At 44.0% G+C, this 57,671-nt stretch carries 46 protein-coding genes and 1 riboswitch; of the genes, 15 read left to right on the top strand and 31 right to left on the bottom strand.

All coding sequences use genetic code 11. The features are described from left to right. Positions 1–434: 434 nt before the first annotated feature. Together AC58U0_RS32755 and AC58U0_RS32750 are read right to left on the bottom strand one after the other, a co-directional pair. Entirely contained in the window at positions 435–956 is a 522-nt protein-coding gene (locus AC58U0_RS32755; protein WP_312883405.1) for an RNA polymerase sigma factor, read from the bottom strand. A gap of 150 nt (positions 957–1,106) precedes the next feature. Then, a complete protein-coding gene (locus AC58U0_RS32750) occupies positions 1,107–1,940 on the bottom strand; it encodes an alpha/beta hydrolase family protein (protein ID WP_497382958.1) in 834 nt (277 codons plus the stop codon). An 83-nt stretch (positions 1,941–2,023) separates the two neighbouring features. Here AC58U0_RS32750 and AC58U0_RS32745 point away from each other — a divergent pair, with 83 nt between their 5' ends. Continuing rightward, entirely contained in the window at positions 2,024–2,281 is a 258-nt protein-coding gene (locus AC58U0_RS32745) for a DUF2573 family protein (protein ID WP_057307489.1), read from the top strand. A gap of 55 nt (positions 2,282–2,336) precedes the next feature. Here the strand turns inward: AC58U0_RS32745 and AC58U0_RS32740 are convergent, their stop codons facing one another. Then, positions 2,337–3,113, bottom strand: coding sequence for an SDR family NAD(P)-dependent oxidoreductase (locus AC58U0_RS32740; RefSeq protein WP_497382957.1), 777 nt, complete (start codon positions 3,111–3,113; stop codon positions 2,337–2,339). 93 nt (positions 3,114–3,206) lie between these two features. Beyond that, complete coding sequence (locus AC58U0_RS32735) at positions 3,207–3,665, bottom strand: chemotaxis protein CheX (RefSeq protein ID WP_057307491.1); 459 nt, start codon at positions 3,663–3,665, stop codon at positions 3,207–3,209. Positions 3,666–3,950: 285 nt separating this feature from the next. Here AC58U0_RS32735 and AC58U0_RS32730 point away from each other — a divergent pair, with 285 nt between their 5' ends. Both AC58U0_RS32730 and AC58U0_RS32725 read left to right on the top strand, forming a co-directional pair. Then, complete coding sequence (locus tag AC58U0_RS32730) at positions 3,951–5,615, top strand: PAS domain-containing sensor histidine kinase (RefSeq protein ID WP_497382956.1); 1,665 nt, start codon at positions 3,951–3,953, stop codon at positions 5,613–5,615. A gap of 25 nt (positions 5,616–5,640) precedes the next feature. Beyond that, complete coding sequence (locus AC58U0_RS32725) at positions 5,641–6,426, top strand: TIGR01457 family HAD-type hydrolase (RefSeq protein WP_497382955.1); 786 nt, start codon at positions 5,641–5,643, stop codon at positions 6,424–6,426. A gap of 423 nt (positions 6,427–6,849) precedes the next feature. On the opposite strand, the gene AC58U0_RS32720 is transcribed toward AC58U0_RS32725, so the two are convergent. Both AC58U0_RS32720 and AC58U0_RS32715 read right to left on the bottom strand, forming a co-directional pair. Continuing rightward, positions 6,850–7,428 carry a PadR family transcriptional regulator gene (locus AC58U0_RS32720; RefSeq protein ID WP_497382954.1) on the bottom strand — a complete coding sequence of 193 codons (579 nt, stop codon included), beginning with the start codon at positions 7,426–7,428 and terminating at the stop codon, positions 6,850–6,852. A 13-nt stretch (positions 7,429–7,441) separates the two neighbouring features. Further along, positions 7,442–8,968 carry an MDR family MFS transporter gene (locus AC58U0_RS32715; RefSeq protein WP_497382953.1) on the bottom strand — a complete coding sequence of 509 codons (1,527 nt, stop codon included), beginning with the start codon at positions 8,966–8,968 and terminating at the stop codon, positions 7,442–7,444. Positions 8,969–9,221: 253 nt separating this feature from the next. Here AC58U0_RS32715 and AC58U0_RS32710 point away from each other — a divergent pair, with 253 nt between their 5' ends. Both AC58U0_RS32710 and AC58U0_RS32705 read left to right on the top strand, forming a co-directional pair. Next, positions 9,222–10,124: a LysR family transcriptional regulator gene (locus tag AC58U0_RS32710; RefSeq protein ID WP_497382952.1), complete on the top strand. Its 903-nt coding sequence runs from the start codon at positions 9,222–9,224 to the stop codon at positions 10,122–10,124. A 58-nt stretch (positions 10,125–10,182) separates the two neighbouring features. Further along, complete coding sequence (locus AC58U0_RS32705) at positions 10,183–10,989, top strand: histidinol-phosphatase (protein WP_497382951.1); 807 nt, start codon at positions 10,183–10,185, stop codon at positions 10,987–10,989. 54 nt (positions 10,990–11,043) lie between these two features. Here the strand turns inward: AC58U0_RS32705 and AC58U0_RS32700 are convergent, their stop codons facing one another. Both AC58U0_RS32700 and AC58U0_RS32695 read right to left on the bottom strand, forming a co-directional pair. Beyond that, positions 11,044–13,359 (bottom strand): bifunctional diguanylate cyclase/phosphodiesterase, encoded by a 2,316-nt coding sequence (locus AC58U0_RS32700; protein WP_497382950.1) that lies wholly within the window; start codon positions 13,357–13,359, stop codon positions 11,044–11,046. 245 nt (positions 13,360–13,604) lie between these two features. Next, on the bottom strand, positions 13,605–13,790 hold the full coding sequence (locus tag AC58U0_RS32695) for a hypothetical protein (RefSeq protein ID WP_497382949.1): 186 nt from the start codon (positions 13,788–13,790) through the stop codon (positions 13,605–13,607). A gap of 246 nt (positions 13,791–14,036) precedes the next feature. Here AC58U0_RS32695 and AC58U0_RS32690 point away from each other — a divergent pair, with 246 nt between their 5' ends. Next, positions 14,037–15,077, top strand: a complete 1,041-nt coding sequence (locus tag AC58U0_RS32690) for a ParB/RepB/Spo0J family partition protein (RefSeq protein ID WP_497382948.1) — start codon at positions 14,037–14,039, stop codon at positions 15,075–15,077. A 4-nt stretch (positions 15,078–15,081) separates the two neighbouring features. Here the strand turns inward: AC58U0_RS32690 and AC58U0_RS32685 are convergent, their stop codons facing one another. The 10 genes from AC58U0_RS32685 to AC58U0_RS32640 all read right to left on the bottom strand — a co-directional run bounded on the left by AC58U0_RS32685 (position 15,082) and on the right by AC58U0_RS32640 (position 28,040). After that, on the bottom strand, positions 15,082–15,603 hold the full coding sequence (locus AC58U0_RS32685; protein ID WP_497382947.1) for a GNAT family N-acetyltransferase: 522 nt from the start codon (positions 15,601–15,603) through the stop codon (positions 15,082–15,084). Positions 15,604–15,638: 35 nt separating this feature from the next. Beyond that, complete coding sequence (locus tag AC58U0_RS32680) at positions 15,639–16,625, bottom strand: phosphotransferase enzyme family protein (RefSeq protein ID WP_497382946.1); 987 nt, start codon at positions 16,623–16,625, stop codon at positions 15,639–15,641. Between the two features lies 1 nt (position 16,626). Next, on the bottom strand, positions 16,627–18,132 hold the full coding sequence (locus AC58U0_RS32675; RefSeq protein ID WP_497382945.1) for an amidase family protein: 1,506 nt from the start codon (positions 18,130–18,132) through the stop codon (positions 16,627–16,629). Between the two features lie 481 nt (positions 18,133–18,613). Then, positions 18,614–19,357 (bottom strand): phytanoyl-CoA dioxygenase family protein, encoded by a 744-nt coding sequence (locus AC58U0_RS32670; protein WP_497382944.1) that lies wholly within the window; start codon positions 19,355–19,357, stop codon positions 18,614–18,616. A 128-nt stretch (positions 19,358–19,485) separates the two neighbouring features. Continuing rightward, entirely contained in the window at positions 19,486–22,734 is a 3,249-nt protein-coding gene (locus AC58U0_RS32665) for a response regulator (protein WP_497382943.1), read from the bottom strand. 31 nt (positions 22,735–22,765) lie between these two features. Further along, a complete protein-coding gene (locus AC58U0_RS32660; RefSeq protein ID WP_497382942.1) occupies positions 22,766–23,476 on the bottom strand; it encodes a response regulator transcription factor in 711 nt (236 codons plus the stop codon). 147 nt (positions 23,477–23,623) lie between these two features. Then, positions 23,624–25,792 carry an EAL domain-containing protein gene (locus AC58U0_RS32655; RefSeq protein WP_497382941.1) on the bottom strand — a complete coding sequence of 723 codons (2,169 nt, stop codon included), beginning with the start codon at positions 25,790–25,792 and terminating at the stop codon, positions 23,624–23,626. Positions 25,793–25,821: 29 nt separating this feature from the next. Then, a complete protein-coding gene (locus AC58U0_RS32650; protein WP_497382940.1) occupies positions 25,822–26,223 on the bottom strand; it encodes a hypothetical protein in 402 nt (133 codons plus the stop codon). A 398-nt stretch (positions 26,224–26,621) separates the two neighbouring features. Further along, complete coding sequence (locus AC58U0_RS32645; RefSeq protein WP_497382939.1) at positions 26,622–27,116, bottom strand: CYTH domain-containing protein; 495 nt, start codon at positions 27,114–27,116, stop codon at positions 26,622–26,624. A 96-nt stretch (positions 27,117–27,212) separates the two neighbouring features. Continuing rightward, positions 27,213–28,040: an AraC family transcriptional regulator gene (locus AC58U0_RS32640; RefSeq protein WP_497382937.1), complete on the bottom strand. Its 828-nt coding sequence runs from the start codon at positions 28,038–28,040 to the stop codon at positions 27,213–27,215. Positions 28,041–28,153: 113 nt separating this feature from the next. Between AC58U0_RS32640 and AC58U0_RS32635 the strand changes: the two genes are divergently transcribed. Then, entirely contained in the window at positions 28,154–29,860 is a 1,707-nt protein-coding gene (locus tag AC58U0_RS32635) for a glycoside hydrolase family 2 protein (protein ID WP_497382936.1), read from the top strand. A 40-nt stretch (positions 29,861–29,900) separates the two neighbouring features. On the opposite strand, the gene AC58U0_RS32630 is transcribed toward AC58U0_RS32635, so the two are convergent. Continuing rightward, the gene (locus AC58U0_RS32630) at positions 29,901–30,446 is read right to left on the bottom strand and encodes a GNAT family N-acetyltransferase (protein WP_497382935.1); all 546 of its coding nucleotides are present in this window, start codon (positions 30,444–30,446) and stop codon (positions 29,901–29,903) included. Positions 30,447–30,683: 237 nt separating this feature from the next. On the opposite strand from AC58U0_RS32630, the gene AC58U0_RS32625 reads away from it, so the two are divergent. Together AC58U0_RS32625 and corA are read left to right on the top strand one after the other, a co-directional pair. Continuing rightward, entirely contained in the window at positions 30,684–31,955 is a 1,272-nt protein-coding gene (locus AC58U0_RS32625) for an erythromycin esterase family protein (RefSeq protein WP_497382934.1), read from the top strand. Between the two features lie 175 nt (positions 31,956–32,130). After that, a complete protein-coding gene (gene corA / locus AC58U0_RS32620; RefSeq protein ID WP_497382933.1) occupies positions 32,131–33,081 on the top strand; it encodes a magnesium/cobalt transporter CorA in 951 nt (316 codons plus the stop codon). Here corA and AC58U0_RS32615 read toward each other — a convergent pair. Then, a complete protein-coding gene (locus AC58U0_RS32615) occupies positions 33,074–33,985 on the bottom strand; it encodes a cupin domain-containing protein (protein WP_497382932.1) in 912 nt (303 codons plus the stop codon). The two genes, corA and AC58U0_RS32615, sit on opposite strands and share 8 nt — an antisense overlap. 130 nt (positions 33,986–34,115) lie before the next feature. Here AC58U0_RS32615 and AC58U0_RS32610 point away from each other — a divergent pair, with 130 nt between their 5' ends. Next, positions 34,116–35,222 carry a glycoside hydrolase family 172 protein gene (locus tag AC58U0_RS32610; RefSeq protein WP_497382931.1) on the top strand — a complete coding sequence of 369 codons (1,107 nt, stop codon included), beginning with the start codon at positions 34,116–34,118 and terminating at the stop codon, positions 35,220–35,222. Positions 35,223–35,248: 26 nt separating this feature from the next. On the opposite strand, the gene AC58U0_RS32605 is transcribed toward AC58U0_RS32610, so the two are convergent. From AC58U0_RS32605 to AC58U0_RS32575, 7 genes are all read right to left on the bottom strand, one after another. Further along, positions 35,249–36,127, bottom strand: a complete 879-nt coding sequence (locus AC58U0_RS32605; RefSeq protein WP_497382930.1) for an AraC family transcriptional regulator — start codon at positions 36,125–36,127, stop codon at positions 35,249–35,251. A 116-nt stretch (positions 36,128–36,243) separates the two neighbouring features. After that, positions 36,244–37,254 (bottom strand): zinc-dependent alcohol dehydrogenase, encoded by a 1,011-nt coding sequence (locus AC58U0_RS32600; protein WP_497382929.1) that lies wholly within the window; start codon positions 37,252–37,254, stop codon positions 36,244–36,246. Positions 37,255–37,704: 450 nt separating this feature from the next. After that, positions 37,705–39,357, bottom strand: a complete 1,653-nt coding sequence (locus AC58U0_RS32595) for an ABC transporter substrate-binding protein (RefSeq protein WP_497382928.1) — start codon at positions 39,355–39,357, stop codon at positions 37,705–37,707. Between the two features lie 50 nt (positions 39,358–39,407). Continuing rightward, positions 39,408–40,304 carry a carbohydrate ABC transporter permease gene (locus AC58U0_RS32590; RefSeq protein WP_497382927.1) on the bottom strand — a complete coding sequence of 299 codons (897 nt, stop codon included), beginning with the start codon at positions 40,302–40,304 and terminating at the stop codon, positions 39,408–39,410. A 24-nt stretch (positions 40,305–40,328) separates the two neighbouring features. Continuing rightward, complete coding sequence (locus AC58U0_RS32585) at positions 40,329–41,288, bottom strand: ABC transporter permease (RefSeq protein ID WP_497382926.1); 960 nt, start codon at positions 41,286–41,288, stop codon at positions 40,329–40,331. A 160-nt stretch (positions 41,289–41,448) separates the two neighbouring features. Continuing rightward, on the bottom strand, positions 41,449–43,776 hold the full coding sequence (locus tag AC58U0_RS32580) for a helix-turn-helix domain-containing protein (RefSeq protein ID WP_497382925.1): 2,328 nt from the start codon (positions 43,774–43,776) through the stop codon (positions 41,449–41,451). A 358-nt stretch (positions 43,777–44,134) separates the two neighbouring features. Next, positions 44,135–47,299, bottom strand: a complete 3,165-nt coding sequence (locus AC58U0_RS32575; protein ID WP_497382924.1) for an ATP-binding cassette domain-containing protein — start codon at positions 47,297–47,299, stop codon at positions 44,135–44,137. Between the two features lie 461 nt (positions 47,300–47,760). Here AC58U0_RS32575 and AC58U0_RS32570 point away from each other — a divergent pair, with 461 nt between their 5' ends. From AC58U0_RS32570 to AC58U0_RS32560, 3 genes are all read left to right on the top strand, one after another. Beyond that, positions 47,761–48,576, top strand: a complete 816-nt coding sequence (locus AC58U0_RS32570; RefSeq protein WP_497382923.1) for an SDR family oxidoreductase — start codon at positions 47,761–47,763, stop codon at positions 48,574–48,576. 15 nt (positions 48,577–48,591) lie between these two features. After that, entirely contained in the window at positions 48,592–50,352 is a 1,761-nt protein-coding gene (locus AC58U0_RS32565) for an alpha-glycosidase (RefSeq protein ID WP_497382922.1), read from the top strand. A 150-nt stretch (positions 50,353–50,502) separates the two neighbouring features. Then, the gene (locus AC58U0_RS32560; RefSeq protein WP_497382921.1) at positions 50,503–51,468 is read left to right on the top strand and encodes a cation diffusion facilitator family transporter; all 966 of its coding nucleotides are present in this window, start codon (positions 50,503–50,505) and stop codon (positions 51,466–51,468) included. A 60-nt stretch (positions 51,469–51,528) separates the two neighbouring features. On the opposite strand, the gene AC58U0_RS32555 is transcribed toward AC58U0_RS32560, so the two are convergent. After that, positions 51,529–52,587, bottom strand: coding sequence for a LacI family DNA-binding transcriptional regulator (locus AC58U0_RS32555; protein ID WP_497382920.1), 1,059 nt, complete (start codon positions 52,585–52,587; stop codon positions 51,529–51,531). Positions 52,588–52,774: 187 nt separating this feature from the next. On the opposite strand from AC58U0_RS32555, the gene AC58U0_RS32550 reads away from it, so the two are divergent. Beyond that, positions 52,775–53,662 (top strand): EamA family transporter, encoded by an 888-nt coding sequence (locus AC58U0_RS32550; RefSeq protein ID WP_497382919.1) that lies wholly within the window; start codon positions 52,775–52,777, stop codon positions 53,660–53,662. A gap of 389 nt (positions 53,663–54,051) precedes the next feature. Here the strand turns inward: AC58U0_RS32550 and AC58U0_RS32545 are convergent, their stop codons facing one another. The 3 genes from AC58U0_RS32545 to AC58U0_RS32535 are packed head-to-tail and all read right to left on the bottom strand — an operon-like array spanning position 54,052 to position 56,729. Then, positions 54,052–54,861, bottom strand: coding sequence for an ABC transporter ATP-binding protein (locus AC58U0_RS32545; RefSeq protein ID WP_497382918.1), 810 nt, complete (start codon positions 54,859–54,861; stop codon positions 54,052–54,054). Positions 54,862–54,864: 3 nt separating this feature from the next. Next, complete coding sequence (locus AC58U0_RS32540; RefSeq protein ID WP_497382917.1) at positions 54,865–55,683, bottom strand: ABC transporter permease; 819 nt, start codon at positions 55,681–55,683, stop codon at positions 54,865–54,867. A 23-nt stretch (positions 55,684–55,706) separates the two neighbouring features. Beyond that, positions 55,707–56,729: an ABC transporter substrate-binding protein gene (locus AC58U0_RS32535; RefSeq protein ID WP_497382916.1), complete on the bottom strand. Its 1,023-nt coding sequence runs from the start codon at positions 56,727–56,729 to the stop codon at positions 55,707–55,709. 64 nt (positions 56,730–56,793) lie between these two features. Next, a riboswitch (guanidine-I (ykkC/yxkD leader) is annotated at positions 56,794–56,902 on the bottom strand. Between the two features lie 158 nt (positions 56,903–57,060). Here AC58U0_RS32535 and AC58U0_RS32530 point away from each other — a divergent pair. Continuing rightward, a complete protein-coding gene (locus AC58U0_RS32530) occupies positions 57,061–57,246 on the top strand; it encodes a hypothetical protein (RefSeq protein WP_497382915.1) in 186 nt (61 codons plus the stop codon). Positions 57,247–57,671: the final 425 nt, after the last annotated feature.

Genomic DNA, 57,671 nt, shown 5'->3' with positions numbered 1-57,671 from the left:
TGAGCCCGAGAAGCCGGAAATCGACTTCTCAGCAGACTTTCCCGCGCGTCCATGGAGATTAAGCGCGTAAAATGTGCTTAATCTGGAGCGCCCGAACAATTAAGCGCGAAAACCGCGCTTACAGCAAGAGCTCCGCGAGCCGAAGCTCGCTCACAGAGTCCGAGAAGCCGGAAATCGACTTCTCAGCAGATTTTCCCGTGCGTCCATGCAGATTAAGCGCCAAAACCGTGCTTACAGCAAGAGCTCCGCGAGCCGAAGCTCGCCAACTGAATCCGAGAAGCCGAAAATCGACATTCTCAGCACAATGTCCCGCGTGCCCCTTCTGAATAATCTCGAAAACGAGCTTATTCAGGACGCCCTAATAAATAAGGGGTAGGCTTTGCTACCCCAAAACGTATAGATTGTGAAGCAGAAATAAGAGTCCTTAAGGACTCTTATCCGCCGGATCCCCACTCTTCCAACAGTCTCTGCTTAATCACATCGCGTGCCCGGAATAAGCGTTGTCGAACGACTCCCTCCGTTACACCAAGCTCATTAGCCATATCTTTATAAGATAAATTATGGATCCATTTCATCGCAATAATTTGTCTGTAGGAGGGGCTAAGCTGATTGATGTAGGTGATAATAGCCTCACGCATTAGCTTTAGCTCAACTTCTTGATCCAGTGGGACCAAATATTCAGATGTTGGTGCAGCTTCCTTGATACAGAGCTTGAGTTCAGCTTCCAGCTCATCCCGGTTGCGCTTGTGCTTACGAAGATGATTGAGTGTAACATTCCGAGTTAACTTCTTAACCCAGCTTTCATATTTATCAATTTCAGTCAATAAAGGCGCTTTACGAACAGCCCTTAGAAATGACTCTTGAATAATGTCTTCCACCGCCGCATGATCCCTCAATATGAAGTAAATCATGGGATATACGAGGAGATAGAACTCCTGATATATCTGCTCCTGCACGCTCTTATCTAATGTATAAAAATCACTGCTGAATATCAGTCTCAGAGACTTCGAATTAAACGCCCCCTAGCCTACCAGGTAGAACCTACTTGTTGTGTTCCTACCTTATTTTAGGTCATAAATGGGGAGTAAACAATAATAATAATTAATTTAAGTGGAAATGACTTCCTGCATACTTCGTTTAAGCTTCTCATCAAGCCATGCAAATACGTCATCCAGAGCCTTTTCGTCGTCTTTCCGAGGAAAACGGTGTTCAAGTCCTGTATATAGTGCCATCGTATAATCTTTGCCGGCTTGATCCAGAGCGTTCGCCAGTTTTCTTGCATGTCCAACGTCCACTTGTGAATCATTTGTTCCATGGATGATATAGATGGGCGAGTTAATTTCCTTTACCCAATATGCTGGGGACCGATCGAGATAAGCCTCGACTTGTTTCTTCGGATGTCCGACAACCCGTTTGAGCATCCGCCGCAAATCCACACGCTGCTCATAGGTATCCAACATGTCACTTACACCTCCCCAAACGACAACAGGACCAACCCCACTGCACTCTCGGGCTGCTCGCATGGCCATAACAGCACCTCTGGAAAATCCAATCAACGGTATGGGACCTGGCAATACTTCCTCTAATGATTGCACCATTGGAATGGCATGAAACAAATCAAACCTGTCCTCCCCGCCAAAGTCCTCACGTCCTTCACCGCCTTCATTCCCCCGATAATAGGGAGCAAAGACGACATAGCCGCGTTTAGCCATCGATATAATTCTTCGTTTACGAACCATCCCAACACGCTTAATGCCGCCGCGGCAATAAATGACAGCAGGTCTCGGAGTTGTTCCATCTGGAACGGCTAAAAGGCCTTTCACTTTTAGGCCTTGACTAACATAAGTAAGGATATAAAGTGATATATGCTTCACGAAACAGCGAATTTGCTCTTTTCCTAACAGTTGACCATCTTGGATTTCATCTAGTGCTATGGACATGGGTTCCCCCTATTTTGACAGCTGTCATATCATCATATAAACTAAATGTACTCCACCTATTTTCCATCCGAAGGGATGAAACTATGAATACAGATTTTGAGAACGAATTTAATTCCTTAGTGTTCAAAACAGCTGAACTCATCACGGGTGATACTTCACCTGAAATGCTTGAGAAAATTAAGATTTGGGCATTTTTTAATCATGTTCATAAGTCGCTGCCGGCCCTAACCTCCCACTGGAATCAAACGCATCCAGAAGGCAAAGCCGAAGTACGTCGCATTTTCGAAGAGATTCGAGATTTGAACCAGGCCTTACAAGCGAAAAAGCCAGAACAGACTTAGATCGACAATTGATAAAAGAAAAAAAGCGGAATCCCGATCAATAACTGGGAGCCGCTTATTTTTTATTTAAAAGGCCTGATGCCAAGCGATCGAACATTCGCGGGAATAGATGAAATAATTTGATTCCTAGTCCAGCCACAAAAGGAAGATCTTTCTCAGGAATATTTTTTTCTATCGCATGTATAAGTTCTTTAACGACTTTCTCTGGTTTAAGCATAAACCAAGCCACATTTTTGACATAGTTACCGCTCGGGTCTGCTTTATCAAAGAAAGGTGTTGAGATGGGTCCCGGATTAATCGCTGTTATAGAGATCCCAGATCTTATAAGCTCCTGGCGCAAACTGTTCGTGAAGCCTAGTACTGCGTGCTTAGTCGCGGAATAACCCGTGGATTTGGCCGATCCGATCTTACCCGCCATAGAAGCAACGTTCACGATATGACCGCTCCTGGCCTTCAACATATGAGGCAATACGGCTTGGGTACATCGGACTAATCCCATGTAATTTACATTCATCATTTCTTCAAAATGAGCAAGCGGCGCCTCCGCAAACGACTCAAATATCCCGTACCCCGCGTTATTAATCAAAATATCAATACGGCCAAATTTGGCTATAATCTGTCCCACAACATGATTAACCTGCTCCGTATTCGTTACATCCATCTCATAAACGGCATGCTGCCCTTGCAAGCCCAAAGCAATTTCTTTAAGTTTATTTGTACTGCGTGCAGTTAATATAGGAATGGCTCCTTTAGCTGCAAATTGCTGTGCCATAACGGCCCCAATGCCGCTCGAAGCCCCTGTAATCAATACAATTTTGTTCGAAATGTTCAAGCTTACCTTCTCCTTATTGCGTTATAAAAAAATGGAGATACCGCTTCAGCAGCACTCCAATTCATTTTAGCATATGTACCTATATGAGGTCTCTTATGTGATTAATACTTGAATGTCCAGCTCGCCAATGTTATCCATAATCAAAGGAATGGTCAATGCTCTCTTCGGCACAAATCCTGCAGCCGTCGCGGATTGAACAATTTTGGGCGGTGTAATATCCACCCTGACCCCTTGATTGAAGAGCATCGTGCTTGCATTCCCACTAATCATATTACCCAGCTCAGAGATGGCGCTCTTACCCATTTCATCCATTTCTGTAATAACAAATCCACCCATCATGGCAGAAACCATTTTCAAAGCAACATCCTCAGCTAAGCCGAAAACAATATCGCCTTCCATCTGCCCGGTCATCCCGATTTGGATCCAGATATACTTTTCCACAAATTTGACGTCTTTGACGCCGAGCTGCCCCGTTGTTGGGCGAATGTTAGCAACTTGCTCGATGACAATTCTAGCCGACTCCAAAAAGGGATTAATGTACTCAGCCTTCATAGCTCCGCTCCGATCTCATTTGTGAATAAGTTCCACAGAAAAACGACCTTTTTCAACATTATACCTAAAAAATTAGGACAAGTATACTGTCTTTTTCGATAAAATAGTTCCTACTACTCAGATACACAAACTCGTCCTGCCTTCATACTTAAATTGTCGAACAACGATGCAGTTGTTCATGAACAGAGGAAAATACAACATGAATATGGAAGAATATATATATTCGTGTCGAATCCTGATAAGTTTACAGGGGAAAATTCCTTAAAAGGGGCGCTGAAAGTCTTTATGTTTAAACAGCATATTTCTGCTCGAAATTGGAATTTATATCAACTTGCACTTTTTTATGCTATTATTTGCATATTTTTGATCGGGACAAATTTCTACTTTATACATCCTCTTGCTTTTGTGCAAGATAATCCATTGGTTGGCCTGCTTATCGATGTTATCCTATTTGGCTTGATTCTTGGATTAGCTTTATTTGGTATTAGTGTAGTTAAAAAAAGAGAATCTTCCATTAACGAAATCGCGAAGCGATATAAATCACTTTATGATAATCATCCTGATTCTATTATCTCGTTTAGCTTGGACGGCGAGGTATTGTCGGCTAATCATGGTTTGGAAAGTCTTCTTGGACTAGCTCGTGAGACCTCGATGTTAACTTCCTTCATTCCTATGATCAATCCGCCCGATCTGCTCAAAGCATTGCATCATTTTCAAGTGGCATCAGCCGGGATGCCGCAAAATTTCGAGGCCGCTTTTCTTCATCAGAAAGGATACCCTATCCAATCCAATGTAACGTTCGTCCCGACGATGGTAGACGGCAGTATTGTTGGGGTCTTCGCCATTCTTAAAGATTTGACTGAAGTCAAGGAACAGAAGAAGGTCATTGATAAGCTGTATAAGCAAAATCAACTCATCCTCAATTCCGTCTCCGAAGGTATTTACGGGATTGATATGAGCGGTCGCACAATTTTCTGGAATAAGGCCGCCGAAGCTATAACCGGATGGAAAGTAGATGAAATGCTGGGCCGACAAATTCATAATCTCATTCGACCTGTTAAGAGCGATGGTTCACTATACCCACCTGAGGAAAGTCCTATTTTAAACACGATTTTGAATCACGAAGTTTCTGATATGCAAGAGGATATGTTCTGGAAAAAAGACGAAACCACCTTCCCCGTTATGTACATGTCCAGTCCTATGCTGGAGGGAAAAGGTCAACTTCTAGGTACAGTTATTACTTTCAAGGATATTACCGAGTTGAAAAAGACGCAAGAGCTGCTAATCAAATCAGACAAGCTGTCTGCTGTCGGGCAATTAGCTGCTGGCGTTGCGCATGAAATCCGTAATCCGCTAACGGCTTTGAAGGGATTCTTGCAGCTGCTCAAGACGAATAATGCCAAAGAGAAATATTATATTGAAATCATGCAAAATGAATTAAAGCGTATAGAATTTATTGTGAATGAGTTCTTGTTTGTTTCCAAACCGCAGGCGACACATTTCGCAACTCAAACCTTGGATTCCATTGTCACAAGCACAATTGAACTCCTTCAACCTCAAGCACTGCTCGGAAATATCCAGATTGAAGCAGAACTTATACCAGATCTTCCACCTGTCTCCTGTGATGAGCATCAGCTTAAGCAGGTTTTCATCAATATTATGAAAAATGCGTTGGAAGCTATGCCGCAAGGTGGTACAATGCGTATTCAAGCTCTACAGGAAAAAAACTCAAACTACATAACTATACGTTTCATCGATGAAGGTTGCGGCATTGCACCAGAGCGGCTGCCCAAGCTTGGCGAACCGTTTTATAGTACGAAGGAAAAAGGAACAGGACTTGGTCTTATGGTCTGTTTCCGAATTATCGAAGCACATGGCGGCTTTATGGAAGTTCGCAGTAAATTAGAAGAAGGAACGACGGTTGAAATCACACTTCCTTCCACGCAATAAACAGATGAAAGGGAGCGTTAGCAAGATGAAAGGTTTTCTCATTGATTTAGACGGTACACTATACCGGGGGCATGAACCGATTCCCCATGCGGCTGCTTTCATTCATTGGCTGCAAGAGCAGCACCTGCCGTATTTGCTTGTGACGAATAACTCGTCACGAACGCCTGAGCAGGTTGCCGAGCATCTGCAAGTGCTCGGCATAGAGATTCCAGCGGCCGCCGTCTATACGTCATCGCAGGCGGCCGCTCAGTACTTGACCGAGCAGCGCGGAGGCAACCGCGTGCATATGGTCGGCGAAGCTGGACTACGGATCGCCTTGGAGGCGTCCGGCTTCGCCCTGGGTGCTGAGACGACGCCGGATTACGTCGTCCAAGGCATTGACCGCAGCTTCTCCTACGAGAAGCTGACCGAAGCGGTCCGCCATCTGAAGCATGGCGCGACCTATGTGTTAACCAACCCCGACCGCATGCTGCCGTCGGATGGTGGGCTGATGCCAGGAGCTGGCTCCCTGGCAGCTGCGATCACCGCCGCCTCGGGCGTGGAGCCCGTGGTGATCGGCAAGCCTTCGCCGATCATTATGGCTTACGCCATCGAGCGGCTCGGGATGCCTGCCGCCGATGTCTGGGTCATCGGCGATAACGTGCATACCGACATCCGCGGAGGCATGCTGGCGGGATGTAATACGGCGCTGGTGTTGACGGGCGTCGCCACGGCGGATAACGTGCAAGAGCAGCTGGCGTCGGCGGGCTTGACGCCGGACTTGATCTGCGATGACTTGCAGCATTTCATCGAGCAGTTCAACGGAAGATAAGATATCACTACACCGTTATTTCCTCCTGGGACTGTCATAAAACGGTTATTGCTAGCTAACTTATGCAAGGATCAGAGTGCCCTTTACGGTTGAAAGATGTTGCAGAAAGTGCAACTTTTGCTTCCTAAATTTCGTCTTTCTCCCTTCGTTGTTGCGTAATGTACAACAATTTGGTCCTAAACGGGCCATTTTGCAACAAATGGGCTCAAAATGTTGTACAAACTGCAACTTCAAGTTGCGAAATATCCTTTGTGCGTGCGAATTGTTGCACAAAATACAACTTGGAGATAATCGAGTTACAAGATCTCACCAACTCGCGTAACGCAACAGTTATTATTCCCCCTCCAGAGATGAAATGGAGGCCCGCCACGTTCAAATAAAAAGCCGCAACTGCGCTCAAACAAGAGCAGCTGCGGCTTTCTTCTATTCAATACGGTCCCAATCAACTTCCAGAGGGGAGTTCTTCTCTTGCAAGCGGCCCTCTCTTGCATCCTTCTGCAGCTGTTCCAGCCACTTCAGTTCAGTAAATGCACGCTTGTAGGTGCCCACCAACATCTGTAGGACAACTCTTGGAACAATGGAGATGTGTTCTTCGTACAAGTTTTTCATCTTGTTCATAACCATTTTTTGGGCCAAAATTTTATTCTCGAGAATGTCAGCAATCTTCGCCTGATCCCCATGCATGGAGAAAGGCAAGGCAACATAAAGCGGATGATAGTGCCTGATTTCTTCATGAAATTGTTCAACTAACAGTTCTTGAAATTTTAATTTCCCGGCAGCGGTTATTTGATAGATCGTCTTCTCCGGACGATTCGTATCCCGTACAACCTCATGTGCTTCTACGAGTCCATCCTTGTGAAGTTGGTCCATCGCATAATACAGAGAGCCGTCTTGCAGCTTCATGTAGTTGTTCATGCCTCTTTCTTTCATCGTCTGCCGAATTTCATAGGTATGCCGATTGGCTTCCATCAGTAGTCCGAGAATGACGAGCTTCATCGACATGGATGTTAACCTCCTAGTGTCCTACTGGTACGCTTTCTTTGACTGGAGCTCTTCCCACTTCAAGTTTAGCGTTACCCATGAAGAAAATGAACACAAGACCGATTACAGCAAGAACAATAGTCGTCTGGAAAACAACGGCAATCGAATCCGCCAATGCTGTTAGGAGCTTGTGAAGTACTTCAGCGGGAATGTTTGCACGAACTTGAGGTTGAAGCAGAATTCGAGCATCATGAAACTTTTCGGCCATCGCTGGATCTTGAAGGGAATTTGTGATGTTATCTCTTAGCGAGTTGACTTGAATGCTGCCAAACACAGCTACCCCGATTGCCGAACCTACGGAACGGAAGAAACCAACAAGTGAAGTCACTGTGCCTCTGCGGCGGAAGTCTATTTTATGCAGCGCAGACATCGATGTAATTGGGAAGCAAGCGCCGATACCAAGACCAAGGAGAATCATATAGGTTGTAATTAGCCAGCGCTTGGAATCGATGGAGAGTCCGCCTAAGAGCGAAGTTGCCAGCAGCAGCAAGGCTATGGAAACAAGCATGACATTGCGATAAGAGAATTTACCGATGAAGCGCCCGCCGAGTGCGCTGCTGACAACAACACCAAGCATCATTGGGGTTAAAGTAGAGCCTGCACTTGTAGCTGAGCCTTCAAATACCCCTTGAATGAATAAAGGAATGTATGTACCGGCTGAGATCAAAACCGCACCATAAGCGAAGCTGACACCCATGCTCGCGGTAAACAGGCGATTTTTGAACAAATCAAGCGGGATAATCGGTTCTGCTGCATATTTTTCAATCATAATAAATGTACCTAAGAGAACAGCAAAACCTACAAACAACCCGATAATTTGTAAGGAATCCCATGCATATTCTTTACCTCCAAGTTCCAATGCGAACATGAGAGAAATAATCGATGCTGTCAGGAAAATAGTACCGCCCCAATCAATTTTCGCCTTACTGTGTTCAACGGACTCGTGATAAGAAAAAATAATTAAGATTAAGGATACAATGCCAAGGGGGAGATTAATAAAGAAAATCCATTCCCAAGTCACATGATCAGTGAAGTACGCGCCAATGATCGGCCCCAGTACGCTGGATAGTCCGAATACAGCACCGAACAGCCCTTGCATTTTACCCCGTTTCTCTGGCGGGAAAATATCAAAAATGATCGCGAAAGTAATCGGCATAAGGGCACCGCCACCGATACCTTGAATGGCGCGGTAGATGATGAGCTCGGTCATCGATCCTGCCGTTCCACATAAAGCTGAGCCAATCATAAATACAATGATACCGATAATAAAAAATAGTTTTCGACCATACATATCGGATAGTTTACCGAAAATAGGCATGGCAGCCACATTCGCAATTAAATACGCAGAAAAAACCCAGACGAATTGGCTGAAACCGCCTAGTTTGGACACGATCGTTGGCATCGCTGTTGAAACAATGGTCTGATCCAGCGAAGCAAGTAAGAGTCCCAACATCAAGGCCACAACGGTCCACGTTGTATTTGACTTACGGGTTAACGTCATAAAGTGAATCTCCTTCATAGTTTATTTATTATATATAAAATATTATAATCAAATTTGAGTATTTTGCAACGAAAATCGGTTGTATTCGTCTGAACTTCGTTGCTAGAATGTGCTCAGTTGTCCAACTTTATCCTAAAATGTTGCCGATTCCGGTACTCCTATCATATAATAGGGTTACAAAAGGTTTTTATGCCCTTTACAATTCCGATAAATTTTATTTTTATCTTTACTATGAAAAGCAGGAGGTATGCTCATGAATATGAACCAGTTAGAAACATTGCTCACCATATCCAAAACAATGAGCTTTCGAAAAGCTGGCGAAATTCTTAACTTGACCCAACCTGCCGTTTCCGCACAAATAAAGAGCCTTGAAGACGAATTCGGCACAATTCTCATTGATCGCAACCAGCCTGTTACTTTAACCGATAGTGGTAAGCTGTTCTTGGAGCATGCAGAAAAAATGCTGCGGATCGCCAGTGATCTCAAGCAGCGATTGTCAGACTTACATCATACACCGCAAGGTCACATCCACATTGGCACGACAACGTCGATTGCCATGCAGATTTTGCCGAGGGTGCTGTCCTATTTCCAAGACCAATTCCCACTGATCAAGACGACCATTCACTCGATGACCTCTTCCCAAATCATGACTTCGGTGGAGAATAGTCAAATTGATATTGGAATTACCTATTTGTTCGAAAAAAATCAAGCCTTAGAAACTTCCGTGCTTTATTATGATACTTTCGAGCTGATTGTTTCCACGGCGCATCCACTTAGCCGTTTTGCCCATTTATCTATTGAGAAGCTGCGCAACATTCCCTTCATTATGCTTTCTCCGGAAACAGCCGGACGACGATTCGTCGATCAAATCTTCAAAGCCTATGAAGTGTCCCCACATATTGTGATGGAGCTATCCAGCAGCGAAGAAGTTAAGCGTATGGTGGAGTTAAATCTCGGGGTCGCTATCATCTCCAAGCTTTCTGTCGCTGATGAACTGCGGCATGGAACTTTGAAAATGGTCAAAGTGAACGAATTGGATATTACGCATCCTGTAGGTGTAGTATATAAATCAGGGCGCTACTTAAATTCTGCGATGCAGCAGTTCCTACGAGATCTAAAAGGAATGCCGGAAACCCAGTTTCTCGGCTCAGAATAAGATTTACAGCTTACGATGCCAGTTTTGCTAAAGCAAAACTCTAAGGAGGTTATTTTCGATGAAATTCGACCTACATACCCATCATGACCGATGTGGACACGCTAAGGATAAAATTCGCGATTATATTGAAGCCGCTATAGCCGGCGGATTGCAAGTCATCGGGATTTCTGACCACTCTCCTTATTTTGCGAGTCCAGAAGATCAGGCACAACCTTTAATCGCTATGGCTAAGAGTGAATTCCCTCGTTATATCGAGGAAGTTCTGCATCTAAAAAAAGAATATGAAGGAAAAATCGATGTTCTTTTAGGTGTTGAGTCCGATTATTTCCCTGAGCATGTCGAGGTTTACCGCCAAGAATACGCGAAATATCCATTCGATTACATTATTGGCTCTGTTCATCTATCAGGTGGTGTCAGTATCTTCAATCGCAACAGGTGGAAAAAACTAAATGAAGAGCAGAAGATCCAGCATAAAGAAGAGTACTATGACCTTATTAAGGAGTCCGCACGTTCCGGCATGTTCCATATTCTTGGGCATATCGATGCAATGAAAGGCTTCTATCCAGCCTTCTCAGATATCGCTACACCGAAGGTTAACGAAACGTTAAAGATCATCGGTGAAGCTGGTGTAGCGATTGAAATTAATACTTCAGGAAAGACCAAGGACGTAGGCGGCTGGTACCCTTCCAATGAAATATTAGAGCAAGCGCTGCATTATGGCGTTGAAGTGACATTCGGCTCTGATGCTCATCTGCCAAGCCGAGTTGCTGATGATTGGGAAGAAGTTAGCAAGACGTTAAAAGAGATCGGCTTCAAACATTGGGTCTATTTCAAAAATAAACAAAAACAAATCGTTCAACTCTAAAATAGAAAAAATCTCCTCCGCTGACTCCTATTTCAGCGGGGGAGATTTTTTTGTTCAATATTCAATATGGCGAGACGGGTTTGATTCAAGAAAGCCAAGCTTATGCTGTAGACATTCCTGTAAAACAGGCAGCGCATTCTCGGCAGACATAGGCCGGAAGAAGTAGTAGCCTTGAATTTGACTGCAGCCATTAGCGACTAAGAAGCCCGCCTGTTCTTCTGTTTCAACACCTTCCGCAATAATTTGCAGTTGAAACGAATTGGCTACAGAAATAATCGCTTTAATCATCGCTCGATCCTTATCATCCGTCTGAACGCCGCGGACAAACGATTGGTCCAATTTGATTTTGGTGACTGGGAATCTTTTCAAATAACTTAGAGAGGAGTAATGCGTACCGAAATCATCGACGGATATCGCAATGCCTAGCCCGCGAAGCTTACTAAGTGCGTCCAGCTGTTCATCCTGCATCGCGAAATTTTCGGTAATTTCCATTTCCAAATACTTCGCTTCCAGGCCTGTCTCCTCTAAAATTTGTATTACTTTATCAACAAAACGTTCATCATTCAGCTGTTTGACCGATAGATTGACGGAAATTGCTAAAGGTTCAATCATTATGCTGTGCCAAGCCTTCATCTGCTTGCAAGCACCTCTCAGCACCCATTCACCAATACTTGCAATCGTACCAATTTCTTCTGCTAACGGAATGAAGTCAGATGGAGAAATATAACCTTTGGTCGTATGATTCCAACGCAGGAGGGCTTCAACGCCAATAACTTTGCCCAATAAACAATCTACTTGCGGTTGATACACAATTTCGAGTTCATTCCGGTCAAGCGACTGACGCAGATGATTTCCCATCTCAAGCTTTGATAGGGAATTCATTGCCATCTGCTGATTAAAGAAGCTGTATGAGCTGCCGCTCTCTTTTTTGGCCATGTACATGGCAATATCCGCATTCTTGAGCAATGCTTCCCAAGTCACACCCCCATAAGGATACTGTACAATACCAATACTGGCACTAATGAAAAAAGAGCGATTCGATAACAAACATGGCGGCTTTAAGATATCTATTAATTGTTCACAGAAGAGCTGAATCTCCTTCTCACTTGGACAATCTTCTAGTAGGATGGCAAACTCGTCCCCACCAAATCTGGCAAACGTATGATAGGATAGATTAGATTGCCCGATACGATTAGCAACTTCCTGCAGCATAAGATCACCCATATGATGACCATGCGAATCATTAACCATCTTGAAGTTATCCAGATCAAAGAAAAGCAAAGCAAGGGATGTATGATTAATTTCGTTGTGTACAATTTGTTCTTTTAAGATCATTTGAAAATGGGCTCGGTTATGTATCCCTGTCAGAACGTCATGATAAGCCATGTACGATAGCATTTGTTCGGATTCCAGCAAGCGTTTGGTTGAATCGTGCAGTTCTTGTTGTCCTGCTAGAAGCTCTTCATTCGCAGCAGTCAAATCCTCATTTGCAAACTGTAACTCTTGTGTGCGCTCATTTACTGCTCGACTTAACTTATCCCGCTGTCTAAGGATATAAAGGATAAAAATAAGACCGATTAGCAGAACAAGCATAAAAGAGCTGCGTATTAATATGATTTGCTGCTTAATATTCTTAAAAGCACTTCCCTGCGGCAGCGCAGCGAGCTCCCATTTCGTATCCGTATGTTCAATGGTCGCTATCATCGGATTTTCTTGAAAAACAGAATCGTCGCCAAAGAACGCAGGCTCTCCAGGATTGCGGATAGAAATCTGTAAATCCCCTGTATCAACATTCTTAATCCCTGCTTCGACAAGCAGTTGATCCAGATTTACACCAACAGATACGAACCCCCAAAAAACACCTTCTTGATAAATTGGCTTTCGAGCGACTAATCCATTAATGCCTTGTAGTAATTTAAATGGGCCATTCATTGTCATTTTTTTAGTTTGCAACGCTCTTAAAATTTGCTGTTGAATATTTGCACGGGGGTCCTTCAGCAAATCCCAATTATATATACTTTCGTTGCCCTGAATCGGATAAACGAACTTCATAACGCCATTAGGCGCAATAATTAAATTATACGTAGATCCCTGAGCACCATGATAAAGAGATGCCATGTATTCCATGACTTCTTCATCGTCTTTGTTTTGCAAGTAATTCGCGTCCACATAGGCTTCCAAACTTACCATCATATTAAAATTACGGTCAATAACGGATTGTAAAGCCAAAGCTCTTGAGGATAGTTGGGACTGTTCCGTAATTTCAAGCTCATGGAGTAAGGAATCCTTATACTTAGTAAGAACAAACTCAGACGATGAAACTAATATGACGAAAATTAGAGCTATTATCGTGTTTTGAATCATTTTCATGCTACTCTACTCCTAAGTCATATGAAAGTTTTTATGTCACAATTCGACATCATCACCCTCTATTATTTCATCTCTAAACCTTCCGATCAATCTTTTTATTGAAGCTGGTATTACTTTGAAAAAATGGATGAGAACTAACAAGAAAGACCTAGCCTAGATTGGCTGGGTCCTTCTTGTTTTCCGATTTTACAACGCTCTGACAACCATGCCTGTACAGCGAATACGAACTGCCATGATGGCAGCAATCATACATACGAAGCCCGGACAACGGAGGATATATCCGCGCGGCCCCATCCGAACTCTTTTTCAAAGGGAAGCATGAAGATGCTAGGCACCGAGCGTATACCCGCCGATACAATCAAGGTAAAGAAGGTCACCAGGACAACAATCCAGCCGTAATGCAGTTTGGTGCGTTTTGCTAAAGTTCCCATTCTATCTACTCCGACTCCTCGGCCATAATCCCATAAACCTCATGATCTTGAAAGGTGTTAAACTGAACTCGGCCTGTCTAATTGTTCCTTCATGCCTGACTTCTAGTAGCTTTATTTCTAGTTCATCACTTATTTTACACGCAAACATGATTGACCTCCGATCTAACACTATGATTGGCATTTCCACGATTTGTTCCTTGTTATATAATAATCCAAGGACAACCTGAACGAATGGAGAAAATGAATATGAATATACATGAAATTCCCATGCATTTAATTGACGAGGATACGGATCAGCCCAGATATCAATTCGATGAAGAGGCGCTCCAAGAATTAATGAAAAGCATTGAGGAGATTGGCTTACTCTCTCCGATTAAAGTGAGAACAACGTCTGACAACCGGTACAAAATTATTTACGGGAACCGGAGATACAAAGCTAGCAAAATGCTGGGACGCCCCACCATGTCTTGCATCGTATCGACCGTAACGGATGAGTTGGAGATTTATTTAGAACAGATTGCGGAGAATCTGACAAGGGAAGGCTTCTCCCCCATTGAGGAAGCCGAGGCCTTCCACAAACTTATGAATGATTCCAAATTCAGTTCCTCTATTAAATACCTTTCTAGCAAACTTGGCAAGCCGGAAACTTACATCAAAAACAAATGTGATTTGTTAAAGTTTGGAAATTCAGTTAAGAAGCTGATCGTAAGCGGCACAGAAATTCGAAAAGACAAGTTGACCGAGGATCAGCTGCTGCCTATCAAAGATTTACCGATCGAGCACCGCGATCCGCTTGCTTTGATTATAGCCAGAGATGAAATGCCTGTTAGTGATGTCAAAAAGATTGCTCGCATGTTTAAAGATAAAGATATTTCAGAAAGCACCAAAGGGAAGCTTCTCTATAAAACAGGCCATGATCTGGTCGAAACTTGGTCCGTCTTTCAAAACAACCGAGCAGAACGAGCCAAGCCTGCAGCTGTAAAAGCTCCAACAAAAGTGGAGAAAGCGGAGAAATCCAAGGAAACAGTCTCGGAAAACAAAACAGAAATGCCGATACAAAGCAAGCTGCCTGCAGCTTCAACTAGCCCAATATCTAGCCCAATTCAAGCCAAACTTCTGCAAATGCTTAACGCATTTCCTGCAACTAGTGATTTTCAAGTTGAAGCCTTTGACGTCGATGCCCAAGATAAAGAACAATTTCTGAATGATCTCAATACTTTAGTCGGTAATTTGGAAAAGCATTTGGATGCGTGGAAAAAAGTTAGAGAACTTGCCGTTACTCACTAACATTCTAGTCCAGCAATTCAAGTACTTCAAGCTTCTTCGCATAGCAATGCCTTAGAAGACCGCCATACATCGGGCGAGTGAATTGAAGTGTGAAGCCTGCTGCTTCTAAGTTTTTCCGACTTATTCCATTGTCAGGATGCACGGTTGCGTAGAGGTATAACATACCTTGTTCCCGCGCTCGCTGTTCCCTCAAGGCATGAAAATGCCTCTGCAGCCCTTGTCCCCTGACTGATTCATGGACAATAGATCCTTCTAGAGAAGCAACTCTTGGCAGATCTGCTTCCGGCACACCAAACTCTCGTCCGAGATTATTGGCACTTAGACCGGGAAATGCAATAACCGTATAAGCAACAAGCTTTTCGCCTTGAAAAGTGCCATACATCTCTCCCTTATCTTGGACATATTCGTAAAGTGCTTCCAAGCGGTCCATTGAATAAAGCGCGTCAGAAGGAAGACGTGACACCACGTCCATCATTAATGCTTGTACTTGCGGTATATCTTGTTGCCATAAACGCCTTATTTCCAAGTTATAATCCTCCTTGTGTGCTGCTGATCAGTAGGTTACCATGGGTTGCTGAAACCAAGTCTCATTTCGTCCGTCATTTTCATGAGCTTTAATTTCAATCCTGCATACCATGGTGGCGTATTGGATAGATCACTATCCTCCAAAGCTGTTAAGATTCTTGAAAAGCTATAGAGCTTAGAGAACCTTAGGAACTTTGGAAAGTGTTCTATCATCTGTTTGTCTAATGGATATATCGCCGTATAGCCTCTCAGAAAGCATTCTACCTGACTGCTGGAATCCCTCTCTGTATGATCCAATACGTCAGCAAGAGCTGCAACAATATCCATCGCATACCAATGATACATCGCATCATCAAAATCAATAACATGAAATTGCGACTTACTTGCCTGCCAGAAAATGTTATCCTGTTGAAAATCATAATGAATGAGGCCATAATCATGCTTGGTTTGCTTTAAAGAATAAAGCCAAATCCTCAGCTTATCTAGCTCCATCAAGGCTTCTTTTTCATGTGAATGACGTTCTAATGCCGCTGCAATATGATCCAGTCCATCTCGCCAATCCTTACGCTTTAATTCTTTATCAGGTTCATATACCTGTGACCATGCATGCAAGCTGCCAAGTGATTTCCCCCACGCCTCCATCTGCGAATCGTTCATTTGATCACAATCTAAACTTTCCCCTTCCGCATCACTGAACACAACACCAATATATACCCCTTCACTTGTCGTTACTCTTTCAATTAGCTTACCCTCGCTAGAATGTATAGGCACAATGGTAGGATAATGAGATAAGGCTAAGTATTTTATGAAATCAAGCTCAGCTTCTACTTGCTCCAGGGACTGTGCTCCTTCAAAAGAGAACCTCAAAAAGAATTTCTTACCTTTATTTTCAAATCGATATACGAAGTTGGAACTTGCCCGCCAAACTTTTAATGTTCCTTCCTCATGCTCCCATAACCGTATGAACGCCTTTGCCACAAGATCATCGGTTAATCCAACGACCATCGTCCTTAGATTCATCATTTTATTCTACCTCTATTTTCGCAGCTGCTGCTAACTGGGGTTGTATGCGATGTTTCGTCGCCTGCTCAAAACCATAAGCAATTTTAATCAAGGTGGGTTCGCTAAATGCTGTTCCTACAAAAGTGATCCCTTGCGGTCCCTTCGTTGTGTACCCGCCTGGTGCAATAATCCCTGTTGCAGCGTACCCTCCAGGTACAGTAATCGATGGGTAACCGGCTCTTGCCACAAGATCTGCCCCACCCTCAGCCCCTAGAAATAAGAGTGCATCCAGGTGATGCTCTTCTAATGCATAATCAATCCCCTGCTCACGCGACATCTCTTTATCCCTCTTTTTGCTGTCTAAATAGGCTTGTTCCGTAAGCGTCCCGCTCGTTTCCTCAGACCAGATTAAGGTTCCTTGCCCATATTTCAATGCTTGATCTGTATGCGCTTCATTATAGGCGATGACATCTGCCAAAGAATAGACCGGTGTCTTGCCTGACAATTTGGATAAATAATCATTCAAGTCTTTCTTAAATTCATACCTCATGACATTGCCATCCCAGGGCGTTTGCTCACATGGAAGCACCACCGGATCAACGATTGTAGCACCCTTTTGTTTCAAAACGGCGATAGCCGCCTCTATAATATCTAACCGAGCATTGTCTAATTCTTGATAATAAAATCTCGGGATCCCAATTCTAGCTTGCTGCAAATAATTGGCGTCTAAGAATGGGGTGTAGTCTTGGAAAGAACGCCCTTTACTCGCTAACGTCTCAACATCACACTCATCTATGTTAGTCAAAGCGCCGAGCAAAATCGCTGCATCGCTGACCGTTCTTGCTATAGGCCCCGCTGTGTCCTGACTGTGAGCAATTGGGATAATGCCCGTTCGGCTAACTAGTCCAATCGTTGGCTTAATGCCAACTAAGCTATTCTGGCTGGAGGGGCTGATGATAGAGCCCGATGTTTCCGTTCCGATCGCCGCTGCTGCTAGATTCGCTGCTGTGGCCGCTGCTGAGCCTGAGCTTGAACCGCCTACGAATAATTCGCCAGGGCCGTAAGGATTTAAGGTGAGACCACCTCTTGAGCTATAGCCCGCCCAAATATCGCCTGACATGTAGCCTGCCCATTCGGTCATATTCGTTTTACCCAGCAGCACAGCTCCCGCCGCTCGAAGCTGTGCCGCCACGAAAGAATCGGCTGCCGCGAAGGATTCAGCTAATGCGATAGAACCGGCGCTTGTATGCATACGATCATATGTATCGATATTATCCTTCAGTAGAATAGGGATACCATGCAGGGATCCACGACTGCCCTTCACTATTCGTTCTTCATCTAAAGCTTTGGCTATGTTGATAGCGTCTGGATTTATTTCTAGAATGGTATTTAATATGGAATCGTACTTTACTATGCGGGTTAGATATATACGAACCAAATGTTCAGAAGTAACCCGTCCCGTACTCATTGCTTGCTGCATACTTGCTATATCTGCTTCTATGATCCATTTCTCCAACTCATTTTCCATTCTTTTATCTCCTTCTGGTTATCAGTCTTATTAACACTGTTCTCTGTAGGGTATGAAGTTCCTGTATGTGTAAGTTGGGGAGTTTAATTATAGTTATTTTTGATTAAATTGCGATCACTTTACATTAGAAAGACAACTTGTACATGTGTAGTGTCGCGTGCTTTGTTCATCGTATTGGGGATAGATGGTGGCTGCCGCTGGGGATTAGGTCATTTTTCGAGTCTAACTCAGTCATTACCAAACTTAAGCTCGGAAAACAACTTCTCAGACTACCTATTACAACCTTAACACGATTTTCGCTTACTTTAAGCTCGGTTGTAAGCATTAGCGTGCCCTGATACTTGCCTGTTAGGGCCAACGCTCATGTATATGTGTATGTGTTAAATAAAATAAGCTAACCCTTTCCAGCCTTGGCTGAAAAAAAGAGTTAGCACTACTCAGCGTTCTTATAATTCATAAGCCCAACAAGAGGTCCAATCCTTTAGTACAACGGAAATTTTTCTCTCAAATCTTCCCTCTGAGTAACAAACGAATCCTCGCGAATGTAATGACATACATAGGAACGTCGCCAACGATCCTTGCTTCGATTCTTATTGGATGAATGGATGAGCAGCTCACTAAAGAATAGGATATCTCCTTTTTCCATCTCGACTGGGATTTGCTTGCTAAGGTCTGCGCCTTCTGTTTCGTCAGTCCATGATTCGTGCTCTTCAATATTTTTCACCGCGCCGTGAGGCAGCAGCCCAAGCTTGTGCGTGCCAGGGATGACCCAGAGGCATCCATTTTCGATATCGACGACTTCTTCCAAAGCGATCCAAGCAGCGATCATTGTCATGGGATCATTCTTAATGTAGTAGTAATCCTGATGCGAAGCCTGTCCCGGTGAACCTGGTTCCTTGTAAAAGTACATACTTTGCACACAGTTAGCCTCTTTGCCCATTAATTGAGCTAGCGCACCTCGGATGATGGGAAGCTTCATCATTTGGCGAGAAAAGCTGTCATGCTTATGCGGATTAAACAACCGCAGGGAGAATTTCTTGCTTTCTTCACAGCCTGCCCAATTCGGTATTTCCGCTTGGTTACGAATATCAAAAATGTGTCCATTAAAGGCATCAATGAGATCGCTGCTGCAGCCTTTCTTAATAAGCAAATACCCATCTCTTTCGAACTGCGCATATTGCTCTTCCGTGATAGGTGACATACGATCTTGTTTCTTAACAAACATGACAGCTATCCCCTTTCCTGTTTGTGAAAGTAATAAGTCTTACCTTCATCATACTGCCGAGGTCACCACCCAACAATGGCTGAAATTATCACGTTTGTATCTGAAATTGATATAAGCAGTTCCATTTGCTAAGAGGCTACATTTGGGATAAAGGTGGTAATACGCTTTATTTCCTCTGCTACTTCGATGAGCTGATCGTGGAAATCATCTTTTTGCAAAATGGCAAGTTCCAGATAACTTGCAGCTTCATGTAAACGATTTGCGGAGATACTTCCGGCAACTCCGATAAGTGTGTGTATAGCCCTTTTGACAGCCTTCCAATCCTCATCAAGGATACTCTCCGTTAGTTGCTCGGCAAAAATTGAATAATTTTTCTTAAACAACTGAAGCATGACGATTAGAATACTTTCTTTTCCTTCTAGTCGAGCAAGTGCAGCTTGCCAATCTATCGCTTCAATTTGCTTATAAAAATCGATTGCATTCGTCTGACTAGCCTCTATGGAAGTAGATGATTCAATCCATTTATTAATCACACTAAAGAGACGCTTTATATCCAAAGGCTTACTAATGACGTCATTCATGCCGTAACGGATATAATCTTCATGATCCTGTTTAACAACGTTGGCCGTCAGTCCGATGATGGGTATATTCTTATAGTTGGGGATTTGGCGAATGTGCGCTGTCGCTTCAACACCATCCATGATCGGCATGTGAATATCCATCAAAATCAAGTCGTATTCGCCGATTTCGAGTTTTTCAATGGCTTCTTGGCCATTTTCCGCTACCGTGATCTCAAACCCATGCTCCTTTAGAAACTCCATGGCAACCTGCTGATTAATTTCGTTATCCTCCACGAGAAGAATTCGCCCTGTCTTGCTAACGCTGGAGGACTTAGTCTGCAAAGGCCTGCCGCTTCTTGGAGATCTGTTATGCGGATTGAACAGGGATTCCAACGTTTGATATAGATCTAGACGGCAAATCGGTTTAACCATGACGGCATCAGGTCTCGCGCTTATCGGAAGTTTCAGCATTTCTTCTTTGCCAAGCGGCGAAGTTAAGCATACAACAAACGTCCGATCTCTTTGGATCGACTCAATAAATGTGTTCCATGTATCTATGCCATACATATCTTCAATTTCCATATCAAGCAGGATACAATCGTACTTGTCGTCATCGGTTCCTAACGTCTTCATCTTTTCAAACATAGCTTTCCAGGAAGGCACTTCCGAAACGATTAAGGCGAACGACTCCAAAGTGTCCCGCAAGCTGCTGCGCATGAGGGGATGATCTTCGACCAGCAAAACTTGATACGTCATATGATCTTTCGTTAAATCCCATTCATCTGGATCAGCGAGTTCTATGACTTGAAAAGGCAGAGTAAATTTAAATCTGCTTCCTTTACCCTCTACACTCTCAGCTGCTAAAGACCCGCCCATAAGCCCAATCAAATGCTGGCTGATCGTAAGTCCCAATCCAGTTCCCCCATATTCACGGCTTGTAGATCCATCTGCCTGAGAAAAAGGATCAAAAATAAAGGCTAAACGATCTGGAGATATACCTATTCCACTATCCTCTACGGTAAAGCTAAGCATGATTTCTTCTTTGGACGTGTGTGGTTCCAACTCAATTTGGAGCATCACATAGCCCTCTGAAGTAAATTTGATCGCATTGCTGCAAAGATTAAGCAGTACTTGCTTCAGTCTCAGCGGATCACCGAGAATATGGTTGGGAAGTTCAGCGGCTGTATTAAAAATAAGCTCGATTTGGCGACTATCGGATAAGACACTCAGAATACTGGAGAGATCCTTGAGAAGCTCATCCAACTGAAAGCCGGTACGTTCAACTTCGAGTTTTCCCGCTTCTACTTTGGAAAGGTCAAGAACATCATTAATAATGCCTAGCAGTGTATGGGATGAAGATGTTATTTTATGTAGATAATCCTTTTGATGCTCTGAGAGTGAGGTTTTCCCGAGAAGTTGAGAAAGGCCAATAATACCGTTCAAGGGAGTTCTAATTTCGTGGCTCATTTTGGCTATAAATTGACTCTTGGCTTGGTTCGCTTGATCGGCGGCATGCCGCATGGTTACTTCTGTGAAATCGTGTACCGTTCCCACAATACCTTCCAATTCGCCAGTCGCATCATGGCAGATAGAAAGCGTGACACAATAATCTCGAAGAACACCCGTAGAGGATGGAATACTCATTTCAAAACGTACATTACCACCATTCAGAATAACTTCTTGGAAATGAGAATCCCAACGAATTTGTTCCGCTTCCGGGAGAAACTCGGTTATTTTTTTGCCTAACATGTCCGCAGCTGTCGCTTGGGTCATTAGGGAAACAATTTGATTAACAGAGGTAATCACGCCTTCCTTCGTGAACCCAAGAATTCCTTCCTGTGAATTCTCAACGAGGATACGATAACGTGCTTCACTCTCCCGAATACGCCGCTCTGCTGCTGTTCTCTCTGTAATATCTGTCGTAGAGCCGATGATCTCGACTACCTGTTCACCATCAAATACAGGTTGTAAGGTTGTAAAGGCGATCTTGCCCTTTATTTGATTCTCAAAAGCAACTATGTTCCCTTTCCACGCTTCTTCAAATTTCCCAATTATAAACGTTGTGAATTCCGTAGTAAAACCTTTGATGGATTGTATATTTCTACCTAATAAATCTTGTGGATGTAGTCCGAGATTTCGTAACAACCGGCCATCAACCATCGAATAAATGAATTGATTTTGAATTTTCTTAAGTTTAAATGTAATGCCAGGCTGCAGCCGAAGAATATCCAATAGCTCTTGTTGGATATGACTTACTTGACTCCTTAGCTCCTCTGCCTTTAAGAAATAGCGGATTAGCGCTGCTGCGAATAACCCCCCTCCCAAATGCAGAAGTAAAGCTGGAATGACTAAGCCGGCAACAGGAATATGATAGATGAGTACCATATCAACGAACAAAACGCTGATAGGACACATAATTAGAAATATCCATTTCCTCCAATAACCGTGAACGAAACGATTAGTTAGTGCGGTTCCAGCAAATATGAGCAGACCCAATGTAGTGATTCGAATGAAAACAGAAGGATCTATCATCGTCCTGCCAATAATCATAATCATCGTGGCAATAAAACCAGAAATTCCTCCACCAATGAATGTAGCCATCAGAATGGCAATCGCTTTTAAATCCAATATATGTCTTGCAGTAACATGTACGCCAAGAAAAGTCAGAATGACACCATAGATCCCATGCATCAGACCTGCTATTAGGCGATATTTCCATCTTGATGCGGCTTTTAATCTAGGAGAATAGAAAATCTCGATAGACAAGAAAATAAAAACAGCCAGTATCGAGAAATTGTTCAGTAGATCTTTGAGCACTGCTATTCACCTCATCGCTTAATTACACACCTTAAATAGCTGAAAGATGCACAAATTTATAACCAACACCCCAGACGGTTTTAATATACTGAGGTTCCTTTGGATTCTGTTCTATTTTTCTACGGAGATTCGTAATATGTACATCAATCGCGCGATCATTCACGATTTCGCCCATCCGATATAAAGTATCTATAAGCTCATCGCGTCTAAACACTCTGCCGGGATAGTGAATAAAGCGTTTCATAATTTCAAATTCCGAATTGGTAATATCAATTTTTTGATCTTTGATCACAATCAACCTGCGCTCTACATCCAGAGTAAAGTCAGGATATTGTGACTCACATTCTGTCCCTTCCGAACCACCGGCAGCAGGAATCTGTATGTCCGACATACGTAGCGAGGCTTTGATGCGTGCTTTTAACTCCTGCATGCTAAACGGCTTACAAAGATAGTCATCAGCCCCAATATTAAAGGCCTCTACCTTCTCCTTAATGTTTGTTTTCGTGGATATCACAATAATTGGAACTGAACTTAGTTCCCTAACGGCTCCGCATAGCTCTAACCCCTCATAATCTGGCAAAACGAGATCCAATAAAATCACATGAGGTTGAAAATGAACGATTTCCCTTAATCCGTCATGTCCATTTACCGATTGCTTCACTTCGAATTGATCTTCCGAAAGATACATGCTTATCATTTGGCCTATAATGATGTCGTCTTCGATAATAAGCACCTTAATCACTAAAATCCCTCCTTTATACCTATTTTGTTTCTTACATCTATTATAATATGTCGAATTATGGCAGGTCTACACTATTTTTTACCAGAAATATGAAATAACAAAAACGCCACAAAACCGACAGTCGCTGTCATGGCGTTAGGATCATGCTTATGTATGTGCAATTCGATTGCATGCAAATCTATCAAAAATCTCGGGTACCTCGCTTGCTTCCACCGGGCGGCTGAATAAGTATCCCTGTACGGTGTCACAATTAAATTCCTGCAGAATCTTTAAATCGTCTTCGTTTTCTACCCCTTCTGCAATCACAACTAGCTTTAGGTTACGTGCTAGCGCAATGATCGTATTTACAATGGCTGCATTGGTAGGGTTAACCGAGATATCCTTCACAAAGGATTGGTCGATTTTCAAATGATGGATCGGAAATTCTTTCAAATAGCTGAGCGAGCTGTAACCCGTTCCAAAGTCATCCATAGCAATCTTCAGACCCATGTTTCTGAAACTATTTAAAGTCGTTAAGGCAACTTGAACATCCATCGTCATGCTTTCCGTTATCTCTAATTCTAGATATTGCGGTTCGAGCCCTGTCTCTTGCAGTATACTGTTAATCTGTTCTTTGAGAGACTGATCATAGAACTGTTTTGAAGACAAGTTGACAGCCATTGAAACCTTAGGAAAACCTAACTCCTGCCAGCACTTATTCTGGCTGCATGCTTCATTAAGGACCCACTTTCCAATCGGATAGATTAATCCCGTTTCCTCTGCGATAGGAATAAATTCTAGCGGAGATACGCGCCCCAGTTCAGGGCTTTCCCACCGAATTAAACTTTCAAATCCAACGATCTGATTCACTAATAAATTGACTTGAGGTTGGTACACCAAAATAAACTCATTTTTCTCTAATGCTTTTCGCAAATGCTTTTCAATCTTAATTCTACGTTCTATTTTCGCATAAATTTGGGAATTAAAATATTGAACTTGATTCCCGCCTAGTTCCTTGGCGTATTCCATAGCTATATCTGCAAAGCGAATCAAATTGTCAGGGTCAATATCGTCTTGTGGATACTGGCTTATCCCAATTGAAGGAGACATATATATTTCATGATCTTGGATGCGAATGGGCTGATTGATAGTCTGAACAATCGTATGTGCGAACCCTTCAAGTTCTTCTAACGAATGGTGCTTAACCAAACCGATAAATTCGTCACTGCCCACTCTGAAAACAGAAACATCTTTGATCAAGGTGCTGTTCTTCAATCTGCGGGCCATAACCTGAAGAATTCTGTCCCCTGTATCATGACCTAACGTTTCATTGGCCAGTTTGAAGTGATCCAAATTCACGAATACAACAGCAAAACGCTCCTGCTGCGCAATTGCGTCCTCGATCCATTTACTTAACCCATGTCGATTGGGAAGGCCTGTCAGAGGGTCATGATGGATTAGATAGCGGATGCGTTCCTCCATGCTTCGCGACTCCGTAATATCTACAGTTAGCGAAATGACTTCTGTCATTACACCATCTCGTTTGATCGGACGAAGAACAGTTAAGTAATAATAACCATGCCATTCTGTTTCGAAATCAATAACTTCTTCATTGTCCCATGCCGCTTGATAGAAGGGAGCCATGAAGTCGGCCTTATCTTTCGGGAAAATCGCAAACAAATCCTTACCTACCGCGTTATTCTCTTTGATACCAAGCCGGTTGAATAGTGAGCCCTGCCACGTTGTATAGATAAATTTATTATCCTCTAGATGAAATTTAACGAGAAGTCCATTCTGTTGTTTAATTTGATCCTGGAGCTCAGCGTGAAAATGGAGCATATCCTCTTCCATTTTCAGTAGAAATGTAAGCATTTCCAAATGAATTTTGATCGAGTGCTCTTTCCCCAGCATACTCGTCTCATTCCGTAGGAACAGTTTCTTCCTCATTGCGGTTTTACACCGTAATAGAAATTCTTCTTCCAACACCGCATTCTGTGTTCTTTGGAATAATGTCTCCTTCTGGAAAAAATCCAAAGCCCCTAGCTCCAGAGCATGCAAGGCAACATTTGAACATTCTTCCGTGCAGCTGCTCAGCATAATTACCGGTACAGGATGGAAGGTCATAATTTGACGCAAAGCGGCTAGTCCGTCGAGCTCGGGCATTTCTACATCCAGTGTTACTAGGTCTGGTTGCAGCTCAACAATTTTATCAAGCGCATTGGCACCATTAACAGCGAATCCTACCACTGAAAAATGTTCATCTTGTTCAAAAAGATTCGCAATCCTATTTCTCATTTCGTTGGAGTCATCAACGATTAACACCCGATACTTCCTCATACTTATCACCTAAATTCTTATGAATTCATCTAGACTCGCATCTGAATCGCAGAGAAAACAAGATCAATGATTTCCCCTCGTGCTTGATTTACATAACCTAATGTTGTCTGCTGCAAGCTTTCTATAGAAACACAAGAGGTTAAATGAATCTTATCCGAGAACAAATACAAGGACAGCTCATAGGATGACGAAATGTTTTTGACTACTTCACCAATATTCGTCCTTTTGTATTTTTCAGGAAGCTCAATCGCATACACTAAGTACAAGGGTTCGTCCGGAAATTGAGTCATTTGAAAAATTTCTTTAAAAGAAGACTTCGCATACGAATTCCAACGAAATCCAAATCTATAGTTACGATCCTCTTCCCAATTGGACTCGAACTGAGAAATTAATTCGAGAAACTGCTGGCGGTAATAATGTATCAGGTTCATAGGCGGCCCCTCGCAATTCCTGAAAATGTTAGCTCTTATTTCTGTACATCCATCATACTTTGTAATTGTTGTTAAACATCTATTTTAAATCTTAGCTAAACATTATTTTTCCTAATAGTTCGCTAACGAATCTAACACTTTCACTCTTCAGAAAAAAGCAAAAAGACCAAGATCTGACCACACTCGGGTCATAAACTCGGCCTTTATCTTATAATTTTTACATATTCTGTCAAACACGCTTGCTATTCATGGCAATCGTTACAGCGAGCGCCGCTAGATAAAAGGCTAGAGGCGATTTTTTGCGCCTTACAAGTCCTTTTTTCACGTCATATCCCTCCTTACAATTGGAAATATCTTGATGAAGATTATTAACCAATTGTAAGGAAATCGAAACTCGTTTATGCGTTTGTCTGCAGTTTGACCCACATTGACTTATTTCGGAATTCTTCCTCCGCTCCTAACTCTCTCCCAAACCAAGAAGGTACTACAAAGAGCCGCGCAGCTTCAACATCTGGAAATTCGACTTCGACAACCAGGAGATCCACTTGTTTATATTCATCAATTTCAAAATGGAGTCCCTGAACATCAACCGTGGTGCGAATCTTCTCCAATGGGATCAACCCCGTACGTTCAAGAAGCTGCTTATATATAGGTTCCGATATGTTGTATTCAATCTCTTCCCGAACCATGCCATGCCCCGATTTGAACGTATGTGTAAAATGCGACAATCCAGAACGATCTACCAGCTGGCGCACTCTGATTTCTTGATCCTCCGAGAAGGCCAAATAGGTTTGATAGATGTACTGCTTTGAAACTAGCTTTATTTCATTATTGTCCAGTTCAGCCGCAGGGAACGCGGGTAAAAGGAACTTTCTTTCAATTTCGGCACTCATTAGTGTGACCCCTCTCAAATAAATCATGTTCTTTTCACCATTTTACCACGCTATCATGAAAAAAACTCCCAAAAGGGAGCTCCCCTTCCATCCTTCTCATCGATTGGACTTGTTCAAAATTCGGAACCGTGCCGGAGATACCTCATTCCAAGCCCGAAACATTTTACCAAAATGAAATTCATCCGCAAATCCACATGCAGCCGCAATGGCTTTCATTGGTTCTTCCGTCAGCAGCAGCAGCGTTTTGGCTTTCTCATTGCGAATCCTGTTCAAGTACACTTTGGGTGAAATACCTACCTGCTGCATGAACATTTTGCGCAACTGAGAGACGGAGATATGGAATGTTCGCGCGAGTTCTTCCATCCTCAAGGGCCTATTATAGCAGGTTTCGATCCAAAACTTCGCTTGCTGGAATGCTTTCATATACGGGTCCGTTGACGTGTTTGTATCCCTCATGAAATGGATCAATCGTGAAAGAACATATTGGAATTCAGCCTGCCTTTCGTGCGGGTCCGGACTCTGTATGGACCCTATCTGCTTGAACTGCTCTTGAATCCAGACCGCTTGCTCCGGAGAATACAACTTGTTAAAAGGCAGTTGAAGTGAGTCCAAATGAACGGGCTGCTGCCAGGTTTGATTCTCATAGGGGATGTCGAAAACTTCAAACAGAAGCATACGAATATAGAGCGGTTTATCCACAGATGATGTCATGGTCATCGTAAACCCCGGCTTTAAATAGAGGAGCATACCCGAATGTACCTTTAGCAGCTCTTCCTCAAGCGAATATGTAAATTCTCCTTCTCCACTCATAATCCAATAGAGAGAATGAACATCTGTTGTATTCCGAATATCTTTCCAGCCTGGAACAGGAAGCTTCTCATAGGTCAATCGAAGATGATACATTCGGTGCTCTTTGGTTTCCATTCATTCACCACCTCCGAAGCGATTTTGACAAATACTAAAGTTCTTTATCCATAGAAAATAGCCTTTCTTCCATGATACGCTTTAGTAAATATACATGAAAGGGGCTTTTACCTTTGATACGTACTTTTCAACAACACTCCCTGCGCCATACTCGACTTCTTGATGGATTATGGGACTTCATAACGGATCCAGGAAATGTAGGGATAACAGAACAATGGCATGCCAAGTTCCCTTTCGGCACTCGAAAGCTTGTGGTTCCTTCTTGCTGGAATAACGAATTAGGTCATTACGAGTATATCGGTGCTGCGTGGTATCGCACGTATTTCGATACCACACAAGAAGCCAATATCGGGCTATGCTTTGAGGGAATTCTCCATCATGCTGATGTTTATGTTGATGGTCATCACCTCGGTTACCACTTTGGCGGCTATACCCAATTTTCCATGGTAATCCCTCATCTAGCGCAAGGAAAACATGAATTAATCATTCGTGTTGATAGTACGCTGGACTGGCAGACACTGCCCACAGATATCGCAGATTGGTACTCTTATGGCGGAATTATTCGTTCTGTGGAGCTTCAGGAGCTGCCCGATGTTTATATTGATTCCTTGAAAATTGATTATCAACTTGAAGGCGACTCAGCAGATATCCAGCTGCAAGTAAGGTTAAACTCCTTAAGCTCGGTTGATCGTCAAATTGTTGTTAGCGCCTCTACGGAAGGACTAGCTATCTCCGATTCAACCATTCATATCGCGGCGGGCCAATCTTCACAGCTTTCTCTCCGAGGAAGCCTCGAAAACATCCGCAAATGGGATGTTGGGCATCCCGAATTATATACGTTCACGGTCCAAGCAGGAGAAGATGATCTTATCGATCGGACAGGATTCCGAACCATTGAAGTTAATAACGGTCAAATCCACCTTAATGGCAAAGCGCTGTATTTGCAGGGAGTGAATCGGCACGAAGAGCATCCCGAATGGGGATTTGCTTTTCCACCTAAGCTCATGCTGAAGGATTTGGATATTTTGACCGATATGGGCTGCAACATCGTTCGCGGTTCACACTATCCACAAAGCCAATTCTGGATCGATTTGCTTGATGAGCACGGATTGCTCCTGTGGAGCGAGATCCCAATGTGGGGCTGTTTTATGAGCAAAGAAACGCTGGCTAGTCCCCTATTTGCAGAACGCGGCTTGCAAATGTTAGACGAAATGATAAGCCGTGATTATCATCATCCTTCCATCATTTTCTGGGGGGCTCATAACGAAATTGATACACGCACGGATGAAGCACTTACGCTTACTAAGAAATTCGTTAGCAAAATTCGCAGCATGGATACCAGTCGCCTAGTTACATACGCCACGATGCATCCTGAAGAAGACATTGTGCTCTCCTATTTCGATGTCATCGGAATCAATAAATATTACGGTTGGTACCAAGGTAACGTGAACGGTTTCCGCGACATGCTTCAGCAGTATTATGAACATGCAGAATCACAAGGTGCCGGTGATAAACCCGTCATCATGAGCGAGTTTGGCGCTGCGGGCATCTTCGGAGATGCAGGCTGGGAGCCTCGCTTGTTCAGTGAAGACTATCAAGCTGACGTTGTGCAGCAGGCTTTACAGATCTTCCGCGAGGATCCTCGCATCGTCGGCACACTAATCTGGCACTTCGCCGACATTCGCGTCGATGTGCGCAGTGACCGTCCTTACTTCCGTGACCGGGCACGGAGTTTTAACAACAAAGGGCTGCTTAATGAGTATCGCAAGCCTAAGCTGGCTTACCGATTGGTGAAAGAGATTTATCGATCTAAGCGTTAAATGAAAGAGACCTAGCCGATGAGGCTGGGTCTCTTTTTGACTAGCGAGAATCGCTTTCCAATATGGCAAACATCACGTGGTCCCGCCATACGCCTTGAATCTTCACATTCTCCCTGGCTAGGCCCTCCTGACGGAAACCAACCTTCTCCAACACCCGGATAGATCCGGTGTTATGCGGCATCGCCCCAGCTTCGATCCGATGAAGTCCCGCTTCCCGGAAAGCGTAATCAAGAACAAGATGGATGGCTTCTGTCATATAACCTTTGCCATTATGACTTGCATCCAGGCAGTAACCTAGCATCGCTTTCTGCAGCGGTCCGCGAATGATTTCGAAAAGGGAGGCTTCCCCTATGAGCTCATCCGTTCCTTTAAGGAAGATACCGAATGAATGACGCCGTCCCTCTTTATCCGCCTGCTGCCAGAGCTCAATGCTGCTGGCTTGGTGATCCAGCGTGTAGAACGAATCCAACCGAATCGGTACCACCTGTTCAAACAATTGCCGGTTGCGCAGCATCAACGCCAGCAGAGCTTCCGAGTCTCCCATTTCAAAGGGGCGGATGTACAACCGTTCTCCTGTGCGAACCATTTTGTCATCATCCTTTCTCTTTAACAAAAAAAGGGGACCTAGCCAACGGGGCCAGGTCCAAAGTTTATATTAAAAAAGGGGGGTCTTGTTTATTATAATACACCTACTATGTTAGAGAACTGTAACAGGAATGTTCCAATTGTGTTACAAAAAAGCGAATCCGTTCGAATCGCTTTTTTTGTATGCACTTTTGTACATACTACAGAATGTAAATCTTTAGGATAGGAGTTAAAACAGGTGAAAGTTGATGACGTCATTGTAGAACAGATTAGACAGCAAGCTGTGCAGCTGAGGACCCCCGTAGATTTGGATGTATTAGTTGAAGCAATCGGAGACAAGAAGTACGTTTTACTCGGTGAGGCAACACATGGTACATCGGAATTTTATAAGCTGCGCATGGAGCTAAGCCGTAAATTAATTGAGACGAAAGGTTTTTCTTTTATTGCTGTCGAGGGCGACTGGCCGTCATGTTATGAGGTTAACCGTTATGTAAAGCAGTACAAGGATGCCAAGCCAAGCTCCCGTGAGGTCATGGAAACTTTTAATCGCTGGCCGACGTGGATGTGGGCCAATGAAGAGGTTGGCGAGTTGATGGAGTGGCTTAACCAGCACAATGCAAATAAGCCGATGGAAGAGCGAGTCGGGTTTTACGGTTTGGACGTCTATAGCTTATGGGAGTCACTAGAAGAGATCGAACGTTATTTACAGGAAAAAGGCACCCCTGAGCAGTTAGCTCTGGCGCGGAAGGCATTTGAGTGCTTCGACTCTTATGAGAACGAGGGGCAACATTATGGGGTTTCGGCGGCTTTTTACGGCGAAAGCTGTAAGGATGAGGTTGTGAAGCTGCTTCAAGCGCTTCACGCGAAACGTGTGCGGTACGAGGAAGACAGCGAAGCAGCTCTAAGCGCAGAATTGAATGCGCTTGTTGCTGTGAACGCTGAGGATTACTACCGCACCATGGTTCGTCACGACGCGGAATCGTGGAACGTCCGCGACCGGCACATGGTCGAGGCGCTGCGCCGCGTCGCCGACCACCACGGCCCAGACGCCAAAGTGATCGTCTGGGAACACAACACGCACGTCGGCGACGCACGTGCCACAGATATGTTGGCCGACGGGATGGTGAACGTCGGCCAGCTCGTGCGCGAAGCGCACGGCGAAGCCGATGTGTTCGCCATCGGCTTCGGCACTTACCGCGGCACGGTCATCGCCGCGACATCCTGGGGCGCGCCGATGGCGACGATGCAAGTGCCGCCTGCCCAGCCGGGCAGCTGGGAGGAGCTCATGCATCGCGCCGGCGCGCATGATCAGATCCTCCTGCTAAGCAAGGAGGATCCGATTCTCGGGCACGAGGTGCTCGGGCACCGTGCCATCGGGGTCGTGTACCGCTCTGGCCATGAGAGAGGGAATTACGTTCCCTCTCTTATGGCTCGGCGGTACGATGCCTTCGTGCATGTGGAGGAAAGCCATGCGCTTCATCCGCTAACTATAAAAAAAGTGCTTGTGTGAATTCACACAAGCACTGCCTATCCAACCAACCGATGCTTCATACTCTAATTAATGTTGCTCTCCACCTTCAAAACTCAAGAATAATCTAGCTTTAGCGGGGACCGAGCATTTCTAAAACCTCACGATTGTATGGTAAAATTAAGCAGATGAAAATATGACTCAAGGAGTTTTACTTATGATTCGTTCCCTTGCTATTACCAAGGACTTCAAGGTGCTCCATAATGTCCCCTTCGAGGAGCTTCTAGGCCCGAGCATTCAGTGGTATTGGGTCGACTTTCATAATCCGAGCGATGAGGAAGCGCTGCATCTGAAGGAACATTTCCACTTTCATCCGTTGGCCATAGAGGACTGCTTTTTTTTACTGCAACGACCGAAGATGGATCACTATGAGAACGTTCACTTTTTTGTGATGCATGCGATTAATGCTATGACACTGGATGCTGAAGAAGTGGACATGTTTCTGGGAAGTAATTACATTGTGACCTTTCATTTGCATGAATCAAGGGAAATTGAGGATGCTTGGTGCCGAATTTCAGAACAAGAACATTTGCGGAATGAAGGTCATATTTATGCGGCTTATTTAATTCTTGATAATTTGGTGGATCAATATTTCCCTAGTGTCTATCAAATCGAAGATCAATTGGATGATATCGAGAACAATTTTGATGCCGAATCCATTGAAGTCTTAATGAAACATATTTTTGGTATTCGGGCCAAATTGTTAAAATTACGCCGCACCATCGTGCCCATGCGTGACTTGCTGTACAGACTCATCAATACAGATCGAATCGAGCATCTTCGCGATCAGCTCGTCTTCTTCACGGACATTCATGATCATCTGCTCAAGCTGTCAGAAATGATTGATTCAAACCGCGACATGACGGCTGATATGAGGGATAGCTACATCTCCCTGAATTCAAACCGGATGAATACCATCATGAAAACGCTGACCGTAATCACGACGATCTTCATGCCATTAACGTTCATTGCTGGTCTTTATGGGATGAATTTCGCATATATGCCTGAACTGAAATGGCACGGCGGTTATTTTGCAATTCTCGTGATCATGTTCGGAATTGGATTCGGCATGTTCGCTTGGTTTTGGAAAAAGGGCTGGTTTAAATAAAAGACCTTACAGATTCTGAGTGATGCTCATCACGGAATTCCTTCCTAAAGCCTGCAGGCGAAACCCCCACCTTCTTCTTAAAAGCTCGACTGAAGGCATGAATACCGGAAAATCCTAATTGATCTGCGATTTCCTGAAGCGGCATTAAGGTATGCCTGATCATATTCTTGGCTCGCTCCAGCCGGATTCTCTGGTGATATTGGATCGGACTAACATCGAATATTTTATTAAATAAATGGATCAAATAGTATTTACTGATATGGAATCGCTCCGATAGCTCATCCAATTTCAACTCACGGTGAACGTGAGCCGCGATGTAACGCTCAATATCCAATAAAAGCTCTTGGTGTAGACTGTTTTCATATAATCGTCCGTTCCACGCATGCTCCCTCACTATATACGTAATTAATTCCAGCAGACTGCCCTTTAAACGCCATTCATATAATGGCAGCTTCGCTTCAAATTCCGATATGATTCCAAAAAGCTGCTGTTCCACGCGACTTGGCTCCCTTAATCGAATATAGGTTGGGAGATCAACGAGTGCGCCCGACAGCTCATCCTTACGAAACCAGCTTCGCTCCGTCTCATCCATGTCTTGCAGCATTTTGAACGATACCTTGACGTCTCCGCTATCCGCCTGCTCGAACAAATCAAAATGCACGTGCGGCTGCCGAATCGGGTTATCACCTATGATCTGGATGGAGTGCCTCTGTCCAGGCTTAAATAGAAACAAGTCCCCCGGTCTGCCTTCATAGGTCTTGTCCTCGATCGTTATGTCAGCCCGACCCTCCATTAGATATAATAGCTCGTAGTCCCAAAGCATTCTTTCTTTTAACATCCAAGGAGATTGTATGATACTATCCATCGCAATACGAATGTATGGGGAGACAGTTTGAAAGCTCACGGCAGTAGAATCCTTCCTTTTCAGCAATAATGGTTAACTTTTAACTAACTTTGGCTAAATGAACACGCTTACCTTCATTATATAATGTTTTCAAGTTCATATAACAATAATGATAGAGGTGAATGTTCCTATGTCGCAAAATCAAGGCTTTATCCATGTACTCTCTGCAGCACCATTCCTGACACAAGGCCAAACCCGTTGGATCACGGCAGAGAATCCGACCGGTGCGAAGGGACAAGGCGGGAAAGCAGCAAGCAATTTAGGTATTGCCCGCAAAGGCAGGCCGTGCATCACTTTACCTCAGGGAGAAACGGTCGTTCTGGCCGATATTCAGGGAACTGGCATCCTGCAGCACTTCTGGATCACTTGTACGAATGCTACGCCTAAGGGGAACTTTGTCCTTAGAGATTTAGTGCTCCGCCTCTACTGGGATGATGAAGCCTCGCCTTCCGTGGAGGTGCCGCTTGGCGATTTCTTTTGCAATGGATTCGGTGAACGCTGCAAGGTGAATTCGCAGCCGATCGTCGTGAATCCCACAGGAGGCCTGAACTGCTACTTCCCGATGCCTTTCCGACAATCAGCCAAAATTACAATCGAGAATCAACACGCCGAGGATATTCACGGCTTTTTCTATCAGTTTCATTATGAGCTCGTAGATTCGCTCCCTGAGAATACGGCTTACTTTCACGCGCAATGGCGAAGAGAGAATATCACAACGGAAGGCAAAGATTATACGATTCTGGACGGAGTCAAGGGCAAAGGACAATATGTTGGCACCTATTTGGCATGGGCAGCATTAGAACGTTATTGGTGGGGCGAAGGGGAAATTAAATTTTATTTGGACGGAGATGAAGAATGGCCAACACTTTGCGGGACGGGGACGGAGGATTATTTCGGCGGAGCCTGGTGCTTTTACGAAAAAGAAAACGGGATCCCCGTCGAGGTGCCCTACAGCACTCCCTATCTTGGATACCCGTTCTATTCCAAATCGGATACGACTCTCAAAGAGAAGTTCGGCGAAGATTCCGTGCCTATGCATGGACTGTATCGTTGGCATCTTCCAGACCCCATCCATTTCGAGAGCGATCTGCGCGTCACGATTCAGCAGATTGGACATAACAGCAGAGAGCTTTTCGAACGAACCGACGATGTTTCCTCCGTTGCCTATTGGTATCAGATGGAGCCTCATGCGGATTTCCCCATACTGCTTCCCGTTCACCGGAGATGGCCGCGATAGTGAACACGTCAACCTCTTTGCTTATTCTAAGGAATGGTTGGCTGGGAATTCATCGCCATAAACAGACTTGGCATAACGCCAACCATAGCCTTGAAAGAGCGGCTGAATAAATAAATGCTTGAAAAGCCCACCTGCTCAGCAATAGCGGTTAACGTTTGATTTCCATCGATCATTCTTATTTTCGATTGCTCGATTCGAATATGGGTTAAATATTTATGAATCGTAATGCCAAGCTGATCTTTAAATAAAAAAGATAAATGATTGGTCGAAATTCCGACATGTTTACTTATCGTATGATTATCCAGTTCAGGGTCCCCATATCTTTCATTGATCAAATGGATGGTTTTTTCAATAAAGACCCAACCCTTTGTCATTTTGCCTTCTTTCTCGTTATGGCCCACTTGTCCCTTCATAAAAAGGACTAATAATTCCAAACAAATCCCCTTAAGGATCAACGAATAACCCGATCTCATATCTAGAAACTCTTTCTGCATGATCAGGAATCTTTTCTTTAACTCAATCCGGTCCGGCAGCTGCAGGTGGGAAATTGGGATGGTAGATGCTAGCTGCATCTCCTTGTTTGTAATTGCTTTACGCTCTTCAGTAATCGCTTGGTCCTTCCAAGAACTTCGTTCTTCGTCATAATACAAATCAAAATGAAAGATATATTGGATTAATGGCACCTCTGACGTAGAGCGAATAATATGCGCCATGAAGGGAGGCATAAGGAGAATGTCTCCTTCCTTCACCTGATATTTGACCCCGTTCAAAAAAAACTCAGCTTCCCCTTGCTCGATATACGTATACACATGGTCGTAATCCATCCATTCACCCGCCAGAGAGAAGGATTTATGAATTTTGACCATTCTGACAAAAGGCGAGATGCTGTTCATCCAAGTCTCCATGTACTTCCCTCCTGCGGAATGAGTGATGACCTAATGCTATTATTTCCCAAGTATAACTGAAGCGTATTCCTATTTTCCATATCTCCACATGCCGATGCGAACTTTTCTGTTAAAACTCATGTCTCACTCCATTCAAATAAAACACCGCTGTACTGATCCTTATTCAATCGGAGACCCTCATAAGCTTTCTTCGCTTCCTCCGGCTTCAGCACATGACTGATTAAAGGCTCGACCTGCAGCCGTTTTTGCTTCATCAGCTCGAATACAATGCTTGAGTTTCTAACCAAGGAATGTTTCACAAACTCATTAGGTTCGGTCGGATACCGCCATTCGTGCGCTCCCTTGAACGTAATACAGCCTCGTCCATACAGATGGCAGTAGTTCAAAATTTCAGTAACATCCGTGTTATATTCACCTCGAGGACTGCCCAGGAAAATGATTTCGCCTAATTTAGCGATCCACTCGAGGCTTTGGACGGCTACTTGAGGCACCCCTGTTGCCTCGATATGGGTAGAAACTCCCTTTCCATGGGTGATGTTGGCAATCTGCTCGTTCACGCTGCCTTTTCCACCACTAATAGCATGAATGACACCGCATTGCTCGGCAATTCGAAGGCGTTCCACCGATAAGTCAATACCGATCACAGTAGCACCCTGTAAGTGCGCCAGCTGAGCTGCCATATTTCCTATAAGTCCAAGCCCCGTGACGCTTACATAATCTCCGAACTCAATATTCGAAACACGAATTGCAGTCGTCGCGACAGTTGCCATCCGAGTAAACGGAACCCATTTCAAATCCAAGTTCTCCGGAACTTTAAGAAAAGTCCCTCTGATCGAAACAACCTCATACTGCGTGTGGTTCCCATAATGAAAAACAATATCGCCGGAATTAAACTCTGTTACTCCTTCCCCCACTTCCACAATCTCACTCACAGCTGCATAGCCTGGAATACCCGGCATCGGAAACCAAGATTCGTTGCCTGACAGCATGGCCAATTCAGTTCCCGGGCTGATTAATGTATAAATCTTCTTGACCAGAACTTCCTGATCGCCAATCTGTAGGGTAAACTTCTCTTCTACCGTTTCAACCTGCCATGGACTGAGAAACATAACCTTCCTATTCTTCATCGCAACGCACTCCTTTGTATTGAACTCATTTTCAATATAAATGTTTTTACTGGAGGCGTCTTTGACGTAAGAAATGATTTTTTATCGAAAACAACGATGCGTAGGGAGGGAGTGATGTGGGTTCTAACTACACGATTATTATTTGCAGGTTCCTTTGTAGGGACTACTGCGAAAGTGCAGATATTTTTGCTAAAATCGTTTGAAAAGAGGAAAAGCCTGCTATTATGCAGGAATTTTAGCTTTTCCATCCTGAAATTAAAAAAAGACCGCAAAAGCCTGCACGATTGCAGGAATGTACGAATAGGAGCTATTCAAAGAAAAAAAGCATGCACAATTGCAAGCTTACCACCACACAGTCACTTCAGAGTATCTATAAATTCTATCTCAAAAAAGGGCCGACTTTCCAGAGTTATTCGCTGGATTGTCGACCCGTCTATCAATCATACAAATCTACTTCTTCTTCGCATCATAGGCAGCTTGATAAATTTCCAGATAACGCTTCAGGTTCATATTATCCAAATTTTTCAGGTAGCCGTCCCATTCTTTCTCCAGATTCGCATCCCCGATGATGAAGCGCGCGGTCATCTCTTTGACATGATCGGTAATCGTCTTCTCTAGATCCGCTAGCTCCATCGCCTGCTCATTCGTGAAAAACAGCTGCGGAAGGACAGTATCCATCTTCTGCTTATAAGGCTCATATTTGTTTTTCGTTTCATTGTACAAAATAACTTCCAATGGGTTTTTCGGATCGGCGACCAAGCCTAAGCGGAAATCATTCGTTCTAAGCGATGGACCTGTTTGAGACCATTTTACATTTTGCACATTGGCCAGCTTGGCTTCGGTATATTTCCAAATGGCTTGCTTGCCATTGATACCGAGCTCGCCTTGAGCCGCATATTTCCATTCCACATCAGGACGCCCTTCTGCATTACGCAGCGTCATTTCCTGCGTATACATCAGATCCGCTAGACGGAAGGCGGCTTCTGGATTTTTACTCGCTTTCGTAATCACGTAACGCCCTTGAGAGACACTATTGGTATACGGCGCAACTTGCAAGCCTTTCGGCCCTTTGAGCACTGGAACAGCAGTAACCTCAAGCCATCTTCCGCTCGGTCCGTTGAAGGCTGTAAACGTTCCGTTATGCTGAGCTATCGCCGCGCCCAATATATTAATGTTGGGGTTTTCCCCCATTTGCTTCGCTTGATCCCGATCCTGTGTGAAGGACTGCGGCGCAATCAAACCTTCGGCATACAGCTTGTGCAGGTACTTCAGGCCCTCTTGCCATTCCGGCTTGTTATAGGGCACATCGACCTTGCCGTTATTGAGGTACAAACGATTGGTATTATTAGGGTTTAGTATAAAAGCATTCATAATGAACGAGTCGATATTGACCGCAGGTCCCACCGCTGCACCTGCAAGCGGAATCTCATCGGCTTTTCCGTTGCCATTCGGATCCTTTGTTTTAAACTCCTTTAGCACCTTGTACAACTCATCCGTCGTTGTTGGCACAGCTAGCCCCAATTTATCCAGCCATGGCTTGTAAATCCACATTTTTTGCCCCATTGAACAGTGGAAACACTCATTCACGAGCGGCAGTCCATATATTTTACCACCCGGCGCCGTAATAGCATCTTTCACTCCATCAACCTGCTCAAACATCTTCTTGGTTTCGACGCCATACTTATCAATAAAGGGCTTTAAATCGAGGAAATCCCCTTGGCTGCCATAGATCAGCTGCTGCGTAGGGCTAACGTCAAAGCCCATAATCACATCTGGTAAATCTCCGCTTCCGAGCACCAAATTAAGCTTTTCTACCGCTGATTTCTCCGGGGCAACATCCCATTCAATATGAATGTTCGTCTTCTCCTCCAGGTACTTCGTATATTCATTCGTTGCAAAGTCTTCAACAAATGCGCTTCCCTTTACAAGAACCTTTAAGGTCGTTTTTTCCTTCGTGATAGGTAATTCCCCTGCTGCAGTCACCCGATCCTCGGACACTTTTGGAGTCGCATCTGATTGCGCTGCTTCCTTATCTGAACAACCGCTTAATACCGAGACTGTGCACAAGGCTAACCCTAAGCTTGCTACCATCCATTTTTTCATCAAAAAGAACCCTCCCTAGCATTTTTCGTTAGAAAATTTTCTTTGAATGACTAACCTTTCAACGAACCAATCATGACCCCCTTAACAAAATGCTTCTGTACAAAAGGGTAAATCATCATGAGCGGCAACGATGAGACAACAATGAGAGAGTATTTAAGCAGTGCCCGCAAGCCCTCCCGATTCGCTTCCTGTCCCAAATCGGACAGCATGGCGGGATCTACCTCATTCTGAACGAGTATTTCCCTAAGCACTAGTTGGAGTGGATACAGGCTCGGCTGTTTTAAATAGATCAGCGCATTGAAATATTGATTCCAATAGCCAACCGCCGAATAAAGGGTAATGACAGCAATGATCGGACCAGACAACGGAATCACGACATTCCACACAAACTTGAAATCGTTACAGCCGTCCAGCTGAGCAGCCTCCAACAGCTCTTCCGGTATCGTCGTTTTGAAATAAGTTCTCGTAATAATGACATTAAAGACACTCATCGCCCCTGGCAAAATCATCGACCAAATCGTATTAAGCATGCCAAGATCTTTGACCAACAGGTAGCTCGGAATGAGCCCGCCAGAAAACATGGTAGTGAACACCAGCAAGAGCATGACGGCATTTTTTCCATACAAGTCTCTACGTGCGAGCGGATAAGCGGCCATAATCGTTAGTGCGACATTGATGACTGTACCTAGAACCGTGTAAATGACGGAATTGCGAAATGAGCTCCAAATCAACTTATGTTTAAAAACAGCCTCGTAACCGTCGAGTGTAGGTTGAACCGGCCATAGCCACACCTTCCCTGAGATAACCGCGTCTGGGCTGCTGAAGGATGCGCTTACAATAAAAACTAGCGGATACATCACTATAATGAGAAATAAAGTAAGCACCGTGTAATTGATCACGTTAAACCAACGGTCATTGCTGGCTTCCCGTATGTTAGCAAGCTCCATGATGACTTCCTCCTTTTGTCACACTTACCATAGGCTTTCCTGCTTAGCTTTCTTCGCCATTTGGTTAACCGAGATCAGTAAAATCAAACCAATGACCGATTTGAATAAATTGATGGCCGTGGAATAAGAGTAATTCATCGCCTGGGAGGCTAGACCGACCTTATAAACAAACGTATCAATGACTTCCGAGGTGCGTGCATTCAGCGGATTCTGCAATAGCAGTACCTTCTCAAAGCCCAGATCCAGAATATGTCCAGTATTCAAAATAAGCAGAATAATCATAACCGGAATGATGCTCGGCAGATCGATATGCAGCATGCGCTGAAATTTACTTGCTCCATCAATGACAGCCGCTTCATGCTGCGCGGGATCAACACCGGCTAAAGCAGCTAAATAAATGATGCAGGAAAAGCCTACATTTTGCCAAATACCTGACCAGACATAGATCGAGCTGAAATATTCCGGCCTGGCCATAAAATTGATTGGTTCTAAGCCCAATTGACCGAGCAGCATGTTCACTAATCCATTGCGGGGGTCGAGCAGTTCCATAACGATCCCTACCATCACGACAACGGATATAAAATGGGGGGCGTAAGTGATCATCTGTACGGATTTTTTGAACAGCTGGTTTTTCACATAATTCAATGATAGGGCCAGAATAATCGGAAACGGAATTCCGGCAAGCAAGCTGTACAAGCTGATGATCAACGTGTTTTTCATCAATTTCACAAATTCATAAGAGTTGAAAAATCGGATGAAGTGTTTCAAGCCGACCCACTCGCTTCCAGCGACACCCTTGGAGGCAATATAATCCTTGAAGGCAATCTGCGCCCCGTACATTGGATAATATTTAAACACAAGGACATAGATAACTGGAAGCGCAAGCAGGGCATATAATTGCCAACTTTTCTTCATTTGCTTCCTTGCAACAAACATCAGGTTGTTTGCTCCGGTGCTTGCTTTGGTTAATACAACCTCTTTCATTGTGCGCTCCCCCCTTTCAATTGATACCTTAACGTTACAAGAAATCGCCTCAAGCTGTAAATTAGAAAGCGCTTTCTTTATGTGCAATTATTAAGATTCGGCCATGTGCACTTCTAAATGGATGTGCAAAAGTAAAGAATACGGCACAAGTGCCGCATTCTTATCCGTGTAATTTCTTATAGGAGGTCGCACTAACGCCATGCAGCCGCTTGAATGCCCGACAAAACGTATTGGAAGAGCTATAGCCAACCTTATCGGAAATTTCAAGAATGGTTAGCTCTGTTGTCTGCAGCAGATCTTTGGCCCGATCCATGCGCAGATTTTCCAAATAGTCGGAGAAATTAATGCCCGTTTGCTCTTTGAAGAATTGGGAGAGATACACTTTCGAAATGCGAAAGCGATCGGCCACTACATCCAGGCAAAGCTCACTGTCCATATATGAGTTCTGCAGCATGCCAAGAATACTTTGGATCAGCTGCACATTTTGGCTTTTCTTATGCTCGTTCACGCTTTCGCATATCCATTGATAGGTTGCGCGAATCGACTGATAATTTTTGCGCATATTTTCATAGGAATCAATCTCGCTGCTCAGTGACTGGATCCGTCTGTAAACTTCTTGCTGATCGAGCTCCATTTGTGGCAGCAGCTTTACCAGACTTCCCCACATTTCGAACAAGAACAACTGCATAACAGCGAAGGAAAGGTGCCTCAACTCGAAATTTTCATGGTATATCTCATCAAGCGTATGCTGGACTTCAGCATGGTCCCCCGATTTCGCCAAATTGATTAAGCGGATCTCCACATCCTGCGGAAAATAGTAGTTGTTCATATCCGTCGGGAGCTCGTCAAACCAGACGATTTCATCCTCATTTTTCCATAATTGTACGTTCAATGCTTCTCTGGCCTGTTCATACGATCTGGAGATGCTAGTGAGGCTATCACATAAGCCGCCTACACCATAGACGGACACCAGCTTTAACTGGCTTTTCATCTCCTCATTGGCTTCTTTCAGCTTCTGCTCAATAGGCTCCTTGAAGGGCTCCGACTGCTCAGCTCTATAGCAAAAAAGCACCCCGAACTGATCCTCCGCGATATCGTAAACAAAGCCTTCCTGATCGATCGCCCTTCTCAACATTTCTTTGGCCAGCAAACGCTTCATATCCAGTTCTTCCAACAGATCATCGTTATAGCCGTTATCGAAGCCTCGCAAATGAACAACCGCGACCCGATAGGACATCCCTTGCAAATCCATACCGACATACTTTAACAGTGCATCTGCATCACGTGCCGAAATAAATTGCCCGTTCAATAGCCGCTGAAAATACGCTGCCCGCAGCAAAGGAACCTGCTGCTCGATCTCGGACTTCATCCTATGGTTATTGTGGAACAAACCCGTTACCGTTTCTCCGATTAATCCAAAGGCGTCTCTCTGGTGCGAGATTACGTCCGCTTTTTCCAGAATCAAGTTTACGATATTCCGTAACGGTTTACTGTTGCGATAAGCCAGCACATATGCGATGAAGACACCCACGACAAGAAAGACGAACGTCAACGAGAAAGTGATTTTCTGAATATAACGAACCTTCTCCAGTACAACAAAAGTCGGCTCTCCCACCAGATACGTCCAACCGTTATAGGAGGATTTCGTATAGGTAATCATCATCTGTGTCGATTGCAGCGATTGCTCGATTACACCCTTATTGCCAATCAGATTGCCGATATCGATCGGTAATAGAGCTTTACTCGCTGACAGCCTACTAATGATCTTCCCATCGCCATCTACAATATAGGCCCATCCCCCTTCGGAAATGTTCAGCCCTTGAAACAGCTTCTGGATCTCCTTCTGATCAATCATGACAGCAATGGCGCCCTGGGGATTGCCGGGGTACCCAAGCGATTGCATATACGTCAGCATTGAATAGGGCACACCCTGTACGATGACTTCCTCAGACGCAAATGTTTTGCGGGTATGAAATTGCTTCGCGACAAAGTCATACCATGAATCATAATCATGCTTACTGTAATGAGCTACCCGATCAAAAAAATGTTGAAAAGAGTAACTAGCTCCCGGAGTTAACACCATTTCACTATTTTTGAACAAGACATAATAATTAAATATGAAATTGTTAGACATCCTGTAATCATACAAGCTTTTATTCGTATCCAAAACCCGGTACGTATTCGTCCCCTCAAAAGGATCAGTGACAGACAGAAACCGCATAATTCTTGTATCTGCCGCTAACTGCTGGGTAATGGAGGCGATTTCCTCCAGTCTTCGATCGAGGATATCTTTACTCTGCTCCAGCAAGTTCATATGGCTCGCGGTTGCTTCGCTTTCGATCAGCGCAGTCGTCTTCTGATAAATGACCCAGCCGATAATCATCGGCAGCATCAGGAAAACAAGATAAGGAACGAGAATACGCGCAAACACGCGGTGCCTTCCTTTGTTCACGTTAACATTAACGCTTCTCTCTCTCTTGAACAGCATAGTAAATGTCCCCATTTCCTTTACGATTCCCTGTTTCGATCCTATCGAGAGTAATCCTTGCGCATGATTTGCATTTATGTATGCGTTTGCAATCTGTTGCGGCGTTTATCCCAAAAGGATAAGCTGTTACTTCCAGTATACCTTGCTGGGCTGGTAATCGGAAGCTTGAAATACATCGCTAGATGTGCAATGAGACTTTTTTGTGCTTAACAAAAAAAAGAACCCAGCCAACGGGGCGTGGGTTCGAGATTTTGATAATTTTTAAAGGTTTGAGCATTAAGGCAAACTGGAGCGTAAAGCCTCTTGTAATCGAACGATCCGTCTATCTGCAATTATTTCACAGCTATGCTAGCGTATTTCACTTCAGGCAATGATAAACCGCCATCATATCTCGTTTATTCAACTCACGAATACGATTGAAGATAGGAATATCTGCAACTGCCTCAGTTAGTAAGTTTTCAGCAACAACATCACTTACTTTGCCAGTAAGCCATGTTTGTACATCTATACCATCGACGATTTCCTTGCGCCCTTCATCATTGATGCCACTTACATAACAGCTAACACATGGCACGGATAACTTAAACACGCCGTCATGAAGACCATCTTCTGAAATAACTTTCTTCCCGCCACAGAATGGGCATGGATGACTTGCTTTAATTTTATTAATCTGTGTAACAATTTTATTGTAACCAAACACTTCATAGACATAAGTTAGTTTTTTATATTTTCCATTGGTGAAATACTTATCAATAATGGTTTCTCTAGTTTCAGCAATATTGGCAAAGTCACAGATGGTAATCAAGTTTTTACTGCTGATCGCCTCGAGGTTACCTTTAATCTTGTCCCAAAATGGTACAGCATTTTGTAAAACCACTTCATAGCCCACAAAGCTTGCAAACTCCAGTTCCAGCATCTTCAGCGCAACTTGTGTTTCCCTTGGAAGTAAAGAGACATCTTCCGTAAGTGCGAGATCGCCGCCAACAATGGATTTTAGTTTTTCTAGTTCAGGTAACTTCCCTACGGTTTTAATGACCTGATCAATCGGCTGCTGAATAATCTTACGAATATCCGTATCATCAAATTTCAGCTTTTTATGATGGTTTAACACGGTTCCATGACAAACTGGGCAGGTAATCATTTGTTTTGAGGCTTTCATTTGCTCTTTAAGAGGAAGGTTTTTCGAAATAACCATATAACGCCCAAGGATGAGATTAAAGCCTTCCCATGTTCTCGAAGCCTTCCCTGCTTTATCATAAAATGCCTTTTCCCAATAACCATATAAGAACGTATTTTTTTCCGCTTCTGACATCTCATTATAGCTTTTACTCATATTGTGACCCAGTTCATTCTTTATCTCTTCAAACAGGAAGTGCAATTTGGCATGTTGATAATATTTCAAGACATCCATGACTTCTGGAAGTAACATACCATCCCAGAATGGGACTGTTTTATCTTGAATGAGAACATCCATATCAAATTGTTCAATGACACGACGACCCGAACAACTCGGACAGTGATTATCTTGATAATAGAAATCGAAGCTTCTTGTATCTTTATTGGTCGGATGAGCAGCCACAATATGGTTGATCAGTCCACCTATTTCATAGAGAAAACTATATTGACTATACAGATGTCGTTCAAGATCAATGGCGATGACAGGTGCAATCTTTTCAGATTCATATTCACCATAAATCACATGGGCAATTGGCGATAAGCTCTTTAAGATACCACCCTTATAGACGTTTTCTGCCTTTTTAAAATAGTCCAACTGATTTTCTTGTAAGTAGTGAATACCGTTTTGGGGCTTGAGTGTGGAAGAGATATGCATGGGTGCTTTGCGATCTTCCTTATCTTTTTGACGATAATAATCATCATGACTGACAACATCAAGCTGCTTCACAGGTTCAGGCTGCCTTTTCCCAAAATCAACGATAAAATCAGAGCTTTCCATCATATAGGCATTATGTTCAATCATCAGGATAGAGACAGATTCATCTTCCAGAATGTCCCTAACACTATCAATGAATTGGTTTAAAATATTTTGGGATAAACCTTTTGAAGGCTCGTCAAAAATAAAAAGGGTATGGGGGTTTCTTGAATTCGTAAACAGCTCAGAAACCAAATGAACACATTGAAACTCACCCGTCGATAAGGACTGTGTCTTTCTTTCCAACGTTAAATAACCAAGTCCAAGTTTAATCAATAAACTCAATCGTTTATGAGCGATGTCTTCATTTGGCAGTTCATCAATAATTTCTTCAATCGAGCGCTGAAAAATATCATCAATATCCTCACTATATTTGGTGAGTTTCTTTTTAATATCAAGAAAAGTCGCAACGGTCGACCTACTGGAAATCGATTGATTTCGATCTTGCCCAACCACGACCAGTTTATCTTTGGGATAACGCTTCTGAAAATCTTTAACCATACACTCATTGACAAGTGTAGATTTACCACATCCCGACTCACCCGTAAAGGTTACAAGTCTATTCTTGGGAATCTGAATTTCAGCCATTTGAATATTACGACAATAAAGATCATGAAACTGATAGTAGTCTGTTGGCATTGCTTTATTTAGTTCACAATGGATGGGTTGTGGACGTGGTGATTCTTCTACAATTTTCCCACCGTATTTACCACTACCAGGTCCAAAGAACAATTGCTCATCCGATGTGTCCAGCACCGTGTCCGAATGGTCAATGAGCCAAATTTGATTCTTATACCCCAATTGTTTAATCTCATCTAAAATTTTCAATAATGTTTGGTGATCAAGACCCACGGAGATTTCATCAATGATAATAACTGTATTTTCACTTGTTGCCATGAATTCGGCCAAGTAAAGTCGTGTTATTTCTCCACCTGACAATGTACCCATAATGCGATTTAATGTTAAGTAACCCATATTCATATTGATGATATTTTGGAGAATATGCTGCTTCGCTTCACTAATTTGTAATTCCTCTGCAAGAGAAAGAATCGTTTCAATGCTTAAGTTATTCATATCGGAAATACTATGTGGTTGATTTAATAATTCCATCTTATATTGCTCAACTTCTTGATTGTAGCGCCTACCCTTGCACTTTGGACAATCGACATTTTGGGTCATACTGCGCCCTTTACAATCTGGACACCAACCTAAGGCATTATTAAAGGAAAACACTTCTGGAGAAAGATTAAATTTATCAGCAAGCGTTACACGAATCTCTTTAAACACGCCCGTATGTGTGCCAATGGTTGAACGAGGATTGGATGAAATCGATGATTTTCCGAGAAAAAGGACTAAAGGCATTTCTTCCATCTTGATGGCACTGAAATTAGTTTCCATAATTTCAGGAAATAAATACTGATATTCAGCCTTTGGCAATAAAGAAACGAGACGCTTCTTGGATTCTTCACCAATGGTTTGACAAAATGTTGTTTTACCAGATCCAGATAAACCAGCAATTCCTAACGATTTATCTACCGGTAGTTCTGCATCTAATAGGTTAATATTGTTCGAAATTAATCGATTTATTTTCATACGTACATCCTCTCTATTCTTTTAAAACCTAGTCTTTCCATGTTATCACAGAGTTAAATGTATGAACTGCTTTTTTTTTCGAATCAAAGAACTCGGCAGCTCCATTCTATTATTCTTTCAGATTCTACCTTTTGTATGGAACGTGCGTTGAGGTTTTCAGATATCGATCTGAAAAGGAGGGGTTATATCTGTGAGGCATATTTTATAAGGGTTATTTGTCAAGACACAAAAAAAAAAGGAACCCAGCCAACGGGGCCGGGTTCAAAAGTTTATATTAAAAAGGGGGTCTTGGTTATTATAATACCTCGCCAACATTATGAAACCATAACAGAAACATTTCAATTATGTTACAAATTAGAAAGCGCTTTATTTACTTCCCTTCTAACCTCTAAGATTCGATCCCTCAACGCGAGGGTAATGACCTTATATATGTATTCCATTCGTTTAGGAGGCCTTTTCCAATGACCGTACAAGAACAAAACCATCCAGAATCATACGATATTTCGAAGAAAGTCGCCATTGTAACCGGCGCATCGTCCGGCATTGGCTTAGCATCCGCTATACGTTTGGCTGAAAAAGGGTTCAAAATCGGACTGCTCAACCGCCCGGGCCGTGAGCTTGAAGCAGCAGTGGCCAAAGTGCAGGCTGCCGGAGGAGAAGCGATCTCTTTAGAAGCCGATATTTCTGTCGAAGAAGAAGTGAAACAGGCCGTTCAAACCGTCGTGGACCAATGGGGTCGTCTCGACGTTCTGGTAGCCAACGCAGGGATTAACGGCGTTCTCTCTCCCATCGCACATATGGGACTAGAGGATTGGAACCAAACAATTAATATCAACTTAACCGGCACATTCTTGTGCGTCAAACATGCTATCGAGCCTCTTAAACAGCATGGTGGCAGCATCATCATTACTAGCTCCATTAACGGCAACCGGGTTTTCTCCAATTTTGGCATGAGCGCTTACAGCACTTCCAAAGCCGGACAAGTGGCTTTCATGAAAATGGCTGCGCTTGAATTGGCGCGTTATAAGATTCGTGTAAACGCCATCTGTCCGGGAGCGATCGAAACGAATATTGATGAGAATACGGATCGCAGACCCGAGTTGGAAGAAATCACGATCCCTATTGAATTTCCCGAAGGAGATCATCCACTGAGACACAAATCCGGAACTGCTAGTCAAGTCGCGAATCTGGTGCTTTTTCTCGCTTCGGATCAATCCGACCATATTACCGGAACTTCCGTCTTCATCGACGGCGCCGAATCGTTAATCCACGGATGATAAGGAGAACTTCCCATGCAGATCGAGAGCTTTTACCATTCCCCCCATACCAAATGGGCTTATTCCTATAACAAGGATACGTTTCATCTTCGAGTCCGTACCAAAAAGAATGATGTAGACCAAGTAACCGCGGTGACGGGCGATAAATATGATTGGGCAAATTATCACAATGATTATGCTATGCAGAAAATAGCAACGGATCGCTATTTCGACTATTGGGCAACGGAATTGTCGCCGGCACAGAAAAGGTTCTCTTATGCATTTCAACTGCAATCTGGAGATGAAACGTTATGGATGAGCGAAGCCGGTATTTTCGAAGAGCAGCCGGGTCCGCCCGCAGGCTATTATGAAATGCCCTATATGCATGAAATCGATGGATTTAAGGCGCCGGAATGGGCCAAATCCGCTGTATTTTATCAAATTATGCCGGACCGATTTGCTAATGGCGATCAAAGCATTGATCCCGATGGGGTACTCGAATGGGGCGAACAGCCAACGCATGATTCTCATTTCGGAGGCGACCTGCAGGGCATTTTGGACCATCTTGATTACTTAACGGAACTAGGCATAACGGCCATCTATCTCACCCCGATCTTTGAAGCACCGAGCAATCATAAATACGATACGATCGATTATAAAAAGGTAGACCCTCATTTCGGAGACACTGCATTATTAAAAAAGCTGGTTGAGGCTTGCCACGAATGCAATGTGAAAGTTGTTCTAGATGCGGTCTTTAATCATTCGAGTGTGGACTTCCCACCCTTCAAAGATGTGCTTGCTAAGGGTGAAAATTCTGCCTTCGTCGATTGGTTTCACATTCGTGATTTTCCGGTTGAAGTGAAGGAGGGGCCGCTCAACTATGCTACGTTCGGATTTTTCGCTTCGATGCCCAAACTTAACACGACGAATCCGGAAGTAAAGCAATATTTGCTGGATGTGGCTGAGTATTGGTTGAAGGAAGTGAATATCGACGGTTGGCGTCTCGATGTTGCCAATGAAATAGACCATTCCTTCTGGAGAGATTTCCGTAAAGTGGTCAAATCGGTCAATCCTGAAGCCTACATCATCGGTGAAGCTTGGAGCGATTCGCTGCGCTGGCTTCTTGGCGATCAATTCGATTCGGTCATGAATTACCCTTTCTCTGAACGGGTACTGGCATTTTTCCAGTCAGATCAACCGAATGGTCTCTCTTTTGCCGAAAATATGAATCATATTCTTATGCGCTACCCGCTGCCAACGAATGAAGTTTTGTTTAATCTGCTTGGCAGTCATGACACACCGCGTGTAATGACTATGTTTAATGAGAATAAGGACAGACTTAAGCTTGCTGTTACTTTCCTTCTCACTTATATTGGAACTCCCTGTATTTTCTACGGCGACGAAATCGGCTTGAAGGGTCAGCAGGACCCAGACTGCCGACAATGTATGGAATGGGACAAAGCTAAGCAGGACAGGGATTTATTCGAATTTTACAAGCAACTTATCCAGCTGCGCAAAGACCATGATGTGCTTCGTTTCGGCCGATTCTCTTTCCTTCGGGCGGACGCCGAGGATGGCAGGATCATTTATGAACGTAAGAATGAGCAGGAACATTTTACAATCTGGATGAATAATTCGGAAAATACGGCCATTCTTGCCCATCCCGCGGACGCGGAAATGGAAGATTGGCAGGATGCGTTCAGCGGCGAGTCCCTGAAGCCTGTTGATGGTTTTATTCGTATGGAAATCGAGCCATTCGGCTGTCGGATTTTATACAGATCCCTGCTGGAAACATAGATAGACAGAAGCCTGAGAAATCAGGCTTTTGCTATGCCCGACGCGACCTCCCACACTCTTCATATACTCTTTACACGAAATCAGTTGCGCCTGACGAAGGTCTAGCATATAATAGTTTAATTAGAATAATTATAAATAAGGAGGAACCGTATGAGTATCGAATACGACTATCACCATCTCCATCATGTTAAAGAACAGAGCAAATCCAGAAAAACGTTATGGGTGACTCTCATACTGACCGCCTTTTTCACTATTGTAGAAATTGTAGGCGGGGTGCTCTCGAATTCCCTTGCTTTGCTATCCGACTCTGCTCATATGATCTCCGACGTCATCGCTTTGGGACTGAGCATGGTTGCTCTGAAGCTGGCTACTCGTCAGCCTAATGCGCGATTCACCTTTGGTTTCCTGCGGTTTGAGATTATCGCTTCTTTTCTGAATGGATTAGCCCTCTGTATCATTGCTTTGGGAATTTTCATCGAAGGGATTCAACGTATCATTGACCCGCAGCCTATTCGCCTGGCTCTTATGCTTGGAATTGCCTCCATCGGATTCGTTGTCAATCTTGTGCTTACATTGGTTCTCCATAACAGTGTGAAAGAAGAGGACAATCTGAATGTGAAAAGCGCACTGTGGCACTTTTTCGGTGATTTACTCAGCTCGGTAGGTGTCATTATCTCTTCTATTATCATTTATTACACAGGTCTTCTCTTGTTCGATCCTCTGATTTCAATGGTCATTGGCGGCATTATTTTTACTGGTGGAAGCAAAATCATTCGAGAATCTTACCTGATTCTGATGGAGTCCGTGCCTGAACGCTTCAACTTAGATGAAATTCGCAGCGACATCGCGCATGTTGAAGGTGTCGAAGATGTGCATGAGATGCATCTGTGGGCGGTTTCAACCGATCATTACTCTTTAACCGCACATGTATTCATCAATCCCAACATTCAACCCTTCTGTGTTATTCTAGCGATTAATGAAACGTTGAAAAGTAAATATGGCATCGAGCACTCCACCATCCAAATCGAACATGCAGACATTAATCCACATGGAGATTATGGCAAAGAGTTCTTGAAGCATCAAAGACAAACGAATAGTAATGGGCTTCAATTGTAATAAGTGACGTGCCAAAAAGACCGCTATACTTCTCATCTTAATGAGAGTATAACGGTCTTTTCATGTTGCTGTAGACTTACGTACTATCATCCCCAGATCAATCAACAGCTCATGTCCGTGAATACGCGGAAGGTGCTCTTCCAGCAGCTGAGTATTCTCCTCATCCAAGTCTTCACCAATCTGCTGCATCAGAAAAGCGGCAACTAAGCTCGTTTGCAAATCAACAGGCATGTCGAAGCTTGTGATAGAGGGAAAACTGGCCTTAGAAAACAGTTCATTGTCCATGCCAATCAACTGCACATCCTCTGGTACGCGAATGCCTCGTTCATGACACACAGCTAGAAGCTCCAACGCCAACGCATCATTAAAGGTATAGATGCCGATAGGTCGCTGCTCGCCGCTTATGCGCAGAGCTTCCTCCAGTGTACCTTCAATACCGAGCTCTCCAGCATCTAGAAGCGCATGCACCGTCGACTCGGCTTTATCACCTAGCCCTGCCATAAACCCTTGAATACGCTGCTCATTGGCCCCCATCCCTTTACGCCTGCCGGCATAAATAATGGAGCGGCAGCCGCTCTCGAGGAAATGCTGAACAGCTTCCGTCGAAGCCTTCGCGAAATCCAAATTAACCGCCAGTTTAACGATATCGCTAGGCCAGCCCCAGCCATTAAAGATAACCAGCGGCGTGCCCCCACCGACTAATTGCTGGGTCGATTGCATACTCATCGCTAAACCATGACTCACTAAACCGTCTACTCTTCGCTGCAGCAAGTGCTCCAGGTGACGCTTCTCGATCACTGGATCCATACCCGCTGCTGAAAATACGGATAAATGATAGCCGAAACTATGTACTCTCTGCTCCAGCTTCTCTGCAAATCGGCCATAATAGCCGCCGAAATGCGGTATGATAAGGCCTAACTCATAGGATCGACGCCGGCTAAGGTTCGTTGCCATCACATTGCGGCGATAACCCAGCTGTATAACGGCTTCCTCCACTTTGCGTATCGTCTCTGGCGACATTGGCACCTTTCTCCGATTCAAAACATTGGAAACCGTCGCAATGGAAACGCCCGCTTCCGAAGCAACATCGACAATGGTGGGCTGTTTACTTTTCTTCATAGGAAATCCCTCATTCTTGAAATGCTTTAACTCATTTTATCGATAAGCAAATCGCCCGTCAAATTTCGATAATCTGTGCATTCCTATTGCAATTCGCTATAATGAAAAGATTCGTGTGTATTCGAAAAAGCAATGGCTTGGGGATGCATGCAGCCTATGAAAAGAAAACGTAAGGAGTTCACACATCATGTGGTTTATTGCAGCAATCGGCAGTGCCGTACTATTTGGTCTAACCGGCTTTTTTATGAAAGTGAGTCAAATGCGCCAAGGCTCTACACCGCACCTATTACTTGGACTCTATCTCACAGGAACACTTGGCTTCGCTGTGAACAGTGTATGGGAAAGCTCCCTCTTCTTAGACGATTGGCGTGTTTGGTTAGCTGGCATCATCATTGGCGTTGGGTCAGGTTGGGGCAATGTTGTGTTCATGAAGGCGCTCGATAACGGTCCAGCAAGCTTGACAGCTCCGCTAATGAACTTAAATATTTTGCTAGTCATTCTCATGTCCGTCACCATCTACGGTGAACACATAAATAGCACGGAGGTTGGCGGCATCGTCCTGCTCATTGCTTCAGCGGTACTTGTATCGATAAAGCTCAAAGAGCCTCTCACAATCAAAGAGAAGAAATGGTTCGCACTCGTTGCGCTGGGCGGACTTCTGTTCTTCTTCCGCAACGGCGGTTTGAAAGTCACTACCGAGCTAGCTTTAGCGAATACACCTATTCTGCTCATTAGTTATCTGCTCTCCGCTATCTGGTTCGCCATAGCCGCAGCTAACCACACTAAGAAGCAGCAAAAGCCTGTCCAACAAGGACTCATAGCTACCTATGATGCATTACCAAGTCGCACAGGACTTCTATGGGGGCTGCTTTCGGGCTGCTTCTCTTACGGTGGCCTTCAGCTTTACTCCGTCGCGCTGCAAATGGGGCCGGGTTCCATCGTTGCTCCCATTTTCTCTACCTATGGACTTGTCGTCGTTATCGGCTCTGTACTGGTTTACAAAGAAAGTCTTACCCTCTTGCAAACCATTGCCCTATTCCTTCTCTTTGCCGGTCTTATCCTGGTCAAACTGTAGCGTCTAGCTTGTTTATTGTTCATAGATCCGTTTGTGGTTTGCTCTTGCTACTCCAAGATTCACAATTAACTGCAATTTGTACATCTATAATTCAGGTTGAACGTACTCAGGATGAATTACCTGCAAAAAGTGCAGCTAATTTCCTCCATTAGGTCTAAATTCCTCATTTCCCGGGGTTTTAGCTGTAGGAAATGCAGCTATTCCACGTAAAACTATGAGTTTGAGCACAGTTAGCTGATCTTTTTACATCTAAATCGGGTGACCCGGGGTTGGGGATTCTCCGAGGCTCTGCCAGCTGCCGTCTGCACTCTGCTGTCTCAAGGCAAACCACACTCCCCACCCCAAACGCAAAAAACTCGGCCAATAATGGCCAAGTCTCTTTCAATTCCTTATTCGTCATGATCCCCGATAAGTGAAATAATTTGCTTCTTCAGCTTAATAAACGACTCCGTATCTTTACACTCCAAGGTCTCACGAAGTCCTTGCGGAATCACGATTTCTTGGCGAATCCTTCCTGGATGCGCCTGCATCACATACACGCGTTGTGATAAGAAGATAGCCTCCTCGATGTCGTGGGTAATGAAAACGACAGTGGTTTTCTCCTTTTCCCAAATACGCAATAACAGCTCCTGCATCGAATTCTTCGTCTGCGGATCGAGCGCGCCGAATGGCTCATCCATCAGCAGGACTTCCGGATTGTTCGCGAGGGCCCGAGCGATGGCGACCCGTTGCTTCATGCCGCCCGAAAGCTCCTTCGGCAGCGATCTGGCGAACTTCTGCAGCCCGACAAGTTCCATGAAGTGGTCGGAAATCGCCCTCTTTTCGAATAATGGTACGCCTTTTAGTGTCAGTCCGAACTCGATATTCTCCCTTACAGAAAGCCATGGGAATAAGGTGTACGACTGGAATACCATCCCACGGTCAGCACCGGGACCATCAATCTCATGTCCAGAAATGCTCAGCGAGCCTGTCGTCATCGATTCTAACCCCGCAAGGATCCTCAATAGCGAGGACTTACCGCAACCTGAAGGACCAACAAAGCTAACAAACTCATGCGCATCTACGTGGAACGAAACTCTGTCCAAAGCAACAAACTGGGATTTCTTCGTGCTATATACCTTCGTTACATCCGTCGCCGTAATTTTACTCACAGCCATAGCACTATCATCGGAGGGCTCCACATTATTCAAAGCATGCATGATTTAACGCCCTCCTTCCAGCCACGGGAAAAATCTGCGGTGACAATAAGCAAATGTGCGATCCGTTAGTAATCCAAGCAAACCAATGGCGATAATCCCTACGAAAATCAGATCCGTATTAAGGAACCGCTGCGCTTTCATAATAGAAAACCCTAGTCCGCTGCTAGCCGCAACCAACTCAGCTACAACGAGATATGTCCAAGCCCAACCGATGATTAATCGCATCGTGTTCATTAAATCCGGCAGTAGAGCAGGAATAAGCACCCTCTCGATGACTTGCCAACGGTTCGCACCAAGGGTATAGGAGGTTTGAAGCAAATCATTGGATACCGAACGTGTATTATCGGCCACCATCAGCATGAGTTGGAAGAAGCAGCCGATGAAAATGACGATAACCTTTGCCCATTCACCAATCCCTGCCCAAACCATAATGAGTGGGATGAAAGCCGTCGCAGGCATATACCGGATAAACTCTGTCGGAGGAACGAGCAGCGCTTCAGCGAAGCGAAACGTACCAGCCAAAATGCCAAGCGGTATACCCAGTAAACAAGCAAGCAGAAAGCCTGCCCCTACTCGAAAAATACTAATACCAACATGGTTCCAGAAAACAGAGCTCTGTAGCTGAATTGCAAACTGACGAAGTACTTGATCCGGTGTAGGCAAGAACGTGCGATTTACAAAGTCACCATAGCTGAGCACACTCCAGAAGAGCATAGCTATCACAACAACGAGCACGACACCGGATGTATATGTTCTACGGCTAATATCGCCCCGTATGGCAAACAAAGTTGATTTGCTTCTTTTTTTCACCATGGTGTCCATTTAGAGCCCTCGCTCTCCAGTTGTTATTTCTTGCGTTCCTTCAGCACTTCTTCTACAAAGTGTCCATCTAAGAAGCTTTCCGCCTTCGGAATGGAAGTTAGCATGTCTAATCCCTTCAAGAACTCAGCTGTCTTCTGCGAAGTGAATGGCAGGGATTCTAAGTTATCACCCTTTTGAAAGGCTCTTACATTATCTTCAAGTTGGAAAATTTTAACGCTATCCACGCCAGCTTTATATTCATCAACCGGCGTCTCTGCCGCTTTGGCCATAATTTTCAAAGACTCTTCTGGATTGGCCTTCCAGTAATCCAAAGCATCGAACCAAGCGTTGATGATTTTTTTCACATCTTCCGGACGGTTCTTCGTTATTTCTTCTTTAAAAACTAGCAGATCAGGGATAAGTCCCGGTGTATCCTTGGAGGAAAATAATAGCTTGCCTTTGCCCTCCTGAATCGCCTTGCTTAGGAACGGCTCCCATAGCACCGCGGCATCTAAATTGCCTGAAATGAAAGCAGGTCCTGCGTCGTTAACCGTCATATTCGTATAAGCAACATCTTTCTCGGCAAGCCCCGCCTTTTCAAGTGCGGTAAGCATCAGAAGGTGATCAACCGTTCCCAGCTCAGTCGCTACTTTCTTACCCTTCAATTCCTTCAATGAATTAATGCTCGTCTTCACAACAACACCGTCTCCGCCATTGGAGTTATCGTTCACCAGCACAGCCTTGAGTTTAATCCCTTTACTTGCTGGAGCAAGCGTATCGCTTAAAGTTTGGCTGTTCGCATCGACTTTACCAGACGCCAATGCCGATAAGGAATCACTGTATACCGGGAACCAAACGAGATCAACGTTAACCCCATTTTTCTCAAAGAAACCCTTTTCCTTCACTAAATACCATACAAACCAACCCGGCCATGGACTGAGTGCCAATTTAATCGGTTCTCCGCTTTTTCCTGTTGTCGTGCTTGTTGCCCCTTTGCTCGTACATCCGCTAACTACTGTAAAAACCAACAGCAACGCCATCATCAGAAATATTACTCTTTGTCTCATTCCGATCTCCCTCTCCATTTGTACTGGTAAAAAGAAAAACCCGGAACGATATCATATTCTGATATCCTCCCGGGCTTTTATCCCTCCGTGTGCACGATGAAGCTCACCGTGTGTCTTCTCTTGGACCTGACCAACAGCCTTCATTCTGTCGCGGAACCCTAGAAAACAAGTTTGCTATGAGGTTGGTACTTCGATGTCTTACATTTGTCTTAATCATACTTACATCCGAGTTATATGTCAATATATATAACACAAATAAATAATTGGTTGTCAAAATAGCTGTATGTGTAATAATATATAACATATAAAGCAACAAACGGAGGTGTATACGATGTACTCGATTCATTTCCACATCACGATGTTAGATAATCAGCCTATTCAACCTAAACCTGTTGCATTAGCGGGACCTTCTGTTTCTGATATTCAAGAAGGACATCCCCTATCCGAGCATCCTCTCCTGATTTCCCCTATAAATAATCAAGCAGCCACCCAAGCTGATAGCCTGCCCGCTGACTAGCCTCATACCCCTACAAAGCCCATCAGGGAGATCCTCCTGATGGGCTTTTTTTGTCTACCGGGTTTCATCGAAAACACCCAATTCTCCCTCACATAGAGCGACTTAAAGGCTTATTTGTTTGCAATAAAAAAGACTATCGATATGCTTTCTCTAGTGCGGATCCGTGGACTCCTGTTTATGAAGTCATCATTCGGAGACAAAGTACATGTAAATGAGCATCCGCGGTAGAGCACGCGCCCCAATGTTGTATTTTCTGCAACAATTCCGACCTCCAAACGCTATTTGGCAGGTTGAAGTTGTAGTTTGTACAACACTTCTATAAAGCCCCCTAATTAAGTTGGACACTTTTAGGCTAAGAAAATACAATGAAATTAGCCGGAGGTTGTTCGTATGAGGGTAAAGCATAGCAAGTTTGACGAACTGAG

It is taken from the genome of Paenibacillus sp. J31P190 (genome assembly GCF_059692075.1).
Note: the sequence above shows the minus strand (reverse complement) of the source record. Positions and strands in the feature narration are given on the sequence as shown.

What these genes read in the sequence shown, in the direction of transcription:
- AC58U0_RS32750 (WP_497382958.1), bottom strand. Translation starts at nt 1,940, where the DNA reads ATGTCCATAGCACTAGATGAAATCCAAGATGGTCAACTGTTAGGAAAA.
- AC58U0_RS32745 (WP_057307489.1), top strand. Translation starts at nt 2,024, where the DNA reads ATGAATACAGATTTTGAGAACGAATTTAATTCCTTAGTGTTCAAAACA.
- AC58U0_RS32735 (WP_057307491.1), bottom strand. Translation starts at nt 3,665, where the DNA reads ATGAAGGCTGAGTACATTAATCCCTTTTTGGAGTCGGCTAGAATTGTC.
- AC58U0_RS32730 (WP_497382956.1), top strand. Translation starts at nt 3,951, where the DNA reads ATGTTTAAACAGCATATTTCTGCTCGAAATTGGAATTTATATCAACTT.
- AC58U0_RS32725 (WP_497382955.1), top strand. Translation starts at nt 5,641, where the DNA reads ATGAAAGGTTTTCTCATTGATTTAGACGGTACACTATACCGGGGGCAT.
- AC58U0_RS32720 (WP_497382954.1), bottom strand. Translation starts at nt 7,428, where the DNA reads ATGTCGATGAAGCTCGTCATTCTCGGACTACTGATGGAAGCCAATCGG.
- AC58U0_RS32715 (WP_497382953.1), bottom strand. Translation starts at nt 8,968, where the DNA reads ATGACGTTAACCCGTAAGTCAAATACAACGTGGACCGTTGTGGCCTTG.
- AC58U0_RS32710 (WP_497382952.1), top strand. Translation starts at nt 9,222, where the DNA reads ATGAATATGAACCAGTTAGAAACATTGCTCACCATATCCAAAACAATG.
- AC58U0_RS32705 (WP_497382951.1), top strand. Translation starts at nt 10,183, where the DNA reads ATGAAATTCGACCTACATACCCATCATGACCGATGTGGACACGCTAAG.
- AC58U0_RS32700 (WP_497382950.1), bottom strand. Translation starts at nt 13,359, where the DNA reads ATGAAAATGATTCAAAACACGATAATAGCTCTAATTTTCGTCATATTA.
- AC58U0_RS32695 (WP_497382949.1), bottom strand. Translation starts at nt 13,790, where the DNA reads ATGGGAACTTTAGCAAAACGCACCAAACTGCATTACGGCTGGATTGTT.
- AC58U0_RS32690 (WP_497382948.1), top strand. Translation starts at nt 14,037, where the DNA reads ATGAATATACATGAAATTCCCATGCATTTAATTGACGAGGATACGGAT.
- AC58U0_RS32680 (WP_497382946.1), bottom strand. Translation starts at nt 16,625, where the DNA reads ATGATGAATCTAAGGACGATGGTCGTTGGATTAACCGATGATCTTGTG.
- AC58U0_RS32675 (WP_497382945.1), bottom strand. Translation starts at nt 18,132, where the DNA reads ATGGAAAATGAGTTGGAGAAATGGATCATAGAAGCAGATATAGCAAGT.
- AC58U0_RS32670 (WP_497382944.1), bottom strand. Translation starts at nt 19,357, where the DNA reads ATGTTTGTTAAGAAACAAGATCGTATGTCACCTATCACGGAAGAGCAA.
- AC58U0_RS32655 (WP_497382941.1), bottom strand. Translation starts at nt 25,792, where the DNA reads ATGAGGAAGTATCGGGTGTTAATCGTTGATGACTCCAACGAAATGAGA.
- AC58U0_RS32650 (WP_497382940.1), bottom strand. Translation starts at nt 26,223, where the DNA reads ATGAACCTGATACATTATTACCGCCAGCAGTTTCTCGAATTAATTTCT.
- AC58U0_RS32645 (WP_497382939.1), bottom strand. Translation starts at nt 27,116, where the DNA reads ATGAGTGCCGAAATTGAAAGAAAGTTCCTTTTACCCGCGTTCCCTGCG.
- AC58U0_RS32640 (WP_497382937.1), bottom strand. Translation starts at nt 28,040, where the DNA reads ATGGAAACCAAAGAGCACCGAATGTATCATCTTCGATTGACCTATGAG.
- AC58U0_RS32630 (WP_497382935.1), bottom strand. Translation starts at nt 30,446, where the DNA reads ATGGTTCGCACAGGAGAACGGTTGTACATCCGCCCCTTTGAAATGGGA.
- corA (WP_497382933.1), top strand. Translation starts at nt 32,131, where the DNA reads ATGATTCGTTCCCTTGCTATTACCAAGGACTTCAAGGTGCTCCATAAT.
- AC58U0_RS32610 (WP_497382931.1), top strand. Translation starts at nt 34,116, where the DNA reads ATGTCGCAAAATCAAGGCTTTATCCATGTACTCTCTGCAGCACCATTC.
- AC58U0_RS32605 (WP_497382930.1), bottom strand. Translation starts at nt 36,127, where the DNA reads ATGGAGACTTGGATGAACAGCATCTCGCCTTTTGTCAGAATGGTCAAA.
- AC58U0_RS32600 (WP_497382929.1), bottom strand. Translation starts at nt 37,254, where the DNA reads ATGAAGAATAGGAAGGTTATGTTTCTCAGTCCATGGCAGGTTGAAACG.
- AC58U0_RS32595 (WP_497382928.1), bottom strand. Translation starts at nt 39,357, where the DNA reads ATGAAAAAATGGATGGTAGCAAGCTTAGGGTTAGCCTTGTGCACAGTC.
- AC58U0_RS32590 (WP_497382927.1), bottom strand. Translation starts at nt 40,304, where the DNA reads ATGGAGCTTGCTAACATACGGGAAGCCAGCAATGACCGTTGGTTTAAC.
- AC58U0_RS32585 (WP_497382926.1), bottom strand. Translation starts at nt 41,288, where the DNA reads ATGAAAGAGGTTGTATTAACCAAAGCAAGCACCGGAGCAAACAACCTG.
- AC58U0_RS32580 (WP_497382925.1), bottom strand. Translation starts at nt 43,776, where the DNA reads ATGCTGTTCAAGAGAGAGAGAAGCGTTAATGTTAACGTGAACAAAGGA.
- AC58U0_RS32575 (WP_497382924.1), bottom strand. Translation starts at nt 47,299, where the DNA reads ATGAAAATAAATCGATTAATTTCGAACAATATTAACCTATTAGATGCA.
- AC58U0_RS32570 (WP_497382923.1), top strand. Translation starts at nt 47,761, where the DNA reads ATGACCGTACAAGAACAAAACCATCCAGAATCATACGATATTTCGAAG.
- AC58U0_RS32565 (WP_497382922.1), top strand. Translation starts at nt 48,592, where the DNA reads ATGCAGATCGAGAGCTTTTACCATTCCCCCCATACCAAATGGGCTTAT.
- AC58U0_RS32560 (WP_497382921.1), top strand. Translation starts at nt 50,503, where the DNA reads ATGAGTATCGAATACGACTATCACCATCTCCATCATGTTAAAGAACAG.
- AC58U0_RS32555 (WP_497382920.1), bottom strand. Translation starts at nt 52,587, where the DNA reads ATGAAGAAAAGTAAACAGCCCACCATTGTCGATGTTGCTTCGGAAGCG.
- AC58U0_RS32550 (WP_497382919.1), top strand. Translation starts at nt 52,775, where the DNA reads ATGTGGTTTATTGCAGCAATCGGCAGTGCCGTACTATTTGGTCTAACC.
- AC58U0_RS32545 (WP_497382918.1), bottom strand. Translation starts at nt 54,861, where the DNA reads ATGCATGCTTTGAATAATGTGGAGCCCTCCGATGATAGTGCTATGGCT.
- AC58U0_RS32540 (WP_497382917.1), bottom strand. Translation starts at nt 55,683, where the DNA reads ATGGACACCATGGTGAAAAAAAGAAGCAAATCAACTTTGTTTGCCATA.
- AC58U0_RS32535 (WP_497382916.1), bottom strand. Translation starts at nt 56,729, where the DNA reads ATGAGACAAAGAGTAATATTTCTGATGATGGCGTTGCTGTTGGTTTTT.
- AC58U0_RS32530 (WP_497382915.1), top strand. Translation starts at nt 57,061, where the DNA reads ATGTACTCGATTCATTTCCACATCACGATGTTAGATAATCAGCCTATT.